General features: G+C 70.9%; 55 protein-coding genes, 6 tRNA genes and 1 pseudogene (2 of these 62 running past the window's edge). 23 read left to right on the forward strand and 39 right to left on the reverse strand.

The genetic code is table 11. The features are described 5' to 3' along the window. The 3 genes from ACIREI_RS16350 to ACIREI_RS16360 form a co-directional block, all read right to left on the reverse strand. On the reverse strand, positions 1–1,057 hold the 5' portion of the coding sequence (locus ACIREI_RS16350; RefSeq protein ID WP_403333115.1) for an ABC transporter substrate-binding protein. 230 nt of this gene lie to the left of the window's left edge; 1,057 of the gene's 1,287 nt are visible here — the first part of the coding sequence; the start codon lies at positions 1,055–1,057; the stop codon falls past the left edge of the window. A gap of 505 nt (positions 1,058–1,562) precedes the next feature. Next, positions 1,563–1,634: transfer RNA gene (locus ACIREI_RS16355), tRNA-Val, on the reverse strand. 88 nt (positions 1,635–1,722) lie between these two features. Next, entirely contained in the window at positions 1,723–2,181 is a 459-nt protein-coding gene (locus ACIREI_RS16360) for a TIGR02611 family protein (RefSeq protein ID WP_403333118.1), read from the reverse strand. Positions 2,182–2,372: 191 nt separating this feature from the next. Here ACIREI_RS16360 and ACIREI_RS16365 point away from each other — a divergent pair, with 191 nt between their 5' ends. Then, a complete protein-coding gene (locus tag ACIREI_RS16365) occupies positions 2,373–2,786 on the forward strand; it encodes an SsgA family sporulation/cell division regulator (protein WP_004002642.1) in 414 nt (137 codons plus the stop codon). Positions 2,787–3,095: 309 nt separating this feature from the next. Further along, complete coding sequence (locus ACIREI_RS16370; protein WP_403333121.1) at positions 3,096–3,656, forward strand: CGNR zinc finger domain-containing protein; 561 nt, start codon at positions 3,096–3,098, stop codon at positions 3,654–3,656. Positions 3,657–3,738: 82 nt separating this feature from the next. On the opposite strand, the gene ACIREI_RS16375 is transcribed toward ACIREI_RS16370, so the two are convergent. After that, positions 3,739–3,891, reverse strand: a complete 153-nt coding sequence (locus tag ACIREI_RS16375) for a hypothetical protein (protein ID WP_004002639.1) — start codon at positions 3,889–3,891, stop codon at positions 3,739–3,741. A 154-nt stretch (positions 3,892–4,045) separates the two neighbouring features. Continuing rightward, positions 4,046–4,489: a hypothetical protein gene (locus ACIREI_RS16380; RefSeq protein ID WP_403333124.1), complete on the reverse strand. Its 444-nt coding sequence runs from the start codon at positions 4,487–4,489 to the stop codon at positions 4,046–4,048. Between the two features lie 227 nt (positions 4,490–4,716). Here ACIREI_RS16380 and ACIREI_RS16385 point away from each other — a divergent pair, with 227 nt between their 5' ends. Further along, positions 4,717–5,241, forward strand: a complete 525-nt coding sequence (locus ACIREI_RS16385; RefSeq protein ID WP_403333127.1) for a DsbA family protein — start codon at positions 4,717–4,719, stop codon at positions 5,239–5,241. 54 nt (positions 5,242–5,295) lie between these two features. On the opposite strand, the gene ACIREI_RS16390 is transcribed toward ACIREI_RS16385, so the two are convergent. The 3 genes from ACIREI_RS16390 to ACIREI_RS16400 all read right to left on the reverse strand — a co-directional run bounded on the left by ACIREI_RS16390 (position 5,296) and on the right by ACIREI_RS16400 (position 8,066). Then, positions 5,296–6,120, reverse strand: coding sequence for a GNAT family N-acetyltransferase (locus ACIREI_RS16390; protein ID WP_403333130.1), 825 nt, complete (start codon positions 6,118–6,120; stop codon positions 5,296–5,298). A gap of 81 nt (positions 6,121–6,201) precedes the next feature. After that, complete coding sequence (locus ACIREI_RS16395) at positions 6,202–7,023, reverse strand: aminotransferase class IV (RefSeq protein ID WP_403333133.1); 822 nt, start codon at positions 7,021–7,023, stop codon at positions 6,202–6,204. Then, complete coding sequence (locus ACIREI_RS16400) at positions 7,020–8,066, reverse strand: chorismate-binding protein (protein WP_403333136.1); 1,047 nt, start codon at positions 8,064–8,066, stop codon at positions 7,020–7,022. Before ACIREI_RS16400 ends, ACIREI_RS16395 begins: the two co-directional genes overlap by 4 nt. A 178-nt stretch (positions 8,067–8,244) precedes the next feature. Between ACIREI_RS16400 and ACIREI_RS16405 the strand changes: the two genes are divergently transcribed. From ACIREI_RS16405 to ACIREI_RS16425, 5 genes are all read left to right on the forward strand, one after another. Beyond that, positions 8,245–8,317, forward strand: a tRNA-Gly gene (locus ACIREI_RS16405). Between the two features lie 39 nt (positions 8,318–8,356). Then, a tRNA-Cys gene (locus tag ACIREI_RS16410) sits at positions 8,357–8,430 on the forward strand. A gap of 1 nt (position 8,431) precedes the next feature. Next, positions 8,432–8,503: transfer RNA gene (locus ACIREI_RS16415), tRNA-Val, on the forward strand. Between the two features lie 20 nt (positions 8,504–8,523). Next, positions 8,524–8,595 (forward strand) — tRNA-Val (locus tag ACIREI_RS16420). Between the two features lie 46 nt (positions 8,596–8,641). Further along, a tRNA-Val gene (locus tag ACIREI_RS16425) sits at positions 8,642–8,713 on the forward strand. A gap of 53 nt (positions 8,714–8,766) precedes the next feature. On the opposite strand, the gene ACIREI_RS16430 is transcribed toward ACIREI_RS16425, so the two are convergent. The 4 genes from ACIREI_RS16430 to ACIREI_RS16445 form a co-directional block, all read right to left on the reverse strand. Next, the gene (locus ACIREI_RS16430; RefSeq protein WP_403333139.1) at positions 8,767–9,057 is read right to left on the reverse strand and encodes a zf-TFIIB domain-containing protein; all 291 of its coding nucleotides are present in this window, start codon (positions 9,055–9,057) and stop codon (positions 8,767–8,769) included. Positions 9,058–9,134: 77 nt separating this feature from the next. Continuing rightward, on the reverse strand, positions 9,135–10,088 hold the full coding sequence (locus ACIREI_RS16435; RefSeq protein WP_403333142.1) for a phosphotransferase family protein: 954 nt from the start codon (positions 10,086–10,088) through the stop codon (positions 9,135–9,137). A 482-nt stretch (positions 10,089–10,570) separates the two neighbouring features. Further along, positions 10,571–10,768 (reverse strand): hypothetical protein, encoded by a 198-nt coding sequence (locus ACIREI_RS16440; protein WP_403333144.1) that lies wholly within the window; start codon positions 10,766–10,768, stop codon positions 10,571–10,573. Positions 10,769–11,002: 234 nt separating this feature from the next. Beyond that, positions 11,003–11,242 carry a hypothetical protein gene (locus tag ACIREI_RS16445; RefSeq protein ID WP_403333147.1) on the reverse strand — a complete coding sequence of 80 codons (240 nt, stop codon included), beginning with the start codon at positions 11,240–11,242 and terminating at the stop codon, positions 11,003–11,005. A gap of 196 nt (positions 11,243–11,438) precedes the next feature. Between ACIREI_RS16445 and ACIREI_RS16450 the strand changes: the two genes are divergently transcribed. Next, positions 11,439–12,839 (forward strand): protein kinase, encoded by a 1,401-nt coding sequence (locus tag ACIREI_RS16450; protein WP_403333679.1) that lies wholly within the window; start codon positions 11,439–11,441, stop codon positions 12,837–12,839. Positions 12,840–12,867: 28 nt separating this feature from the next. On the opposite strand, the gene ACIREI_RS16455 is transcribed toward ACIREI_RS16450, so the two are convergent. The 10 genes from ACIREI_RS16455 to ACIREI_RS16500 form a co-directional block, all read right to left on the reverse strand. Then, positions 12,868–13,260 carry an NUDIX domain-containing protein gene (locus tag ACIREI_RS16455; RefSeq protein ID WP_403333150.1) on the reverse strand — a complete coding sequence of 131 codons (393 nt, stop codon included), beginning with the start codon at positions 13,258–13,260 and terminating at the stop codon, positions 12,868–12,870. An 11-nt stretch (positions 13,261–13,271) separates the two neighbouring features. Further along, complete coding sequence (locus tag ACIREI_RS16460) at positions 13,272–14,090, reverse strand: TrmH family RNA methyltransferase (RefSeq protein ID WP_403333152.1); 819 nt, start codon at positions 14,088–14,090, stop codon at positions 13,272–13,274. A 53-nt stretch (positions 14,091–14,143) separates the two neighbouring features. Next, positions 14,144–15,385: a uroporphyrinogen-III C-methyltransferase gene (gene cobA, locus ACIREI_RS16465; RefSeq protein ID WP_403333154.1), complete on the reverse strand. Its 1,242-nt coding sequence runs from the start codon at positions 15,383–15,385 to the stop codon at positions 14,144–14,146. A gap of 268 nt (positions 15,386–15,653) precedes the next feature. Further along, positions 15,654–20,171, reverse strand: a complete 4,518-nt coding sequence (gene cobT / locus ACIREI_RS16470) for a nicotinate-nucleotide--dimethylbenzimidazole phosphoribosyltransferase (RefSeq protein ID WP_403333156.1) — start codon at positions 20,169–20,171, stop codon at positions 15,654–15,656. Between the two features lie 368 nt (positions 20,172–20,539). Beyond that, a complete protein-coding gene (gene cbiE / locus ACIREI_RS16475; protein ID WP_403333158.1) occupies positions 20,540–21,760 on the reverse strand; it encodes a precorrin-6y C5,15-methyltransferase (decarboxylating) subunit CbiE in 1,221 nt (406 codons plus the stop codon). Positions 21,761–21,835: 75 nt separating this feature from the next. After that, positions 21,836–22,468, reverse strand: coding sequence for a GNAT family N-acetyltransferase (locus ACIREI_RS16480; RefSeq protein WP_403333160.1), 633 nt, complete (start codon positions 22,466–22,468; stop codon positions 21,836–21,838). Positions 22,469–22,611: 143 nt separating this feature from the next. Further along, on the reverse strand, positions 22,612–23,445 hold the full coding sequence (locus ACIREI_RS16485) for a MetQ/NlpA family ABC transporter substrate-binding protein (protein WP_403333162.1): 834 nt from the start codon (positions 23,443–23,445) through the stop codon (positions 22,612–22,614). Positions 23,446–23,531: 86 nt separating this feature from the next. Then, positions 23,532–24,257 (reverse strand): methionine ABC transporter permease, encoded by a 726-nt coding sequence (locus tag ACIREI_RS16490; RefSeq protein ID WP_403333164.1) that lies wholly within the window; start codon positions 24,255–24,257, stop codon positions 23,532–23,534. Beyond that, positions 24,254–25,312, reverse strand: a complete 1,059-nt coding sequence (locus ACIREI_RS16495) for a methionine ABC transporter ATP-binding protein (protein WP_403333166.1) — start codon at positions 25,310–25,312, stop codon at positions 24,254–24,256. The genes ACIREI_RS16490 and ACIREI_RS16495 overlap by 4 nt, the downstream gene beginning before the upstream one ends. A 385-nt stretch (positions 25,313–25,697) precedes the next feature. Then, positions 25,698–26,345, reverse strand: coding sequence for an HAD-IA family hydrolase (locus ACIREI_RS16500; protein ID WP_403333168.1), 648 nt, complete (start codon positions 26,343–26,345; stop codon positions 25,698–25,700). 65 nt (positions 26,346–26,410) lie between these two features. Here ACIREI_RS16500 and ACIREI_RS16505 point away from each other — a divergent pair, with 65 nt between their 5' ends. The 3 genes from ACIREI_RS16505 to ACIREI_RS16515 are packed head-to-tail and all read left to right on the forward strand — an operon-like array spanning position 26,411 to position 27,562. Next, complete coding sequence (locus ACIREI_RS16505; protein ID WP_403333170.1) at positions 26,411–26,728, forward strand: hypothetical protein; 318 nt, start codon at positions 26,411–26,413, stop codon at positions 26,726–26,728. A gap of 50 nt (positions 26,729–26,778) precedes the next feature. Beyond that, positions 26,779–27,138, forward strand: a complete 360-nt coding sequence (locus ACIREI_RS16510) for a hypothetical protein (protein ID WP_403333172.1) — start codon at positions 26,779–26,781, stop codon at positions 27,136–27,138. Then, complete coding sequence (locus ACIREI_RS16515) at positions 27,119–27,562, forward strand: hypothetical protein (protein WP_403333174.1); 444 nt, start codon at positions 27,119–27,121, stop codon at positions 27,560–27,562. The genes ACIREI_RS16510 and ACIREI_RS16515 overlap by 20 nt, the downstream gene beginning before the upstream one ends. Here ACIREI_RS16515 and ACIREI_RS16520 read toward each other — a convergent pair. The 3 genes from ACIREI_RS16520 to ACIREI_RS16530 form a co-directional block, all read right to left on the reverse strand. Further along, the gene (locus tag ACIREI_RS16520; protein ID WP_403333176.1) at positions 27,552–28,049 is read right to left on the reverse strand and encodes a GNAT family N-acetyltransferase; all 498 of its coding nucleotides are present in this window, start codon (positions 28,047–28,049) and stop codon (positions 27,552–27,554) included. The genes ACIREI_RS16515 and ACIREI_RS16520 overlap by 11 nt on opposite strands. A gap of 45 nt (positions 28,050–28,094) precedes the next feature. Further along, a complete protein-coding gene (locus ACIREI_RS16525) occupies positions 28,095–28,604 on the reverse strand; it encodes an RNA polymerase sigma factor (RefSeq protein WP_403333178.1) in 510 nt (169 codons plus the stop codon). Positions 28,605–28,679: 75 nt separating this feature from the next. Then, positions 28,680–29,852, reverse strand: coding sequence for a glycerophosphodiester phosphodiesterase (locus tag ACIREI_RS16530; protein WP_403333180.1), 1,173 nt, complete (start codon positions 29,850–29,852; stop codon positions 28,680–28,682). 370 nt (positions 29,853–30,222) lie between these two features. Here ACIREI_RS16530 and ACIREI_RS16535 point away from each other — a divergent pair, with 370 nt between their 5' ends. Beyond that, a complete protein-coding gene (locus tag ACIREI_RS16535) occupies positions 30,223–30,897 on the forward strand; it encodes a lysophospholipid acyltransferase family protein (RefSeq protein WP_403333681.1) in 675 nt (224 codons plus the stop codon). Between the two features lie 90 nt (positions 30,898–30,987). Here ACIREI_RS16535 and ACIREI_RS16540 read toward each other — a convergent pair whose 3' ends face one another. The 4 genes from ACIREI_RS16540 to argH form a co-directional block, all read right to left on the reverse strand. Then, positions 30,988–32,511 carry an MFS transporter gene (locus ACIREI_RS16540; protein WP_403333182.1) on the reverse strand — a complete coding sequence of 508 codons (1,524 nt, stop codon included), beginning with the start codon at positions 32,509–32,511 and terminating at the stop codon, positions 30,988–30,990. Next, on the reverse strand, positions 32,508–33,059 hold the full coding sequence (locus tag ACIREI_RS16545; protein WP_403333184.1) for a TetR/AcrR family transcriptional regulator: 552 nt from the start codon (positions 33,057–33,059) through the stop codon (positions 32,508–32,510). Before ACIREI_RS16545 ends, ACIREI_RS16540 begins: the two co-directional genes overlap by 4 nt. A gap of 93 nt (positions 33,060–33,152) precedes the next feature. Then, a complete protein-coding gene (locus ACIREI_RS16550; protein WP_403333186.1) occupies positions 33,153–34,124 on the reverse strand; it encodes an aldo/keto reductase in 972 nt (323 codons plus the stop codon). Between the two features lie 163 nt (positions 34,125–34,287). Then, positions 34,288–35,721: an argininosuccinate lyase gene (gene argH / locus ACIREI_RS16555; protein ID WP_403333188.1), complete on the reverse strand. Its 1,434-nt coding sequence runs from the start codon at positions 35,719–35,721 to the stop codon at positions 34,288–34,290. A gap of 280 nt (positions 35,722–36,001) precedes the next feature. On the opposite strand from argH, the gene ACIREI_RS16560 reads away from it, so the two are divergent. The 6 genes from ACIREI_RS16560 (at position 36,002) to ACIREI_RS16585 (ending at position 41,771) form a co-directional block, all read left to right on the forward strand. After that, a complete protein-coding gene (locus tag ACIREI_RS16560; RefSeq protein WP_403333190.1) occupies positions 36,002–36,934 on the forward strand; it encodes a hypothetical protein in 933 nt (310 codons plus the stop codon). Positions 36,935–37,060: 126 nt separating this feature from the next. Beyond that, the gene (locus ACIREI_RS16565; RefSeq protein ID WP_403333192.1) at positions 37,061–37,645 is read left to right on the forward strand and encodes a pyridoxamine 5'-phosphate oxidase family protein; all 585 of its coding nucleotides are present in this window, start codon (positions 37,061–37,063) and stop codon (positions 37,643–37,645) included. Between the two features lie 3 nt (positions 37,646–37,648). After that, a complete protein-coding gene (locus ACIREI_RS16570) occupies positions 37,649–38,350 on the forward strand; it encodes a L,D-transpeptidase (RefSeq protein WP_403333194.1) in 702 nt (233 codons plus the stop codon). 121 nt (positions 38,351–38,471) lie between these two features. Next, positions 38,472–39,854, forward strand: coding sequence for a ferric reductase-like transmembrane domain-containing protein (locus ACIREI_RS16575; RefSeq protein ID WP_403333196.1), 1,383 nt, complete (start codon positions 38,472–38,474; stop codon positions 39,852–39,854). 50 nt (positions 39,855–39,904) lie between these two features. Next, complete coding sequence (locus ACIREI_RS16580; RefSeq protein ID WP_403333198.1) at positions 39,905–40,975, forward strand: FMN-binding protein; 1,071 nt, start codon at positions 39,905–39,907, stop codon at positions 40,973–40,975. Next, the gene (locus ACIREI_RS16585; protein WP_403333200.1) at positions 40,968–41,771 is read left to right on the forward strand and encodes an FAD:protein FMN transferase; all 804 of its coding nucleotides are present in this window, start codon (positions 40,968–40,970) and stop codon (positions 41,769–41,771) included. Before ACIREI_RS16580 ends, ACIREI_RS16585 begins: the two co-directional genes overlap by 8 nt. 75 nt (positions 41,772–41,846) lie before the next feature. Here ACIREI_RS16585 and ACIREI_RS16590 read toward each other — a convergent pair whose 3' ends face one another. The 5 genes from ACIREI_RS16590 to argC form a co-directional block, all read right to left on the reverse strand. Continuing rightward, positions 41,847–42,401 (reverse strand): arginine repressor, encoded by a 555-nt coding sequence (locus tag ACIREI_RS16590; protein WP_403333202.1) that lies wholly within the window; start codon positions 42,399–42,401, stop codon positions 41,847–41,849. Positions 42,402–42,420: 19 nt separating this feature from the next. Continuing rightward, positions 42,421–43,617 (reverse strand): acetylornithine transaminase, encoded by a 1,197-nt coding sequence (locus tag ACIREI_RS16595; RefSeq protein ID WP_403333204.1) that lies wholly within the window; start codon positions 43,615–43,617, stop codon positions 42,421–42,423. Next, complete coding sequence (gene argB, locus ACIREI_RS16600; protein ID WP_403333206.1) at positions 43,614–44,549, reverse strand: acetylglutamate kinase; 936 nt, start codon at positions 44,547–44,549, stop codon at positions 43,614–43,616. Before argB ends, ACIREI_RS16595 begins: the two co-directional genes overlap by 4 nt. A 163-nt stretch (positions 44,550–44,712) precedes the next feature. Then, positions 44,713–45,864 (reverse strand): bifunctional glutamate N-acetyltransferase/amino-acid acetyltransferase ArgJ, encoded by a 1,152-nt coding sequence (argJ, locus tag ACIREI_RS16605; protein ID WP_403333208.1) that lies wholly within the window; start codon positions 45,862–45,864, stop codon positions 44,713–44,715. Continuing rightward, positions 45,861–46,889: an N-acetyl-gamma-glutamyl-phosphate reductase gene (argC, locus tag ACIREI_RS16610; protein WP_403333210.1), complete on the reverse strand. Its 1,029-nt coding sequence runs from the start codon at positions 46,887–46,889 to the stop codon at positions 45,861–45,863. Before argC ends, argJ begins: the two co-directional genes overlap by 4 nt. Positions 46,890–46,997: 108 nt before the next feature. On the opposite strand from argC, the gene ACIREI_RS16615 reads away from it, so the two are divergent. Next, entirely contained in the window at positions 46,998–47,738 is a 741-nt protein-coding gene (locus tag ACIREI_RS16615; RefSeq protein ID WP_403333212.1) for a VOC family protein, read from the forward strand. Between the two features lie 318 nt (positions 47,739–48,056). On the opposite strand, the gene ACIREI_RS16620 is transcribed toward ACIREI_RS16615, so the two are convergent. Together ACIREI_RS16620 and ACIREI_RS16625 are read right to left on the reverse strand one after the other, a co-directional pair. Then, entirely contained in the window at positions 48,057–48,677 is a 621-nt protein-coding gene (locus ACIREI_RS16620) for a TOPRIM nucleotidyl transferase/hydrolase domain-containing protein (protein ID WP_403333214.1), read from the reverse strand. A 146-nt stretch (positions 48,678–48,823) separates the two neighbouring features. Further along, positions 48,824–51,307 carry an alpha-L-arabinofuranosidase C-terminal domain-containing protein gene (locus tag ACIREI_RS16625; protein WP_403333216.1) on the reverse strand — a complete coding sequence of 828 codons (2,484 nt, stop codon included), beginning with the start codon at positions 51,305–51,307 and terminating at the stop codon, positions 48,824–48,826. 154 nt (positions 51,308–51,461) lie between these two features. Here ACIREI_RS16625 and ACIREI_RS16630 point away from each other — a divergent pair, with 154 nt between their 5' ends. After that, on the forward strand, positions 51,462–51,905 hold the full coding sequence (locus tag ACIREI_RS16630) for a DUF6314 family protein (RefSeq protein ID WP_403333218.1): 444 nt from the start codon (positions 51,462–51,464) through the stop codon (positions 51,903–51,905). Here the strand turns inward: ACIREI_RS16630 and ACIREI_RS16635 are convergent. Both ACIREI_RS16635 and ACIREI_RS16640 read right to left on the reverse strand, forming a co-directional pair. Next, on the reverse strand, positions 51,887–52,480 hold the full coding sequence (locus ACIREI_RS16635; protein ID WP_403333220.1) for a histidine phosphatase family protein: 594 nt from the start codon (positions 52,478–52,480) through the stop codon (positions 51,887–51,889). The two genes, ACIREI_RS16630 and ACIREI_RS16635, sit on opposite strands and share 19 nt — an antisense overlap. Before the next feature lie 172 nt (positions 52,481–52,652). Further along, on the reverse strand, positions 52,653–53,087 hold the full coding sequence (locus tag ACIREI_RS16640) for a GNAT family N-acetyltransferase (protein WP_403333222.1): 435 nt from the start codon (positions 53,085–53,087) through the stop codon (positions 52,653–52,655). 150 nt (positions 53,088–53,237) lie between these two features. Here ACIREI_RS16640 and ACIREI_RS16645 point away from each other — a divergent pair. After that, positions 53,238–53,797, forward strand: a pseudogene (locus ACIREI_RS16645) (DUF6461 domain-containing protein). Here ACIREI_RS16645 and ACIREI_RS16650 read toward each other — a convergent pair. Beyond that, entirely contained in the window at positions 53,794–55,236 is a 1,443-nt protein-coding gene (locus ACIREI_RS16650) for a PLP-dependent aminotransferase family protein (RefSeq protein ID WP_403333224.1), read from the reverse strand. The pseudogene ACIREI_RS16645 and the gene ACIREI_RS16650 overlap by 4 nt on opposite strands. Between ACIREI_RS16650 and ACIREI_RS16655 the strand changes: the two genes are divergently transcribed. Then, positions 55,235–55,362, forward strand: the 5' end (the start) of a protein-coding gene (locus tag ACIREI_RS16655) for a DMT family transporter (protein WP_403333226.1). It continues 856 nt past the right edge of the window; 128 of the gene's 984 nt are visible here — the first part of the coding sequence; it begins with the start codon at positions 55,235–55,237; the stop codon falls past the right edge of the window. The two genes, ACIREI_RS16650 and ACIREI_RS16655, sit on opposite strands and share 2 nt — an antisense overlap.

Below are 55,362 nucleotides of genomic sequence, written 5' to 3' on the forward strand. Positions count from 1 at the left end.
GCTCGGTCGTGGCGAGGATGCCGCGGTCGTAGCCCATGATCTTGCCGACCTCGGGGTCGTGGACCATGAAGTCGATGAACTGGGCGACCTCCTTGGGGTGCTTGGTCCCGGAGAAGGCGCTGAGCATCAGCGAGCCGAGGTACTGGCCGGTCTGCTTACCGTCCGTGGTGGGGATCGGCGCGAGCCCGTAGTCCGACTCGCCCTCGCCCTCGTAGCGGATGGAGAAGTTGTCCCAGGTGAACTCGGAGGCGGCGAGTCCCGCCGAGAGACCGGACTTGGGCTTGGCCTGCTCGATCTTCTTCGGGTCGGCGACGAGCCCGGACTTGACGCGCTTGTAGCCGTCCTCCCACCACTGGGTCAGATCGTCCTCCGTGAAGCCGAGGTCGGTGTCGGTGAAGAAGGCCTTGCTGTTCTGGCGGAGGTACAGGTCGTAGAGGTACATGATGCTGAAGTAGCCGGTGTCACCGGCGATCTTCAGCTTGTCCTGGATGGTCTGGAGCGCGTCGAAGTACTCGTCCCAGGTCCAGCCGAACTTCGCCTCGACGCCCGCCTTCTCGAAGGCCTTGAGGTCGATGACGAGCGCCATGGTGTTGGCGCCGACGGGGATGCCGATCTGCTTGCCGTCGACCTGACCGTTCGCCAGAACGCCGTTGCGGAATTTGTCCAGGCTGAGATTCCCGGCGTCCGCCTGCGACTTGAGATCCATCAGAACGCCGCGCTTGTCGTACTTGCGCAGGAAGCCGACCGCATTCTGGAAAACGTCCGGCGGATTTCCGCCGGAGGCCTGGGTCTGGAACTTCTCCCAGAACGCCTCGTAGTCGGTGAATTCAGGCGCGATCTTGATCTTCGGATACTTCTTCTCGAAGAGCGCGATCGTCTTCTTGATGGCAATGGTGCGCGGCTCGCCACCCCACCACGCGTAACGAAGTGTCACGGTCCCGTCCGCGGAACCGCTGTCACCGCCGCATCCGGTCGTCGCAGCGAGCCCGAGCGCGGCTGCCGAGGCCCCGGCCACCTTCAGGATCGTACGCCTCTCAACATTCCCGCTGGTTCTCATCGTCGAGCCTCCCCGCAGCGTCGCTGCCGCCTGCATGAATCGTTTCAAGTAAGCGCTTGCTGGCACAAGTTACGGAGGGCCTCGGGGCGCGTCAATGATTCGGACAGGAATTTCTTGTGGGTCTGCTCGGCGAGTTGACGGCTCGTGAGGGCAGGCCGGTCGGGGCGCCGGTGCGATGCCGCAGGTGAGAGGCGCGCGATCGGTGGATCGAACAGGAAGTTGGCCGCCGTACTCCTGTGCCGGTCGGCTGAAAGTCGTCCGGTCGCCGGTGAGTTGACGAGGCGTCGCCTCGCTGGACTCAGCGCGGAGGACGGACCTTACGAGACGTCACCTACGAGGTGCGGCGAGACGAGTCGCGCACCCCCGCGGCCGCACGCCGAAGAGGCTGCCCACCACACACGGGACCACCTGCCCGCATCGCCGGAGGACTCACTCACGCGAGCCGTCGTACGCGGAAACGACGGCGGCCCGCCTGCACAATCGCAGGCGGGCCGCCGGATCCGGGTGGGCGATACTGGGTTCGAACCAGTGACCTCTTCGGTGTGAACGAAGCGCTCTCCCACTGAGCTAATCGCCCGGACGCAGGAAGAACATTACCCCATGTCAGGGGATGCGTGTGACCAGCGCGGACCCGCACCGGCCGACGCCCGCACCCCCGTCGCGGATCACTGGTCCTTGATCTTCCAGGGCATGACGATGCCGAACTTCCACACGTAGACGCCGACGAGCACGGCGATGATCACGAGACCGATCGACGTCAGGATGATGTTGCGGCGGCGCACCTTCGGATCGAGGGCCTTCTGGGCCGCCTCGGTGACCTTGCGCTTGGTCCAGCGCAGCACCAACTGGGCCCAGACGAACTCGGTCGCCCAGACCGCCATGCCACCGAAGATCACGACCCAGCCGGGTCCGGGCAGCGGCAGCATGATGATGCCGGCGACCACTATCGCCAGGCCGATGATGAAGACACCCACCTGCCAGCTCAGGTGCAGCACACGGCGCGCCTTGATGAACTCCGGCGCTCTCGAGCCGAGGCCCTGCTCGCTGTCGCCTTTCACACCGTCCACTTCGGTCTCGTCAGTCGTCACGGCCACCCCGCCCGACTCGTTACTCCCCGTATTCATACGGCCAAACCCTACCGGACGGAAACCAGTCACCGGAATGGTCGTACCTCGCGAACGGGTCCTCGGCCGGAAGAGTTACGTAAACATACGCAAAACACTCAGAGGGGTTTACAACGGCACCGTAGGTGGCATGTCGATTTCGCCGACGTGCGAATCCCCGAGCGCACACTGAGCGAAAGGCCCTGGCGCTTATGAACACCACGGTCAGCTGCGAGCTGCACCTGCGCCTCGTTGTGTCGAGCGAGTCCTCCCTGCCTGTCCCCGCAGGCCTGCGGTACGACACGGCCGACCCCTACGCCGTGCACGCCACCTTCCACACCGGAGCCGAGGAAACCGTCGAGTGGGTGTTCGCCCGCGACCTTCTTGCGGAGGGCCTGCACCGGCCCACCGGAACCGGCGACGTCCGCGTCTGGCCGTCGCGCAGTCACGGCCAGGGCGTCGTCTGCATCGCCCTGAGCTCTCCGGAGGGCGAGGCACTGCTCGAGGCCCCTGCACGGGCTCTGGAGTCCTTCCTGAAGCGAACCGACGCCGCCGTGCCCCCCGGCACGGAGCATCGGCATTTCGATCTGGATCAGGAGCTCTCGCACATCCTGGCGGAAAGCTAGGGGCGAGGCCCCACAAAGCCGCCCGGCGCCGTCGACTCGGGGAGACGGCTCGGGCCAAGACAACCGCATACGGCACACAGCAGCGCCGTCTTCGCCATGCGAGGGCGGCGTTGGCGCGCCTTGGGGCGGATGGGGGCCGGCCGGCTCGCCCGGCTCAGGAGGGCCGGGCTCGTCGGGAACCGTCCGCGCCGTTACGGCGTTGTATTCGAAGCCACGTGCGAGCGCGGCCGGTGTGACGGCTCTGTGAGCCACTACCATCGGCCAGCATCGGCGGGCACCCCGCCCGACCTCCAGGCCAGGGAGCGAAACGTGCTGATCACCCATGACACCCGGTGTGCGCTCGATGCCGTGGTGGATCTGGTGAACACCGCACCGGATGACGACGGGACTCCGGACGGGCTGCCGGACGTCACGGCTCTCGGGGATTTCGTACGAAAGCACGAAATCAGCGATGTCGGGGTCCTCTCGGAGTTCGATCTCTCGGCGGTACGCAAGGTCCGCGGGCGGTTCGCCGCGATCTTCGCCGAGCCGGACGCCCGGAAAGCGGCGGTCCTGATCAACGAGCTGGTCGCCGCCGCGGGCACCACGCCCCGCCTCACGGATCACGACGGCTACGACTGGCATGTGCACTACTTCGCCCCCGGCGCCTCCGTCGCCGACCACCTGGCGGCCGACTGCGGCATGGCGCTGGCGTTCTTCGTGGTGGCCGGGGAGCAGGAGCGCCTGCGACGCTGCGAGGCGCCGGACTGCCGGCACGCCTTCGTCGATCTTTCCCGCAACCGTTCGCGGCGGTACTGCGACAGCCGTACCTGCGGAAACCGTCTGCATGTGGCCGCCTACCGGGCGCGCCGCAAGGAAGCGGCCGGCTGAGCGGCGGGCTCGCCCGGGGTCCGACACGACCGGTATGGAGACGCGGGCCCCGGCGGGTGGCGCCGGGGGCCACGGGTACGGCTCAGAGCAGCAGCAGATCGTGCAGCGCAGCCATGAGCAGCAGACACCCGATCACCGCAAGGAAGATCATCAGCGGTGGCTGGGAAAGGGCGAAGAGGCACCCGCGAGGCTCGTCCTGAGGTGGCGCGGCCTCGCTCTGTGTCGTGTCCAGCATCTCGCGGCGATGATGGCGCAGTTGCCCCTGGTCGCGCGATCAACACGCCCGGAATGAGCGGGAGTTCGCCGGATTCCGTGATGTCCGTTTCGAGTCTTGATCGCTTACGGCCGGGCGGCGACCCACTGTGTCGTTTCAGACCGGTGTGCGGACGTCATATGCCGTGCTTCTTGAGGATGGCCTCGATGTCGCTGAAGTCGTCGCCGGCGTCGGCGCGGGGTGCGGTCGCGGGTTTGGTCGCCTGACGGGAGCCCGGTCCCAGGGAGGGCGCCGAGGCCGTCGGGGCCACCGCCTCGCTGCGTCCCGCGGCACGCGCCTCCCTGCGCTCCTTGCGGGTGCCGCCTCGGCGGCGCTCCACCGCGCGCGTGCTCGCGAACAGCAGCCAGGACAGGCCGAGGACCCCGAAGCCCGCCCACGCCGTCGGGCTGAACGCGGTGTCCGCCAGCCAGTCGACGACCCCGGTCATCACCAGGCCGAGGGGCACCAGGGAATACGCGGCCATACGCGCGGCCGCGAGGAAACGCTTGCGGTACGCCGTGACCGCCGCGATGCCGAGGCCGGCCGCGGCGACGGCTGAACAGACGGTCTCGGCAATCATCCGGTCCTCCGGGCAGGCTGGGGCGGGTCTGGGTCGGGTCAGGCCACTTCGTCCCTTCCATCCTGCACCGTGGCGACCCCGCGCGGCCATGCCTGGGCGGGACATCAGGGACATCTCCGGGTCGCCTCGTCCGCAGGTGCCGGTCACCGTCGTACGGCCAGGGCCGACGTCCGGGGAAGCCCCAGGTCGGATTGGGTCGTCCGGGCCGGTGCTGGGAGACTGGGGCCATGAGCGACTCCTCCCCCGACCGCCCCGCCGCCCCCGTCCTCGACGTCTGGTGCGAGCTGCAGTGCCCCGACTGCCGCGGCGCGCTCGACGATCTCCGCGCCCTGCGCGCCCGCTACGGCGACCGGCTGGAGCTGCGGCTGCGGCACTTCCCGCTGGAGAAGCACAAGCACGCCTTCGCCGCCGCGCAGGCCGCCGAGGAGGCCGCTGAGCAGGGGCAGGGGTGGACGTACGTGGAGACCGTCCTGGCCCGGGTCGAGGAGCTGGACCGTAAGGGAGAACCCTTCCTGGTCGAGGTGGCCGGGGAACTCGGTCTGGACGCCGAGGAGTTCGACACGGCGCTGATCGACGGCCGGCACATCCTGATCGTCGACGCCGACCAGGCCGAGGGCAAGGCGATCGGCGTGACCGGCACCCCGACGTATGTGATCGGCGGTGAGCGGCTCGACGGCGGCAAGAGCCAGGAGGGCCTGCGCGAGCGCATCGAGGAGATCGCGGACCGGCTGCTGGCCGGACAGGGCGCCTGACCGCCACCGGCCCGACTGGCTGCAGCAGGATCCGTACCCGGTGTACCCCTGCTGCTACAGCAACGTCTTGTACAGGGCGTACTGCCTCGTCTCGTAGCCGAGTGACTCGTAGAGCCGCTCGGCCGGGGCGTTGCCCGCGAAGACGTTGAGGCCGATGGCCCGGTACCCCGCCTCGATCGCCTGGACCTCGGCCAGCAGCATCAGCGTGCGTCCGTGTCCCCTGCCCCGGTGGGCCGCGTCGGTCTTGACGTTGTAGACGTAGGCACGGCCCTCACGCGACGCCATCCACAGGGTGCCCACCGGGATTCCTTCGTGCTCGAGGACGCTGAGGAACACGTCCGGGGTGCGCAGGCCGTCCGGCAGCAGTGTGGCGTGGTCGCGCTCCGACTTGGCCCGCGCCTCGGCCTCCGGGACCCCGCGCTCGGCCCAGCTGCGGACGTAGCCCTCGTGACTCTCGACCAGCCACGATCCGTACTCGGCCTCCGTCAAGGGTCGCCCCCGGCTGCCCGGCGGCAGACCGGGCGGGGCGGCACCGAGCACCTTCTCCATGCCGCGGTTGCGTACGACGTAGCCGAGCGTCGTGGCCAGACGCAGGGCCGGTCCTGCGTCGCCGGCGACCGACACCTCGATCCGCCGGCACCCCCAGCCGCGCGCCACCTCCTCCGCGGCGAGCGCCGCCACGGTGCCCCGGCCGCGTCGCCGGTCCGCCTCCTCGATCCGCAGCTCCGATATCCGGGCCACCGTGTCGCCGAAGACTGGATGCGTCCCGAGGTGAACGACGCCCACGGGGCGGCCGTTCACACACACCTGATAGCGACGCGAACGCGTCCCGTCGTCGTTGCGCTGAAGCGGCTCGGTCGGCCGCAGGGTCGTGGTCATCAGGGGTGTTCTACCCGCCTCGGCGCCCGGGATCAGCCGAATATCCGAGACCGTGGGACGCGCCCGCCGTCTCCGCGTCCGTCACGGATCCAGATCGTCCCCGGAGCGCTCCTCGAAGATCCGCATGGCCTTGGCGGTCACCGGCCCCGCCGAGCCGGGCAGCTCGCGCTCGTCGACCCTGTGCACGGCTTGGACGTCCCGCAGGGTGGAGGTGAGGAAGACCTCCTCGGCCCGCTCCAGCACCTCCAGCGGCAGGTCGGTCTCCTTGGCGCCGGTCCACTCGACCGCCAGCGCGCGCGTGATGCCCGCGAGGCAGCCCGAGGCGAGCGGCGGGGTGTGGATCTCGCCGTCCAGGACGACGAAGACGTTCGACCCGGTGCCCTCGCAGAGTTGCCCGACCGTGTTGCCGAACAGGGCCTCGGAGGCGCCGTGTTGGTGGGCGCGGGCGAGGGCGACGACGTTCTCGGCGTATGAGGTCGTCTTCAGGCCGGTGAGCGCGCCGCGTTCGTTGCGCGTCCAGGGGACGGTGATGACGGACGTCGCGTCGGGGCGGCGGGTGGTCTCGCCGAGGGCGACGACGAGGGTCGGGCCGTGCTCACCGCGGTCGGAGCCGAGGGGCCCGTGGCCGCCGGTGTAGGTGATGCGCAGCCGGCCGAGCGGCATCGGGTTGGCCTCGAGGACGGCGGCGCAGGCGCGGCGGACCTCGTCGTGGTCGGGCTCGGGCAGGCCGAGACCGCGCGCCGAGCGCGTCAGCCGGTCGAGATGCCGGGTCAGCGCGAACGGACGGCCGTCCACCGCCTTCACCGTCTCGAAGATGCCGTCGCCCACGGTCAGCCCGTGGTCGAAGACGGAGACACGGGCGGACTCGATGTCCTGCAGTCCACCGTCGAGCCAGATCCTCACGATCGCAGTCCCTCTCCACTCACCTCGTACACTCCCGACGCTACCGCGAGCAGCCGGGCCGCCTTCAGCTCGGTCTCCCGCCACTCGCCTTCCGGGTCCGACCCCCAGGTGATCCCGGCACCGGTCCCGAACCGCAGCGCCCCCGCGGGGCGGTCGATCCAGAACGTACGTATCCCGACGGCCAGCTCGCCGACGCCCCGGTCGGCGTCGATCCACCCGATGCCGCCGCAGTACGGTCCGCGGGGCGCCGTCTCCAACGCGTCGATGATCCGCAGCGCACTCGACTTGGGCGCACCGGTGACCGAGCCGGGCGGGAAGGCGGCGTCGAGCAGCTCGGGCCAGCCTGCACCGGCGCCCAGCTCACCCCGCACCGTGGACACCAGATGCACGAGCCCGGGGTGCTTCTCCACGGCGCACAGGTCGGGGACGGTGACGGTCCCGGTGCTACAGACACGGCCGATGTCGTTGCGCACGAGGTCGACGATCATCACGTTCTCGGCGTAGTCCTTCTCCAGAAGGTCCGCCTCGGTACGCCCGGTGCCCTTGATCGGCCCGGACTCCACGATCCGCCCCTCCCGGCGCAGGAACAGCTCGGGCGACGCGGTGGCGATCTCCACCCCGTGCTCCGGCAGCCGGATCGTTCCTGCGTACGGCGCCGGGTTACCGCGGGCGAGCAGGGCGGTGAGGGCGTCCACGTCGGCGTCCGGGCCGATCGGCGCACTCAGGACGCGGCAGAGGTTCGCCTGGTAGACCTCGCCTGCCGCGATGTGCTCGCGTATCCGCCGTACGCCCGCCGTGTACGCGCCTCGATCAAGGGAAGACGTCCAGTCACCGGCCGCCGGGCCCTGCCACTGTCCCGGCACTGGTGCGGGCACGGGCTCCTCTCGTACGTCCCGGAAGCGGGCGCAGGTCAGACCGCCCTCGAAGTCGGCGCGGACGGCCCAGAAGCCACGGGAGTCCAGGGCCGCCGGATCGCTGGTGACATCGAGGAGGCCGGTGGCGACGCGGTCGCCGAAGCGGGCGAGGGGAGGGAGGTCGAGCACGCAGTCGAGTCTATGGCGGGTGACCTGCGGGTGACCCGGCCATGTCCCTTCGGGGGTCCTCGACAGGCCCCTGAGCAGGTGCAGCGCAGCACGCTGCACAAACGTGTTTTTGTGCTGGCCGGGGAATCCGCTAGAGTTCAACACGTCGCCGGGACGCGGAAGCGGACCGAAACGACAAGCGGACGTAGCTCAGTTGGTAGAGCGCAACCTTGCCAAGGTTGAGGTCGCGAGTTCGAACCTCGTCGTCCGCTCGAAGGAAGAAGGGGATCTTCCCGACCCCCTGCACTCCTGGTGGAGTGGCCGAGAGGCGAGGCAACGGCCTGCAAAGCCGTCTACACGGGTTCAAATCCCGTCTCCACCTCCAAGGACGATTAGCTCAGCGGGAGAGCGCTTCCCTGACACGGAAGAGGTCACTGGTTCAATCCCAGTATCGTCCACTGGATCTTCGGATCCCCCCGCGCGATTAGCTCAGCGGGAGAGCGCTTCCCTGACACGGAAGAGGTCACTGGTTCAATCCCAGTATCGCGCACGCAGTAGCTCGTGATCTTCGAGTGAATGTCGATCACGGTCCACTAGGACGATTAGCTCAGCGGGAGAGCGCTTCCCTGACACGGAAGAGGTCACTGGTTCAATCCCAGTATCGTCCACACTCCGAAGCCCCCGGTCGATGACCGGGGGCTTCTTCGTGCTCTGGTGCGGCTCAGCTGGAGAACAGCATGTGGCCGAAGCTCTTGTGACGCTTGTGGCCGTAGTGACCGCCATGGTGCCCGCCGTGCGGGGCGCCCCAGGCGGGGGCCTGAGGTGCGGCCGGGTAGGCCTGCGGGGCGGCCGGAGGCGGCGGGGCGGGCTGGGACCACTGGGACTCCAGGCGCGTCAGCGACTCCAGCTCACCGTAGTCGAGAAAGATCCCGCGGCAGCCGCTGCACTGCTCGATCTGAACGCCGTTTCGGTTGTACGTGTGCATCGGCGCATGGCACTTCGGACACTGCATGGGCTCAACTCCTCGCCGGTCGGTCCTGCTTCGCGTATCGCCAGGACAGACTCTGTCCGGCTGCGGTCGGTTGCACCCTACTTTGCGTATCCCTGGGTCAACTCAGGGGGGAGCGAAGCCATTCGGTCGCAGGCGTCGACGAGGGCCTGCTCGACCTCGTCCAGGAGACGGCCCCCGGCCAGGGCCTTGGTGATCGCCCGGGCGGCGGTCTGCACGGTGAGAGCGCGGGCCGGGACGTCCAGTGCCGGCCAGGGGTCGCCGTGGGCGGGGACGGCCGGACCGCCGGCGGCACGGTACGCGGTGAGGAAGCGGTCCCATTCGTCGGGCGGCAGCAGCCCGCAGGCGTACCAGGCGGCCGGCCGCCCGAGATCCCAGGCCGGTACGCCCACGCCGAGGTCGTCGACGTCGATGAGCAGCCAAGGGCCGTCCGGGGCCGGGTGACGGACGAGTTGGCCGAGGTGGAGGTCGCCGTGGCAGAGGGTGGTGGTGTCGGGCTGCGCGGCCTCGGCGCGGGCCCAGGCGGGAAGGGTGTCCCAGGCGCGGAGCACGGCGGTCGTGCCGGGTGTCAGGTCTGTGCCGGTGGCCGCGCGGAGGCGGGATACGGCGAGGGCGGCCTTGGCGGGGCCGCGCATGGCGGGCAGCGGCGTGGGCGCGGGGGTCCGGTGGAGACGGGCGAGAAGGGTTGCCGCCGCTTCCCAGGGGGCCGCGTCGGGATCTCCCGGGTCGACCGGGATGCCGTACGGCCAGAAGGTCACGAGCCGGCCGTGCAGGTCGACGGGCGTGGGGCCGAGCGGGGGCAGGAGGAGGCCGGGGAGGTGCTTGGCGGCGGTGAGGCGGGGAGTCAGGTCGCGGGGGGTGAGGTCCGGGGCGTGGGCCTTGGCGACGGTGTCGGCGTGCCGGACGACGGTGGCGTCGGGGCGGTCGGCGAGGGTGACGGTTGCTCCGCAGGGACAGGGGGCGGTGCGTGAGTGCGCCGCGGCTTTGACTTGTGCGGTGAGGTGGGGCAGGAGGGGGTTGGGGGTGAGGGTCACTGGGGTCCCTTGGGTGCGGATGCTTTGGGGCCGAGGGTACGTGGGGCGGTGGTGGCGGCTCGGGCGTACGGACGCGTACCGCCGGCTGGGCGGGGTGCGTGCGCAGCCCGGCGCGACGGGGTGCCGCTGCGCCCACCCGTGCCGCCCCAGCGGCACGACTGCCCGCAGCTACGTCGGCGCGACGGCCCGCGGCTACGCCGGCTGCTGTACCCGCGTGGGGATGGCGCGTACCCCCAGGGGCCTGCAGTCGCGTACGGCGGGAAGGGGACGGACGTGTGGGGGGTGTCCGCCCGCAGTGGCCGGCGCCAACGCGCGGTACCTCCTGGCCTCAGTCCAGCCACCGGAGGCGCCACACAAAAGCAATGCCGGCGCAGCTCCCCAGCTGCGCCGGCATTTGTGCCGTCCGCCGCACCCCCGTCCCCACGGGGTTTCATGGATGGATGTCCCCGCCCGGACCGCTCTTCCGGGCCTGGGGTCGCCGCTCAGCGCCCCAGCATCACACCCACGGACGACGCCTGTGTGGCCACCGTCTCCCAGCCGTCGAAGACGACGAGGAGGAGGGCCGCCAGGGGGAGGGCCATGAGCGTCGCCACCAGGGGGTGGCGGCGGCCCTGGCGGCGGGAGCGCAGCGCTGTGCGCTCCTGCGTGCGGATCAGTGTCCGCGGTGCCGTGTGGGCCATGGTCCCTCTCCTGACCTGTATGAGTTGTCGTTGGCAGCGGCGGGTGTCTGACCTCGGGGGACGAGTGCTGCACCCGCCGCTTGACCTCAAATCTAGGCGTCCTGGCCACCCCGGGCGTCATGCCCTCGTACCGATTGCCGGGCCTCCCGGAGGATGAGCCATGACCTGCGGAGTACTCCCCTGGGTGGAGACGAGGTCCTAGGTCTCGGGGTCTTCCCCGAGGGGACGCCCGGTCTACCCCGATTTCTCCGAGCCCTCCTCACGCGGCACCGGCTGCTCGACCAGCGCCAGGACCCGGTTCGCCATGAAGCGGGCGGTACGCACCACGGATCCGTTCCGGGTGACTTCGCTCACTTCCACGACACCCCGACGCACCGCCGTCTCCACCCGGCGGCCCGCCCTGCTCGCCACCACCTCGTAGGTACGCGTCGTGTCCCCTGCGTCCACGACTATCTCCACGCGATCACCCTTCACGGGCCCAATCCCCCTTCTGCGATGGGTGGTTGGGGGACGAATCGGGCCGAAGTCGCCCTGCTCACCAGCCCCCTGACCACCCTTCAAGTCTCCCACCCACCACTGACAATCCATCCTCCCGAGAGGGCGCGGCCTCTGCGCACGGCGGCCCACGGAAACGTAAGCTGTGGCTCGTCACACGGACCGGGCAGCGGGGATGAACATGGCGATGATGCGCCTGAGGCGCGAGGACCCGCGCGTCGTCGGCTCGTTCAGGCTTCACAGAAGGCTCGGCGCGGGCGGCATGGGCGTCGTCTACCTGGGCTCCGACAAGAAGGGCCAGCGGGTCGCCCTGAAGGTGATCCGGCCCGACCTAGCGGAGGATCAGGAGTTCCGCTCGCGGTTCGCCCGTGAGGTCTCGGCGGCACGGCGGATTCGCGGAGGCTGTACGGCACGGCTCGTGGCCGCCGACCTCGAAGCGGATCGACCGTGGTTCGCGACGCAGTACGTGCCCGGCCCCTCTCTGCACGACAAGGTCGCCGACGAGGGCCCGCTCGGTGCTGCGGAGGTCGCCGCCGTAGGGGCCGCCCTGTCCGAAGGGCTGGTCGCCGTCCACGAGGCGGGGGTCGTGCACCGGGATCTCAAGCCCTCCAACATCCTCCTCTCCCCCAAGGGCCCGCGGATCATCGACTTCGGTATCGCCTGGGCGACGGGGGCCTCGACCCTCACGCACGTCGGTACGGCGGTCGGCTCCCCCGGCTTCCTCGCGCCGGAGCAGGTGCGCGGCGCCGCCGTCACCCCGGCCACGGACGTCTTCTCCCTCGGCGCCACGCTCGCCTACGCCTCGATGGGTGACTCGCCCTTCGGGCACGGCAGTTCCGAGGTGATGCTGTACCGCGTCGTCCACGAGGAAGCGCAGCTGTACGGCGTACCGGACGCCCTGGCCCCGCTGGTGCGGGCGTGTCTGGCGAAGGACCCGGAGGAGCGGCCCAGCACGCTCCAGCTGTCGCTGCGGCTCAAGGAGATCGCGGCCCGGGAGGCTCAGGGGCTGTCGGACGTACGGCCGCCCGCGCAGCGCAGCGCGGAGGCGGACCGGCCGACCGGGCGGCTCGCCGACACCTATGCGGAGCCGCAGCGCGCCCAGCGTCGCCCCCAGGGGACTGCCCCGGCGCGCGGCACCGGCGCCTCGCGGGTGCCCGGACCCGCACGTGACGGGGGTCCGTCGAGGGGCGGTGGCGCGGCGCATGGCGGTACCGCGTCGTCCAGGTCCGGGGCCCGTCCGGTGCCGGGGGCACGGAACAACCCGCGTTCGGGCAACGGCGGCCGGCCCACGCCGCGCGGTGGCACCGGCCGTCCGGCGCCGCGGAACACGGGGACGGGGCGGCGGCCCGCCAACCCGCAGCTGCTGCGGCAGCGGCTGTTCGTGTTCGTCGTGGTGACGCTGCTCGTGGCGCTCGGCATCGCCGCGGCCCAGGGCTGTCAGGGGCCGCAGCGCGGGCTCGGGGGCGACGGGGAGGTCGTACGGCAGCCGCAGGAGCACGTCGAGTCGGGCTACCAGCCGATGGACGGGGACTCGATGTCCGACCAGTACGAGTCGACCTTCGACATCTCCGAGTAGCGGCCCCGACCAGGCGTCACGGCCGGCGTCACAGGCCGGGCAGGATCCGTTCGAAGAACTCCCGGTCGCCTTCGAAGACCGGGTCCAGGGACAGGAACTCCTCCGGTGTGACCCAGCGGGCCTCGCCGACCTCGCCCGGGTCGGGGACCACCTCGCCGGTGTCGGCCCGGGCCGTCCACCAGTGGAGGCGGAAGGAGCCGTCGTCCGTCTCCGACTCCCACACCTTCGCCAGGGGTACGACGGTCAGGCCCACCTCCTCGCGGACCTCCCGGAGGACGGCCTCCCGCTGGGTCTCCCCCGGCTCGATCCTGCCGCTGAGGGGCTGCCAGTAGCCGGGGCGCGCGACGGCGGGGCCGCGGCGGATGGCGAGCACGCGGTCGGCGCGGAGCAGGACCGCGACGACCGCCTCGCGCTGCGCCATCGCCGTGCGGCTCAGGTCTGGGGGCGGCCGGTGGCCACCGCGTAGAAGGCGACCGCTGCCGCCGCGCCGACGTTGAGGGAGTCGACGCCGTGGGACATCGGGATGCGGACCCATTCGTCGGCGGCGACGAGGGCCTGCGTGGACAGGCCGTCGCCCTCGGCGCCCAGCATCAGCGCGACCCGGTCCATCCGGTGCGGGGCGGCCTCGTCCAGGGCCCTGGCCTTCTCGTCGGGGGTGAGGGCGAGGAGGGTGAAACCGGCCTCGCGGACCGACTCCAGGCCCTTGGGCCAGGTCTCCAGACGGGCGTAGGGCACGGAGAAGACCGCGCCCATGGAGACCTTGACGCTGCGGCGGTAGAGCGGGTCGGCGCAGTCCGGGGAGAGGAGCACCGCGTCCATGCCGAGGGCGGCGGCCGACCGGAAGATGGCGCCGATGTTGGTGTGGTCGTTCACGGATTCCATGATCACGACCCGGCGGGCGGTCTGCAGGAGCTCGGCCGCCGTGGGCAACGGCTTGCGCTGCATGGAGGCCAGCGCGCCGCGGTGCACGTGGTAGCCGGTGACCTGTTCGGCGAGGTCCGGGCTGACCGCGTACACCGGGGCCGGGAGCTCGTCGATGACGTCGCGCATGACGTCGACCCACTTGGCCGAGAGCAGCATGGACCGCATCTCGTAGCCGGCTTCCTTCGCCCGTCTGATGACCTTCTCGCCCTCGGCGATGAACAGGCCCTCGGCCGGCTCGCGCTTGCGGCGCAGGTCGACGTCGGTCAGGCCCGTGTAGTCGCGCAGGCGCGGGTCGTCGGGATCCTCGACGGTGATGAGATCGGCCACAGGGTGATACTGCCTTGTCCTGGGTGCGGTGCCAACGGCTCGGAACGGATGGGTTACCCGCGGTTACGCGGAAGGCTCGGTCCTACGTTCACGACCTCGCCGATGACGATCACCGCCGGGGGCTTCACGTCCTCGGTCCGTACGGTCTCCTCGACCGTCGCCAGGGTCGCGTCGACGCGGCGCTGGGCGGCCGTCGTGCCCTCCTGGATCAGGGCGACGGGGGTGTCCGCGGACTTGCCGTGCGCCACGAGGGTCTCGGCGATCCTGCCGATCTTGTCGACGCCCATGAGGATGACGAGGGTGCCGGTCAGCCTGGCCAGCGACGGCCAGTCGACGAGCGAGCGCTCGTCGTCGGGGGCCACGTGGCCGCTGACCACGGTGAACTCGTGGGCCACGCCCCGGTGGGTGACCGGGATACCGGCCGCGCCCGGGACCGAGATGGAGCTGGAGATGCCGGGGACGACCGTGCAGGCGATGCCCGCCTCGGCGAGCGCCTGGAGCTCCTCCATGCCGCGCCCGAAGACGTACGGGTCGCCGCCCTTCAGCCGGACGACCGACTTGCCCTGCTTGGCGTGCTCGATCAGGGCGTTGTTGATGGCCTCCTGGGCCATGAAACGGCCGTACGGGATCTTCGCCGCGTCGATCACCTCGACGTGGGGCGGGAGTTCGGCGAGGAGGTCGCGCGGGCCGAGGCGGTCGGCGATGACGACGTCGGCCTCGGCGAGCAGGCGGCGGCCGCGGACGGTGATCAGGTCCGGGTCGCCGGGGCCGCCGCCGACCAGGGCGACGCCGGGGGTGCGGGTGCGGTGGTGGGGGGCGACGAGGGTGCCGTCGCGCAGGCCCTCGACGACCGCGTCGCGGATGGCCGCGGTGTGGCGGGGGTCGCGGCCGCGGGCGCTGGTGGTGAGGACGGCGACCGTGACGCCCTCGCTGTGGCCCGTCGCCGGGGTCCAGGCGGTGGCGGCGTCGGCGTCGTCGGAGCGGACGCACCAGACGCGGTGGCGCTCCGCTTCGGCGGAGGCCCGCATATTCGCTTCCCTGTCGCCGGTGGCGATCAGGGCGTACCAGGCGTCGGCGAGGTCGCCGTCCGCGTAGGGGCGCCTCTCCCAGGTGATCTCGCCCGCGTCCGCCATGGCCTCGACCGACGGGGTCGCTTCGGGCGATACGAGGAGGATGTCCGCGCCTGCCGCGATCAGCGCCGGGAGGCGGCGCTGGGCGACCTGGCCGCCGCCGAGGACGACCACTTTGCGGCCGGTGAGGCGGAGGCCTACGGGGTAGGCGGGGTTTTCGGCCATGAGGGTGCGGCTCCTCTGTACGGCGGTGCAGTGGCCCTGACGTGCGGATTTTACGGGGCGGGTGGGGAGGGTGGCTCAGGTGTCCGGTGGCTGAGCTTCGTTGCCGGGTGCGGGTGCGTGGGTCTGTGCCCACCCGTTCCGCCCTGCGGAACGACTGCCCACAGACCCACGGGCGGCGCCCACGTCCGGCGGGCTGCACAGGCACCGCGGGCTGCCGTGCTCTGTCGCGGAGGGAACCGGTACTGCCTGTCCCCAAGTTCCCTCGCGCCTACTTCTCAGTTACCCCCGCCGAATCGAACGTCGCCACCTCGTGCATCGCCCGCGCCGTGCTCTGCACCAACGGCAGGGCCAGCAGCGCGCCCGTGCCCTCGCCGAGGCGGAGGTCCAGGTCGACCAGAGGGCGCAGGCCCAGCTTGTTGAGGGCGGCCACGTGGCCGGGCTCGGCGCTGCGGTGGCCCGCGATGCAGGCCGCGAGGACCTCCGGGGCGATCGCGCGGGCCACCAGGGCGGCGGCGCCGGCGCTGACGCCGTCCAGGATCACCGGCGTACGGAGGGAGGCGCCGCCCAGCAGGAGGCCGACCAGCGCGGCGTGCTCGAAGCCGCCGATCGCCGCCAGGACGCCGATGGGGTCGGCCGGGTCGGGCTGGTGGACCTCGATGGCGCGGCGGACGACCTCGGTCTTGCGGGCGAGGGTCTCGTCGTTGATGCCGGTGCCGCGGCCCGTCACCTCGGCCGGGTCGGTGTCCGTGAAGACCGAGATCAGGGCCGCAGACGCGGTGGTGTTGGCAATGCCCATCTCGCCGGTCAGCAGGGCCTTGTTACCGGCCGCCACCAGGTCACGGGCCGTCTCGATGCCCACCTCGATGGCCTGCTTGGCCTCCTCGCGGGTCATCGCGGGGCCGGTCGTCATGTCGGAGGTGCCCGCGCGGACCTTGCGGGGCAGCAGGCCGGGGGTGGCGGGCAGGTCCGCGGCCACGCCCACGTCCACCACGCACACCTCCGCGCCCACCTGGCCCGCGAAGGCGTTGCAGACCGCGCCGCCGCCGAGGAAGTTGGCGACCATCTGGGCCGTCACCTCCTGCGGCCACGGGGTGACGCCCTGGGCGTGCACGCCGTGGTCACCGGCGAAGATCGCGACGGCCGCGGGCTCGGGGATCGGCGGCGGGCACTGGCGGGACAGGCCGGACAGCTGAGCGGAGATGATCTCCAGCATGCCGAGCGCGCCGGCCGGCTTGGTCATGCGCTTCTGCCGCTCCCAGGCCTCGCCGAGCGCCTTGGCGTCCAGCGGGCGGATCTGGGCGACGGTCTCGGCGAGCAGGTCGTGCGGCTCCTCACCGGGCAGGGCGCGGCGGCCGTACGTCTCCTCGTGCACGACCCACGACAGCGGGCGGCGCTTGGACCAGCCGGCCTGCATCAGCTCGGGCTCGTCCGGGAACTCGTCGACGTACCCGACGCACAGGTAGGCGATGACCTCCAGGTGCTCGGGCAGACCGAGGGCGCGGACCATCTCGCGCTCGTCGAAGAAGCTGACCCAGCCGACGCCGAGGCCCTCGGCGCGGGCGGCGAGCCAGAGGTTCTCCACTGCGAGGGCGGCGGAGTACGGCGCCATCTGCGGCTGGGTGTGCCGGCCGAGGGTGTGGCGGCCGCCGCGGGTCGGGTCGGCGGTGACGACGATGTTCACCGGGGTGTCGAGGATGGCCTCGATCTTCAGTTCCTTGAACTGCTTGGCCCGGCCCTTGGGGAGGGACTTGGCGTACGCCTCGCGCTGGCGCATGGCCAGTTCGTGCATGGTCCGCCGGGTCTCGGCGGAGCGGATGACGACGAAGTCCCAGGGCTGCGAGTGCCCCACGGAGGGCGCGGTGTGGGCCGCCTCCAGGACGCGCAGCAGCACCTCGTGCGGGATGGGGTCGCTGCGGAAGCCGTTGCGGATGTCGCGGCGCTCGCGCATGACCTTGAGAACGGCCTCGCGTTCGGCGTCGTCGTAGGCGGGCGCTGCCGGGCCGGTGGACTGTCGCACTTCTTCCACGGCCGTGCTCTCTTCTGCGGGGGCTTCTTGGTCTTCCTGGTCGGCGGCCCGGGTGTCCAGGTCCTCCGCGTGCTGGGCGAGTTCGGGGTCGCCCTCGCGGGGCGCGGGGACCGTGGCGACGGGGGCCGGCGCCTCCCCCGTGGGGAGGACCGTCGGCTGCGGCGGGGTCGGCGCGAGGTGCGGGGTGGTCGGCACCGAGCCCTCGACCGGGACGAACTGGCCCAACGACGGGTCGGGCGTGGGCTCCAGGGGCGTGACCGGTCCCTCGGATCCGTCGGCGGACTGGGCTGCCAGGGGCTGGAGCTGCGGGCCGGCGGGTTCGGCGACGAAGGGCTGGGGGGCCTCGGCCGGTGCGGTGTCCGCCGCAGGGGTCGGCTGCGGGTCGGTGGAGTCGGGGGCCGCAGCTTCCGTGACGGGGTCCGTGGCGAGCGGTTGGGCGGCCACGACCGGTTCGGCGCCGGCGTCCGGGGTCTGCTGGGCGTCCGGCACCTGGGCCGCTGGGTCCGCGATGGAAGGTTCCGCGTCGGGGGCGGTGGGGCTCACGGCTTCGGCCTGCCCTTCGGCGTCGGGGGCAGGGGCGTTCGAAGCCACGGCCTGCGCTTCGGCGTCAGGGACGGTGGCGCTCGCGGCCACCGCCTGCGCTTCGGCGTCAGGGACGGTGGCGCTCGCGGCCACAGCCTGCGCTTCGGCGTCAGGGACGGTGGCGCTCGCGGCCACAGCCTGCGCTTCGGCGTCCACGTCCGTCGGAGCCCCGTCCTGCGGCGGCTGCGGGGCCTGCGCGGGGTGGGGGCCCTGGATGGCTTCGGGGGCCTGTGCCTGCGGGTCCGGGACCTCGGCAGGCTGGGCGACCGGGGCAGGAGGCTCGCCCTGCTGCTCGGCCGCGATCTGCTCGACGTCCGCGGGCTGCGGGGCCGGTTCGGCGGCTACGGCTGCGGAGGCGCCGTCGGTGGCCGCGGCGACGGCCTCGGCCGGCTGCGAGTCCGGTGCGATGTGCTCGGCATCCGCGGGCTGGGGGGCCTGGGCATCGTCCGGCACGGGCGGGACGGGGACGGCCTCGGGGGCCTGCGCCTCCGGGGACTCGACGGCGGGCTCGGCTGCCGCGGCCTCGGCTGCGACGGGCTCGGAGACCGGCGCCGGGGCCTCGGGCGCGGCGGCGTCGAGTACCTGGGCGGCTTCGGGAGCGGAGGCGTCGGCGACCTGCGCGGTCTCGGGGGCGAGCTCCTCGGGAACCTGCGCCGGCTCAGGGGCGGCACCCTCGGGAACCTGCGCCGGCTCAGGGGCGGCACCCTCGGGCGCCTGCTCCGACTCAGGGGCAGCGCCCTCGACGGCCTGCTCGACCGCAGCGTCCGGCGCCACGGCAACCGGCGCGGCCTCCGCGTCAGCCGCCTCGGAAGCCTGAACAGTTTCCGGCGCGGCTTCCGGGGCGTCCGGGCCGGACTCAGCCGCCGGGGCCTCGGTCACCGGCGCGGTTCCGTCCACGACGGCTTCGGCGGCCTCGGCAGGCACAGCGGCAGCGGCAGCGGCAGCGGCAGGCAAGTCCTCGGGAGCCTGCCCGGGCTCAGCGACCTGGCCACCCTCCGGGGCGGCGCCAACTCCCGCGACCTGCGCGGCATTCGGGTCACCGGCACCGTCAGGCACCTGCGCGGCACCCGAGTCGGCGTCGCTCGCCGGGACTTCCCCGGCGGCCGTGCCGTCCTCACCCACGGCCCCCGCGACCTCGCCGGCACCGGAGTCGTCCGCACCCGGCACGGCCTCGCCGGCCTCCGCAGCGGGCACAGCCGCCGCGATCTGCTCGGCCTCAGCGGCAGGCGCGGCGCCCGCGGCCTCGTCGGCACCCGGAGCAGCCTCAACGCCGATGGCCTCGGCGGTACCCGGTGCAGCCGCGACACCCATTGCCTCGTCGGCACCCGGAGCGGCCGCAGCACCGGCCGCCTCTGCCACACCCGGCTCCTGCACGGCCGCGGGCATCTGACCGGCGTCCTGGCCAGGCACCGCCGCGGCGACCGGCGCGGCGTCGCCACCCTGCGGTTCCTGACCGCCGTACACGACCTCCTGCGGCACAGGCGCACCGGCTTCGGCGCCCTGGGCGGCGTTCGTCGGGGCACCGGCCTCCGTGGCCACCACCGCCTGTGCCACGCCCACCGGCTCGCCACCCGGCTGTCCGGTCGGGACAACCGTTTCGCCAGCCGACGCCTCCGCGCCGACCGGCGCGGGGGCCGGAGCCTGGGCCTGGACGGCGGTCTGGACCGGGGCACCCCAGGGAGCCGCCGGCTGCGGGACCTGTGCCTCGTGGTGCTGGGGGGCGTCGAAGTACTCGGGGCCGGTCGGGGCCGGGCCGGGCTGGCGGGTGGGGGCGCCTACGGCGCCGCGGTCGGCGAGGGAGCGGACCGGGCTGGCGGAGGCGTCGGGGATGGGCGGGCCGAGATGCAGCGGGCGTCGGGGCGTGATGGGCGGGATCGGCGTCGTGGGGGCCGTCGGGCCCGGGAGGCGGACGCCGCTCAGGTCGACCGAACCGCTGTCACGGCCGGAGATCTGGTGCGCGTCGGGCTCGTGCACCGCCTCGACGACCGGCTCCGGGGCGGGCGGGGCGACCTCGTTGCCCCAGGCGCCCTGGGAGCCGGGCAGCAGCAGGTCTTCGTCCTCGGCGGTGGTCTCGGAGAGGTAGGTGTACGTACCGTGCGCCGCGGGGGCGCCCGGCTGCTCCACCATGCCTGCGCTCTCCGGCAGTCCCTCGCCCGGGACCTGGCCGGTGTCGGTCATGCGTACCCCTCGCCCATCGGTTAGTGCTTCTACGACCAGCTCACCGGGGACGGCGCACCGACCGCCCCCGCAGTGAAGAACGAGCGTGTGTGCCCAGCGGCACGAACGACCCGCCCAAAAAAGGCGACAAAGCCATTGAGTGGCATTGTCGTGGCCGTTCGGCCGTCGCGACAGGCTGATCCGCGACAGGCCGCTGTGGACTGCGCCACGTTGCGCGTCCTCCGGTTTCGCCGTACCACACCCGCCCCAAACGGGGCGTGTTTTTCCGGACATTGACCGACGAAGTGCCGGGCGACCGAGTGCGGTACAACGATCGGCCAGCCTACCGCGCGCGGTATGACAACAGGATCACCGGGACGACCGCACGGTCATACCGTGCGGTCGGGCAATACCCCGCTGAGCAGGAACGCGACACTGCGCTCCCGCTCCGTCCAGGCCCGCGTGTCGAGTTCGACGGACTGCAGGAGGGCGCACTCGACGTCGTAGCCGTGTGAACTGAGGTCGCGTCCGACGATCTCGGCGGCGTCACGGGTCGCGGCGTGCGTGACGATGCGCTGCGGGCGCCGGTCGGCGACGGCCGAGACGACCGCCGCTCCCCCGCCGCCGATGCGGACGACGTCCGGTTCGGCGAGGTTCTCCAACGCGTGCGGGGCCGTGCCGTGGACGATCTGGAGCTGGACCCCGAAGGCGCGCGCGTTGGCCTCGGTGCGGGAGCAGGCCTGGGGGTCGCGGTCGACGGCGATGACGGCGGCACCGGCCCGGGCCGCCTCGACGGAGAAGGCGCCGCTGCCGCAGCCGATGTCCCACACGAGGTCGCCGACGCGCGGGCCCAGCCGGGTGAGTTGGGCGGCGCGCAGCGGTTCCAGCTCACCTTCGCCCATGAGGCCGCCGTAGGACTCGGCGGGCAGGGTCCAGCCGCGCGGTCCGGCGCCCGGGTCGCGGCCGGCGATCCAGCCGCCGCCCTCCGCCGCGGCACCTCTTCCGGGGTGTCCGCCGATGACGATGACGACGTTGGGGTCGCGCCAGGTGTGGTCGGCGGCCTTGTCGGAGGTGACGACGGTGACGCCCTCGCGATCGGTGCCCAGCGCCTCGCAGATGACGAAGGTGCGGTGGACGCCCTCCAGGAGCAGGCCGAGTTCGGCGGGTCCGGCGCCCGGTGAGGTGAGGACGGCGACCTTGGTGTGGGCGCGGCATACATTCACCGCGCGTCGCAGGGTGCGGCGGTGTGCGACGACCACCTGTGCGTCGTCCCAGGGCATACCGGCCCGGGCGAAGGCGGCGGCGACCGAGGAGACCGCGGGGACGACTTCGACCTCCAGGCCGAACTCGGGCGCGCGCAGGGTCCGTACGACTCCGAAGAAGCCGGGGTCGCCGTCGGCGAGCACCACCGCGGTGCCGCGGTGGCCGGCGATACGACGGGCGGCGAGGGCGACGCTGCCGAGGCGGATGCGCTCGGCGGCGGGGGGCACCTCGGGGAGCGCCAGGTGGTGGGCGGCACCGGCCACGAGCGTGGCGGCACCGAGGGCGGAGCGTGCCGCGGCGGTCAGGGGCGAGCCGTCCCAGCCGATCACCGTGACGCGGTCGGCCATCGTCGTCAGTCTCCAGGGTTCGCGCAGGTCGTCGTGGGCCGGCCCGAGGGGCGGGCTACGTGAGAGTACCTGGTGTCAGTTCCAGTCGCCGAACGATGTGAAGCCGCCGTCCGGCTGGTCGCCGACCCCCTCCAGGTCCTCGGGCAGGAGGCTCCAGACGATGAGGTCGGTACGGACGTCGGTCCACTCGCCGCTGTCGGCTTTCGTGCGCGCTATCCAGGCGCCCCGCAGCACGCCCTCGCTGATACAGCCGATTTTCTGCGCCACCTGCTGGGAGGCGGCGTTGTCGGCGGCGGTGCGCAGCTCCAGTCTTTCGAACTTCTGGTCGCGGAAGAGCCATTGGGCTGTGGCGAGGGACGCTTCGGAGGCGTAGCCCTCGCCGCGGGCCCAGGGGGCGATGACGTAGGAGATCTCGCTGGAGCGGACACGCCAGTTGGTGTTCTGCAGGTGGACGATGCCGACGAGACGCTGGGTGAGGAATTCGTCGACGGCGAAGACGATGCCGCGTCCCTCGGTGCGTTCGGCGGGGGCGAGTTTGGTGATCCAGGAACGGGCGTCGGCCTCGGTGTAGGGCTGCGGCACCGACGTCCATGCGGTGACGAGCTCGTCGTTCATCATCTCGGCGAACGCCTCGATGTCCAGTTCCTCGAAGGGGCGCAGCACCAACCGCTCCGTGCTGATGGAGATGTTGGGGAAGGTGCTAGTCATGCGCCGCTCCGTAACCTTCGACGAAACCCTCAGGGCCTGCTGAACTGCCCAGCATGCAGCATGAAAGCACTGAACTGCACCACGGGGTCCACACCAAGTGAAGGAGTGGACCCCGTGCGTGGCGATACGCCGTATACGCCCCGTCAGAAGGCGGCGACGACCGCGCCGTCGTACTTGTCCTCGATGAACTTCTTCACCTCGGGCGAGGTGAGCAGCTTCGCGAGCTTCCGCACGCGCGGGTCGTGCTCGTTGCCCTTCTTCACGGCGAGGAAGTTGCCGTACGGGTTGTCCTTGGGCGACTCGGCGGCGATGGCGTCCTTCGCCGGGCTCAGGTCGGCCTCCAGCGCGTAGTTGCCGTTGATGACCGCGGCGTCGACATCGCCGAGGGAGCGCGGCAGCTGAGCGGCCTCGAGCTCCTTGAACTGGAGGTTCTTGGGGTTGGAGGCGATGTCCTTGGGGGTCGCCTCGTAGCCGACGCCCGCCTTCAGCTTGATCACGCCGTTGGCTTCCAGCAGCTTCAGCGCGCGGGCCTCGTTGGTGGTGTCGTTCGGCAGGGCGACCGTGGCGCCCTTCTTGAGGTCCGTGAGCTTCTTGACGCCCTGGGAGTACACGCCGAGCGGCTCCAGGTGGACCGTGGCGTTCGGCACGGCGACGATGTCGGTGCCGTTCTTCTTGTTGAAGTCGTCCAGGTACGGCTGGTGCTGGAAGTAGTTGGCGTCGACCTCACCCTGCTGGACGGCCGTGTTCGGCAGCGTGTAGTCGGTGAACTCCTTGATCTCGAGTTCGAGTCCGGCCTTCTTCGCGAGGTTGTCCTTGATGTAGCCGAGGATCTCGCCCTGCGGGGTGGGCGTGGCGGCGACCGTCAGCGTGCCGCTCGCGTCGCTACCGGAGTCCTTGCCCGAGCCGCACGCGGTGAGCCCGAGGGTGAGGGCTCCGGTGGCGAGGACGGCAGTGGTGAACTTGGCGGTGTTACGCACGAAAAGTGCCTTTCCTTATGGGTGGTGCGTCCCCGACTTGGGTGTGCGGGGAGTTCTGGGTAGTTCCGGATGGTCGTCCGGGGGATTCAGACGGTCTTGCTCGTCGCCGTGGACGCCTTCAGCAGCCGGAGCTTCGGCCCGGGGCCCGAGTGGCCGCCCCGCCGGTGCAGGGAGCGGGCCGCGTAGTCGCCGGCGAACTGGATGAGGGAGATGACGACGGCGAGGATCGCGACGGTGAGCCACATCAGCTCGGTCTCGAAGCGCTGGTAGCCGTAGCGGATGGCGATGTCGCCGAGACCGCCCGCGCCGACCGTGCCGGCCATGGCGGAGTAGCCGATGAGGGCGACGATCGTGGTCGTGGTGCTGGCGATGAGGGACGGCAGGGACTCGGGGACGAGCACCTTGCGTACGACCGTCCAGGTGTTGCCGCCCATCGACTGCACGGCCTCCACGAGCCCGCCGTCCACTTCGCGGACAGCCGTCTCGACGAGGCGTGCGAAGAACGGGATGGCACCGATCGCGAGCGGCACGATGGCGGCCTCGCGGCCGATCGTGGTCCCGGTGACCCAGCGCGTGAAGGTCATCAGCGCGACCATCAGGATGATGAACGGCATCGAGCGGGCGACGTTCACGATCTGCCCGATGACCTTGTTGGCCAGGACGTTCTGGAGCAGGCCGCCCCGGTCGGTGAGGACGAGGAGGATGCCGAGCGGGAGGCCGCCGACGACCGCGATGACGGTGGACCAGCCGACCATGTAGAGGGTGTCCCAACACGCCTGCTCCAGCAGGGGCTGCATCTCGGACCAGGTCACTTGGCACCTTCCTTCACCAGCGCGGAGACGGGCGCCTGGGCGTCTTGGCCGATGACGTCGATCTGCAGGCCCTGTTCACGCAGGAAGCCGATCGGCACGACGTTGTCCTCGTAGCGGCCGGGCAGTTCGATGCGCATCCGGCCGACCTGGAGGCCGCCGACGGTGTCGATGGCGGCGCCGAGGATGGAGATGTCGATGTTGTAGGTGCGTGAGAGCTGGGAGATGACCGGCTGGGTGGCGGTCTCGCCCTGGAAGGTGACGTCGACGACGGTGCGGTCGTCGGAGGAGGCCTCGCCGCCCACCGGGAAGAGCGCGGAGGCCAGTTCGGAGCCGGGTGTCGCGAGCAGCTCGCTCACCGTGCCGGACTCGACGATGCGGCCGTTCTCCATGAGCGCGGCCGAGTCGCAGATCGACTTCACGACGTCCATCTCGTGGGTGATGAGCAGGACGGTCAGGCCCAGCTGCCGGTTCAGGTCGCGCAGCAGCTGGAGGATGGAGCGGGTGGTCTCCGGGTCGAGGGCGCTGGTGGCCTCGTCGGAGAGCAGCACCTTGGGGTCGCCGGCCAGCGCGCGGGCGATGCCGACGCGCTGCTTCTGACCGCCGGAGAGCTGGGCGGGGTAGGCCTTGGCCTTGTCCGCGAGACCCACCAGGTCGAGCAGCTCAAGTGCCTTGCGGGAGCGTTCCTTCCCCGACTTGCCGAGGATCTCCAGCGGAAGCTCGACGTTGTCCTGGACCGTCCGCGAGGACAGCAGGTTGAAGTGCTGGAAGACCATGCCGATACGGCTGCGCGCCTGGCGGAGCTCCTTGCCGGCCCGGGGACCGCGTCCCGCGAGGGCCGTGAGGTCCTGCCCGGCGACGGTCACCGTCCCGGCGGTGGGGCGCTCCAGCAGGTTGACGCAGCGGATGAGCGAGGACTTGCCGGCGCCGGACTGGCCGATGACGCCGTACACCTCGCCTTCGCGGACGTGCAGATCGACGCCGTCGAGGGCGGTGACCTCGCGGCCGCGTGAGCGGTGAGCCCGGTAAATTTTCGTCAGGCCCGTTGTGGTGATCACTGGGGTTTCCGTCACTGTCGAGTGCGCGGCACCTCGTGGGCGCCGGGCACGTGGCGTTCATGGTCGAAGGCAGCCAGAACGCAGCACGGTTCTCGCAGGCGCGGTGGAACCGGTGAGGAGAATCGTGTGCGCGGGGGCGGGGCTCAGTCCCGTACGCGTGGCGTACGTGCGGACATGAGCGGGCTCTCGCTTCGGGGCGCGAGGCTCGGGGTGGTGCGGGGGCCCTCTAGCAGGCGCACATTCGACACATACAACGAGCACCGGGCGTCAGGGTCGCCTCGGTCGCAAAGGTGCGGCAGCTCGTCGTGGTCATGCGATCAGTAAACCAGACGTACGGTCCTTACCGACCGCCGCTGTCCGCATACTGGACAGCGGCGGACAGCGCTCAGCCGCGGACCGAGATCTCCACTCCCCCGTCGGTGACCAGGGCGGACAGGGCCGACAGGTCCTTCACCACCAGGTCGGCGTCGAGCTCGTGGGTCCGGTGGGTTGTGGTCAACGCCACGGTGGTCATCCCGGCGGCACGACCGGCCGCCAGACCGGCGGGGGCGTCCTCGAAGACGACGCAGTGGGCCGGGTCGACGCCCAGTTCGCGGGCGGCGAGGAGGTAAGGCTCGGGGTCGGGCTTGCCGCGGGTGATGTCGTCGGCGGTGACCATCGTCTTGGGGAGGATCCCGACGGCGTCGAGCCGGGCCTCGGCCAGCCTGCGGGTGGCGGAGGTCACGACGGCCCAGCGGTCGGCGGGCAGCGAGTCCAGGAACGCCTTGGTGCCGGGCAGCAGGTGGACGCCGTCGTTCGGTACGTCCTCCACCTCCAGCGTCTCGATCCTTGCGAGCGCCTCCGGCACGACATCGGCGGGCAGCAGGTCGGCGACTATCTCGACGGCCGGGCGCCCGTGCAGCTCGATGGTGCCGAACTCCTCCGTGATGCCGTACTCCTCGGCCCACAGCGCCCAGCATCGGTCGACGGATGCGAGGGAGGAGACGAGTGTGCCGTCGTTGTCGAACAGGAGAGCGCGTGCGTGGATCGTCATGGTCTGGACCCTACGGGGCCGCCGGGGTTTGCCGGACACGGCCTCGGGTGCCGATCATGGCCCGCATGAGATCAGAGGTGCGGGCCTTTCTGACCGACGGACCACTGCCCGACGAGGACGCCGAGGGAGACGAGATAGACCGGCGGGTGGAGCAGATGGCGGCGATCGCGAAGCCGGTGACGGCCGAGGAGGCCCGCGCGCTGGCCGACTGCTTCGGTCCCGACGACTGCTACGGCGTGGCCTGGACGCTGCTGCACCTGATCGAGACGGGGCCGAACCCGGTGTTCACCGTACGGCCCGGACCCGATGCCAACGAGTGGCGGCACAGGTTGTGGCAGCGGTGTGTGAACGCCGGACTCGTGGCCGACGAGGCGGCCGGCTGACCGTCGGGGCCGGGCGCATCAGGTCTTTTGGGCCGTATTAAGGTCGCTCCATGCTTGATGCCCTGACGCTGGTGACCGGCGTCGCCGCGCTGCTGCTCGCCGCCTGGTGCGGGTGGGCCGCCTACCGTGACCAGCCGACGAAGGACTGGCACTTCATCGGCATGGCCGTGGTGACGGTGCTGGCCCTGGTGCAGCTGGTGGCCGGGATCGTGCTGCTGGCTCGGGGCGAGAAGCCGGAGCAGGGCACGACGATCTTCGTGGCGTATCTGCTGGGCGCGTTCGCGTGTATTCCGGCCGCGGGCTTCATGTCGCTGGCCGAGCGGTCCAAGTGGGGTTCGGTGACGGTCGCCGCCGGCGGTGTGGTGCTGGCCGTGCTGGAGGTGCGGCTCTATGACATCTGGGGAGGCTGAGGTGGCCGTGACACAGGACAAGCCCACCAGGACGCGGCTGATCAGCGGGCCCGGAATACTGCTGGTGTGGCTGTACGGCGTGATGGTGGTCGGGGCCGTGTCGCGCTCGGCGTACCAGATCGCGACCGAGTTCGACCGGGCGCCGCTCGCCTATGCGTTGTCGGCCGTCGCGGGTCTCGTCTACGGCTTCATCACGTACACCCTGGTGCGGGGCGGGGAAACGGCCCGCAAGGCGGCGCGGCTGTGCTGCGCCGCCGAACTCGCGGGCGTGCTGATCGTCGGTACGTGGACCCTGCTGGAGCCCTCGGCGTTCCCCGATGCGACCGTCTGGTCCGACTACGGCATGGGGTATCTGTTCATCCCCGTACTGCTGCCCCTGTCGGCCCTGTACTGGCTCCGCAAGGCACGAACCGTCACGCCGTAGTGGCGTACGTCCCCGCAGGCTTCTCCAGGACGATCATCGGGACGCCGTCCGCGCCCTTCGAGGTGCCCACCGCCTCGTAGCCCACCTTGCGGTAGAGGCGCAGGTTGCCCTCGCTGCGGTGGCCCGTGAAGAGGCGGAACTTCGTGGCGCCGCGCTGTTCCACCAGGGCGGATTCGGCCGCGCGGAGCAGGCGGGCGCCGATGCCGTGGCCCTGGAGGCGGGGGTGGACGCAGAGCTTGCCGATGGCGGCGGCGCCGTCCGCGGTGACGCTGCCGCGGACCGAGCCGACGACCTCCTCGCCGAGGCGCGCCACGAAGACACAGTCCGCGGCGACCTCCGCGCGGACCGAGTCCAGGGTCTGGACCAGCGGGTCGATGCGGTAGTTGCCGTACAGCGCCGCCTCGCTCTGGAAGCACAGGTACTGCAGCCTGAAGATCTGCTCCGCGTCCTGCTCGGTCGCCGCCGAGATGGTCACGCTCATGCCCATGTGCGCACGCCTCCCGCTCACCTGATCGCCTGTCGTCCCTCACTCCTATCCCCGCACTCCGCGGGCCGCAACCTCCGGTGTGAGCAATCGCCGCAGACATCCCAGGCATCTGGAACGTTCCGGGCCGAGACTGCCCTGTGAGATACCCAACTCCCCCGCGATTTCCCGGTATGTCAGGTCGTTCGGGGAGAGGAGCGCCTCCACTAGGCGGGGGCAGCGGCCGGGGAGGCGGCGCACCGCCTCGCGCAGGGCTCGATGGCGGGCGGCGGTGAGGGCGAGGTGTTCGGGGTCATGGCGATCGGTGTCGGCGGCGGGCTCGCTCTCGTACGGCTGTTCCCGTCGCGTCGTACGGCGGCTTCGGCGTGCCTCGGAGCGGACGGCCCTGCGCAGCCAGCCCTGCGGGTCCACGGGTGGGCCGTCCGAGTCGAGGCGTTCCAGGAGACGTAACCAGACCGCCTGCTCCAGGTCGCCCGGCTCCGTTCCGGAGGCGTGTGCCTCGGCGGAGGCCTCCGCGAGGAGCAGCGGGCGCAGGGCGGCAACCAGGTCGTGCGTCATACGCGGCACGACGCGGCCGCCCGGGCATGAGGTTGCCCGGGCGGCCGACAGTCACCCCAACCGGGGCGCGGGGTCTCAGCTGTTGACGAAGTCCTCGCGGGCCAGCACGCCCATGTCGGGGTTGTCGGTGAAGACGCCGTCGATGCCGGTCGCGAAGTACACCTTGTAGGCGCCGAAGACGTCGCCGTAGGCGTCCGCGTCGGTGCCCTTGCGGAAGTTCGCGGGGAGGAAGGGGTTCTCGTTGCGCATCGTCCAGGGGTGCAGGACCAGGCCGACCTTGTGCGCGTCGTTCACCAGCGTGGTGGGCGTGGTGAGGTTGCCGCTCGCGTCCTTCGGGATGACGAGGTCCAGGGTGGGGCCGATGCCCTGGGCGTAGGAGGCGATCTCCCTGAGGCCGGCCGGCTTGACCAGGTCGGCGACCGTGCGCGGGTCGCCCGTCTCGACGAAGTCCCAGGGGCGGGTGGCCGGGCCGGAGAGCAGGACCACCAGCGGGTTGTCGACCAGCTTGTTCAGGCGCTGGATGCTGGTCGGCTCGAAGGACTGGATGATGACAGGCGAGTTCCGCTTGTCCTTGCCGTGCTTGTGCAGCACCTTGGCGATCCGCTCCTCCAGGGCGAGGCCCTGCTTGCGGAAGTAGGTGGGGTGCTTGAGCTCGGGGTAGATCCAGACCTGCTTGCCGCGCTTACGGGTCTGCTCGTCCTGCCACTTCAGGACCTCTTCGAAGGTGGGGATCTCCCAGCGGCCGTTGTAGAGGGTGTTGTGCGGGCGGTTCGCCGGGATGCGCTCGATCGCGCGCAGCGTCTTCAGCTCGGCGAGCGTGAAGTCCTCGGTGAACCAGCCGGTGGTGGCGACGCCGTCGAGGGACTTCGTCTTCTTCCGGTCGGCGAACTCCGGGTGGTCGGCGACATCGGTCGTGCCGCCGATCTCCGGCTCGTGCCGGCAGACGAGGTGACCGTCCTTGGTGGGCACCAGGTCGCCCGCCTCGACGATGTCGGCGCCCATGTCCAGGGCCAGCTGGTAGGAGCCGAGGGTGTGCTCGGGCCGGTACCCGCTGGCGCCCCGGTGGCCGATGATCGTCGGCTTGGGCAGGCTCTTCATTCCACCGCCACCTCCACCGCCGGGCCGGGCCTCGGCCGCTCTCGCCGTACCGGACAGCCCGAGGACCGCTCCGCCCGCGCCGAGCACGGCCGCGCCGAGAAGCATCCGCCGTCCGGTTACGCCCGCCTGCTCGTTCTCCTGGGTTCCCATGAGGGCCCTCCCTGACCTTCCGCTCATTCAGTGCGCGCCGATCGTAGGTGCGCGCACATGACGGATGGGAGACCTCCGGCGGAACTCGCGGGTGACGCTGAATGTCGTACGGGAAAGGTGAGATGACGGCCCGTCGGAATGGGCCGGGCGGTGCGGGGAAGTCGTCGGGTAGGCCTCAGGGGCGATGTCCGTCACATCATGGCGGGAGCGTTACGCGCCGCCCACGACGCGCCACCGCAGGTAAACGTGCGTCAACAGTGCGTAAGACCTCGGTGAAGTCGGCCCACCCGATGTGCGGGACCCCGGGAACCGCGAGTATCGTCCTCACCTGCACAGACTTATACCGAATCCCTTGACACCGGAGGGCCCGTTGTCCCGCTTCGCGCTCATCAAGGCAGTGCTCGGACCGATCATGCGCCTGATGTTCCGCCCACAGGTGGAGGGCGCGGAGCACATCCCGGGCGACGGTCCGGTCATCCTGGCCGGCAACCACCTCACGTTCATCGACTCGATGATCCTGCCGCTGGTCTGCGACCGTCAGGTCTTCTTCATCGGCAAGGACGAGTACGTCACCGGCAAGGGACTCAAGGGCCGTCTGATGGCCTGGTTCTTCACCGGCGTCGGCATGATCCCGGTCGACCGGGACGGCGGCCGGGGCGGGGTCGCGGCCCTGATGACCGGGCGCCGCATCCTGGAGGAGGGCAAGGTCTTCGGCATCTACCCCGAGGGCACGCGGTCTCCCGACGGGCGGCTGTACCGGGGGCGCACCGGTATCGCGCGGTTGACGCTGATGACCGGTGCGCCTGTCGTTCCCTTCGCCATGATCGGCACCGACAAGATCCAGCCGGGTGGGGCGGGGATGCCGCGGCCTCGGAAGGTGACGGTTCGCTTCGGTGAGGCGATGGAGTTCTCCCGGTACGAGGGGATGGACCGGGACCGTTATGTGCTGCGGGCCGTCACCGACTCCGTGATGACTGAGGTCATGCGGTTGTCCGGGCAGGAGTACGTGGACATGTACGCCAGCAAGGCGAAAGAGGCGGCTTAGCTCCGCCGGTTGGACCGAGAGGTTCGTGGGGCTTCGGGCTGTTTGTCGGCTGCCCGTTCGTGGGGGCTGAGCGCGCAGTTCCCCGCGCCCCTAGGGTCGGCTGTCCAGCCGTTGGCCGCGGAGCATGAACCATGCTGCCACCGCCGCCGCGAGCAGTACGGCCGCCCCGGCGCCCGACGCGAGTGCGAGGCCGTCGACGAAGGAACTCCGGGCCGCGTCCAGCATCGCCTCGGACGACTGCGTCGGCATGTCGGCCGCCGCCTCCACCGCACCCCCCAGTGACTCGTGCGCCTCCGCCGGGGTGCCCGCCGGGCCCGTGAAGTCCCGGTAGACGCCCGTCACGATCGAACCCAGTACGGCGATTCCCAGGGCCGCGCCCAGCTCGTACGCCGTCTCGGACACGGCGGACGCGGCACCCGCCTGCTCCTTCGGTACGGAGCCGAGGATCACGTCGGACGTCACCGTGAAGGAGAAGCCCGCGCCGACGCCGACCACCAGCAGGGCCGCGCCGAGCAGCGGATAGCCCGTCGAGCGGTCGATCACCGTGAGGGCGGCCAGCGCGAGGCCGATCGCCGCGAGGCCGCCGGAGACCACGGCCCGTACCGAGAAGCGGCGGGCCACGCGGCCGGCGATCAGGCCGGCCACCACCGCGCCGATCGCGGCGGGCAGCTCCGCGAGACCCGCCTCGAACGGGCCCCTGCCCTGCACGAGTTGCAGGAACTGGGAGAGGAAGAACACCAGGCCGGACAGGCCGAGGATGGTCAGCAGGTCGGCGAGTACCGCGCCGCTGAAGCCACGGTGGCGGAACAGTCGCATGTCCAGCAGGGGGATCGGCAGGGTGAACTGGCGGCGGACGAAGCCGTACAGCGCGGCCGCGCCCAGCAGGCCCACGGCGAGCGTGGCCCAGGCGAAGCCGTGGGTGGCGGCCTCCTTGACGGCGTACACGATGCCGACCATGCCGATGAGCGACAGGACGACGCTGATCAGGTCCCACGGGCCGGAACTGGGGTTTCGTGATTCGGGCAGCAGCTTGATGCCGACGAGGACGAGGACCGCCATCACGGGCAGGTTGATCAGGAAGACCGAGCCCCACCAGAAGTGTTCGAGGAGGAATCCGCCCGCTATCGGGCCGACTGCCGTACCGGCGGAGGCCGTCGCGCCCCAGATGCCCACCGCCAGGCTGCGTTCGCGCGGGTCGTGGAAGAGGTTGCGGATCAGGGCGAGGGTGGCGGGCATCAAGGTGGCGCCCGCGACGCCGAGCAACGCCCGGGCCAGGATCATCAGTTCGGGCGTCGTCGCGTAGGCGTTGAATACGGATATCGCGCCGAACGCCGTGGCGCCGACGAGCAGGATCCGCTTGCGGCCGATGCGGTCGCCGAGGCTGCCCATCGACACCAGCAGACCCGCGATGACGAAGGAGTAGACGTCGCCTATCCACAGGAGCTGGGTGCCGGAGGGCTTCAGGTCCTCGCTGATGTAGGGGGTCGCGAGGCCGAGGACGGTCGCGTCCACGGCCACCAGCAGCACTGCGAGCACGAGGACGGACAGCGCGAGCCAGCGGCCCGGACGCTTCACCGCCTCGGTCGTGGTCGCCGGCTGCAGGGTGCTGGTCATGATTCCTCTCTTCTGAGCGCGCCGCCGAGCAACAGCTCGACGATCATGTGGTGGAAGTCCTTGGGGGCGACCTTGCCGCTCTGCACGACCCAGGCGCCGGAGGCGAGCAGCCCGAACAGGGCCTCGGTGAGCCACGCGGGCGTGAGATCGATCCGGAACTCGCCGTCCTGCTGTCCGCGCCGGAACAGCGCGGCGATACGGCCGTCGATCCTCGACCAGCCCTCGTTCTGCTCCTCGCCCTCGAACAGCTGGTTCTCGGTGTAGAGGAAGGCGAGGAGCCCGGCGGCGGACTCGACCTCGCGGACGAGACGTCGTACGGCGTCACTCGCCGGGCCGTCGTCCAGCCTCGCCGCGTCCACCGCCGCCTCGCACTCCGCGATACCGAGCGCCTCCAGCGCCCGGACGAGCGCGTCCCGCCCGGCGAAGTGCCGGTGCAGCGTGGCCCGGCTGATCCCGGCGGCCTTGGCGACCTCGTCCATGGTCGCGGTGGATTTGCGGGTCAGCAGGGCTGCGGCGCTGCGCAGTACGTGGTCACGATCGACGGCCATGAGACAACCATAGCCCACATGAGACATTCATGTCTCATTCAAGGCGTGTGCAGCTCACAGCCCTGTGCAGAGCTCACTTTTTTCGGTCGCGCCTCAGTGCCAGGGCAGCTGCCCGCGCCGCTCCCAGTACGCGCCCGGCTCCTCCACCAGCGCGCCGAGCCGCTCCACCTGCTCGTCGTCGAGGTCCACGACCGCCGCGTGCAGGTTGGACGCGAGCTGTACGGTTGTCGCGGCGCCGGAGAGGACCACGCCGGCCCAGGGTCGGCGGAGGATCAGGGCGAGGGCGACGGCGTCGCAGCCCAGAGACGTTTCCGCGGCTACGGCCTTCAGCGCGTCCGGCGCGTGCGGGTCCGCGAGCCGTCCGTTGGCCATGCCCTCCTTGACGATCACCGTGAGTCCGGCGTCATGGGCCTCGGCGAGGGCGGGGCCGGCCGAGGTCTCCAGGGCGTTGTACGTCGACTGGACGGTACGGAAGAGGGGCTCGCCGTCGACCGTCACGGCGAGGGCGGCACGGATCGCGTCGACCTGGGCGGGGCCGCTGGTGGAGAAGCCGATGGTGAGGCCCTGGGCGGCGGATTCGGCCAGCCTGGCGTGGAGGTCCTTGTCGGTGAGGGCCGGGCTGTCCGGGGTCACCGAGTGGATCTGGTAGAGGTCGAGCCGGTCGCCGAGCAGGGCGTCGGTCTCGGCGCGCTGGCGCTCGTAAGTCGCCAGGGTGTGGTCCTTGACCTCGTGTTTCTCGGCGTCGGTGGTCCAGTCCGCGGTGTAGGTGTAGCCCCACTTGCTGCCCACGACGATGTCGTCGAATGCGGGGCGGGCGTTGAGCCAGTCCGCGAGGAACTCTTCGGAGCGGCCGTAGGAGCGGGCGACGTCGAAGTAGCGGACGCCTTGGGCGTAGGCGGCGTCGAGGAGTTCGTGGGTGCGGGTGCGCAGCGTTTCGACGCTGCGGTCCTCTCCGAGGTCGGTCTCTCGGCCGAGGTTGATGTAGCCGGGGCGGCCGACTGCGGCGAGGCCCAGTCCGAGGTGGCAGGTGGGGGTTGTCGCTGTGGCCAGTCGGGCGAAGGGCATCGCGGGCTCCGTTCGGTCGGATCCGGTTCGGCTTCCGACCAACGTAACCCGTGATGACCTTCGCCTCAGAGCTCGGGTTGTGCAGTGTTCTGGCGGGTGCGGGAACGTCGTGGCTTGTCGCGCCCGCGCGGCGGAGCCGCATATGGACGCAGCCCCGCGCCCCTCAGGCCTTCTGCCGGGCCGTTGCCCATGCGTGCTGGTCGGCCACGTCCGCCTTCACCTCAGCCAGTTGCACCGCCACCGCGCTCGGCGCCGTACCACCCCGGCCGTTGCGGGAGGCCAGCGCACCCGGCACGTTCAGGACCGAGCGCACCTCCGGCGTGAGGTGGGCGGAGATCTTCGCGAACTGCTCGTCCGTCAGGTCGTCCAGCTCCTTGCCCTCGGACTCGGCGACCTTGACGCACTCGCCGGCGACCTCGTGCGCGACCCGGAACGGGACGCCCTGCTTGACCAGCCACTCGGCGATGTCGGTGGCGAGGGAGAAGCCGGCCGGGGCCAGTTCCTCCATGCGCTCGCGGTTGACGGTGAGGGTGGCCATCATGCCGGTGAAGGCGGGGAGCAGGACCTCCAGTTGGTCGCAGGAGTCGAAGACCGGCTCCTTGTCCTCCTGGAGGTCGCGGTTGTAGGCGAGGGGCAGGGCCTTGAGCGTGGCCATCAGGCCCGTCAGGTTGCCGATCAGGCGGCCGCTCTTGCCGCGGGCCAGCTCCGCGATGTCCGGGTTCTTCTTCTGCGGCATGATCGACGAGCCGGTGGAGAAGGCGTCGTGCAGGGTCACGAAGGAGAACTCCTTCGTGTTCCAGAGGATGATTTCCTCGGCGATCCGGGAGAGGTTCACGCCGATCATCGCGGTGATGAAGGCGAACTCGGCGACGAAGTCGCGGGAGGCCGTGCCGTCGATGGAGTTGGCGGAGGACCCGTGCTCGAAGCCGAGGTCCTTGGCCACGGCCTCCGGGTCGAGGCCCAGGGAGGATCCGGCCAGGGCGCCCGAGCCGTACGGCGAGACGGCCGTCCGCTCGTCCCACTGACGCAGCCGCTCGGCGTCCCGGGACAGGGACTGCACATGCGCCAGGACGTGGTGGGCGAAGAGCACCGGCTGGGCGTGCTGGAGGTGGGTGCGGCCGGGCATCGCCACGTCCGGGTGGGCCTCGGCGAGGCCGATCAGCGCGTCCTGGAGGTCGGCGATCAGGCCGCCGATGATCCGGGCGTGGTCGCGCAGGTACATCCGGAAGAGGGTGGCGACCTGGTCGTTGCGGGAGCGGCCGGCCCGGAGCTTGCCCCCCAGGTCCGGGCCGAGGCGCTCCAGCAGGCCCCGCTCCAGGGCGGTGTGGACGTCCTCGTCGGCGATCGTGCCCACGAAGGCATCCGAGGCCACGTCCGCTTCCAGCTGGTCGAGGCCCGCGAGCATCCGGGTCAGCTCGTCCTCCGTCAGGAGCCCCGCCTTGTGCAGCACGCGCGCGTGGGCACGCGAACCGGCGATGTCGTACGGCGCCAGCCGCCAGTCGAAGTGGACGGACGCGGACAGCTTGGCCAGGGCCTCGGCGGGACCGTCGGCGAAACGGCCGCCCCAGAGCCGGACGTCACCGCTGTTGCTGCTCACTTGCTGCGCTCCTCGGAAGAGTCTGCGTGTGTGGCACCGCCTCCCCGTGGCGTGAACGGGGAGGCGGTCGTCAGGCCAGTGCGCGCTCACCACACATTGACCTGCATGAGTATGCAGACCTCTGCATGATTCGTCAATCCGGCCCGCGCGGGACGGAAATCGGGCGCCGGAAATTCGGCACACCCATTGAACGCGGGAAACCGCTTACCCGTATCTCTCGCTGAACGCAGGCGCCGCGTTCGTAAACGACGACACCCCCGAACCCGAGTGAGGCATCCGCATGTCCAGGGCTCTTCCGAAGTACAACAAGCGTCGCGTCGCGTTCATCGGCGGCGCCGCCGCGGTGGCGCTGTCCGGCACGGTGATCGCCGGTTTCGCGCTCGCCGGGGAGACGTCCCGGAGCAGCGGCACGAACGCCCGGACGCTGGCCGGGCCCGGCACGATCACGTGTCCGGACGTCACCGGCCAGCTGCCCGCGATCCCGGCGTCCGCACAGGCCGAGGTCGACCGCAACCTCGCCCAGCTCCAGACCCAGATCGACGAAGCCAACCAGCGCCTCGTCGACACCGTCGGCCAAGGCGGCCCCAACTTCGTCCAGAACGCCATCCTCGGCCCCCTCGAAGACAAGCGCGTCGCCGCCCTCAACCGCATCGAAACCGCCATCGGCCGCGCCGCCGCCAAGCCCGAAGGACTGGAGGCCTTCGCCGCCTGCACCCTGAACGCCGACGGCGGTGCGGGAGCCGGCGAAGAGGCCGGCGCCGGTGAGGAAGCCGGTGCGGGCGAGGACGCGGGCGCCGGTGCGGAGGCCGGTGCGGGCGAGGAGGCCGGGGCCACGCCGAGCGAGACGGCCACGGAGGAGGCCGGGGGCGCGGCGGGCGAGGAAGCGGGCGACGCCGCGGGCGAGGCGGGGAACGCCGGCGCCGGCGCGATCACGTGTCCGGACGTCACCGGCCAGCTGCCCGCGATCCCGGCGTCCGCACAGGCCGAGGTCGACCGCAACCTCGCCCAGCTCCAGACCCAGATCGACGAAGCCAACCAGCGCCTCGTCGACACCGTCGGCCAAGGCGGCCCCAACTTCGTCCAGAACGCCATCCTCGGCCCCCTCGAAGACAAGCGCGTCGCCGCCCTCAACCGCATCGAAACCGCCATCGGCCGCGCCGCCGCCAAGCCCGAAGGACTGGAGGCCTTCGCCGAGTGCACCCTGAACCAGTGAGCTGACACAGCAGCCATGGCCGCCCCGTTGGCACGCCGGCCGGGGCGGCCATGGTGATGCCCCGTCAACCCGCCGAACCGGCAATTCCTTAGACAAGCGAACGACCCACGTCCATACTCGGTGGACGTGGGAAAAACTTATGAACGCGTAGACGGCAGACTCCGCGCCTTCATCGAGGAGCAGCCCCTCTTCTTCACGGCGACCGCTCCCCTGTCCGCCGACGGCACGGTCAACCTCTCCCCCAAGGGTCTGCGCGGCTCCTTCGCGATCCTCGACGAACTCACCCTGGCCTACCTCGACTTCGCCGGCTCCAACGCCGAGACCGTCGCGCATCTGCGGGAGAACGGCCGGATCACCCTCATGTGGTGCGCCTTCCAGGGGCCGCCCAACATCGTCCGCGTGCACGGCCGCGGTGAGGCCGTCTTCCGCGACGACCCACGGTTCAAGGAGCTGCTCGGCCACTTCCCCGACATCGACCCCTCCCTGCACGGCCTGCGCGCGATCATCGTGGTGCGGGCCGAAGTCATTCGGGACTCCTGCGGGTACGCGGTGCCCTTCATGACGTACGACGAGGACCGCGACCTGCACGCCAGGCGGTTCGCGCGCGAGGACGACGACTCGCTGAGCGCGTACTTCGCCAAGAGGCACATCGCGACCAGCCTGGATGGCCTACCCGGGGTGCCGTTGCCGCTCCCGCCTTCTAGCGTCTGAGCCATGCGCCCCGGTGTCGTCGCCCTCGCGTCCGCGTCCCTCCTCGTGCTCGGCGCCACGCCGGGCGACGGACCGCCGCAGCCGCTGCCCGCGCGCATGGCCGACACCGGGGGCGGCTCCCAGCTGATCACCGCGGTGGCCCCGAAGACCGGCTCGACGTCGGGGACGCTCACCTGGTGGGACCGCGTCGACGGACAGTGGGTGAAGGCCGGTTCGGCACCGGCCCGGTTCGGGGCGAAGGGGCTGGTCGAGGGGGCCTCGCGCAAGCAGAGCACCCACACGACACCCACCGGGCTGTACGGGCTGCCGTACGCCTTCGGCATCGAGGCGGCGCCGCGCGGCACGGCGTACGAGTACCGCCGCGTCCACCAGGACTCCTGGTGGTGCCAGGACAACGACTCGCGCGCCTACAACCGCTGGACCGAGCCGCTGGCGCGCGACTGCCGGGCCGCCGAGTCCGAGCACCTGATCTCGTACGGGGCGCTCTACGCGCACGCGCTCGTCATCGGGTTCAACTACGAGCGGCCGGTGAAGGGGCGGGGGGCCGGGATCTTCCTGCATGTGAAGGGGCGGGGGGCGACGGCGGGTTGTGTGTCGGTGCCGCGGGAAGCGATGAAGCGGATCATCGGGTGGGCCGATCCCGGACTACGACCGCACATCGCGATCGGCACGGCGAGCGGCACGACCGCGATCACCCGGTACTGAACAAGCACTGAAGGGATCGCTGAGCAAGCCCCACTGAACACACGGACCTCCCCGCACGTACCTCAGGGCCAAGGGACCACGCCCATCACGCACTCCCCTTGCTCCCGTCCCCGGAGGAACCGTGACCACCACGCTCGCAGGCGGCCGTGCCGCTCGCCGTCAGACGATGCGCCGTATTCGCCCGCGCCGCTCCCCGGCCGTCCCTCTGGTGATCGCCCTGTGGGCGGGCGCGGCGGCGGTGCTGTGGCTGTGGTGGGACAACACGCCCTCCCTCGCGGACAACACCGCCAAGATCCTCGCCGCGGGGCGGATCACCGGTCTGCTGGCCGGCTATCTGATGGCCCTCGTGGTGCTGCAGATGGCCCGGGTGCCCGCGCTGGAGCGGCGGGTGGGCTCGGACCGGGTCGCGCGCTGGCACGCGATGAGCGGTCGTTACACGATCTGCCTGGTCATCGCCCACGTCTTCCTCACCATGTGGGCGTACGCCCTCCAGGCCGGCAAGACGCTCGGTGACGTCGTCCAGCAGACGATCGACTCGGTCAACACGCTGCCGGACATGGGCAAGGCGGCCATCGGCACCGGCCTGCTGTTCCTCATCGCGTTCCTCTCGATCGGCGGCGTCCGCCGCATGATCGGGTACGACACCTGGTACCACGTGCACCTGCTCACGTACGCGGCGGTGTACCTGACGTTCTGGCACCAGATCACCACCGGCAACGAGTTCGCCGTCGAGCCGTCCGCGAAGACCTTCTGGTACGGGCTGTACGGGATCGTGACCGCGCTGGTGGTCTGGTACCGGATCCTCACCCCGATCCGCCTCAACCTGCGGCACCGGATGTACGTCGAGGCGGTCATCGAGGAGGCGCCGGGCATCGTGTCGGTGCTGATCGGCGGGCGCAAGCTGCACCGTATGGGAGCGGAGGCCGGGCAGTTCTTCCGGTGGCGGTTCAAGGCGCCTGGCATGCGGTTCAGTTCCCATCCCTACTCGTTGTCGGCGGCGCCCCGCCCCGACATGCTGCGGATCACGGTCAAGGCGATCGGCGACCACACCTCGCGCCTGCGCGACCTGAAGCCGGGCACCAAGGTGTGGGCGGAGGGGCCGTACGGCGCGATGACCGCCCAGCGCCGCAGCCGGGGCAAGGTGCTGCTGGTGGCGGGCGGGGTCGGGATCACGCCGATGCGGGCCCTGTTCGAGACGCTGCCCGGCGCGTCCGGCGACATCACCCTGCTCTACCGGGCCAACAGCACCCAGGACCTGGCGCTGTGGGACGAGCTCGCGGCCATCGCCGACGAGCGCGGTGCCCGGCTGATGTACGCGGTCAACAGCCCGGACGGCGAGCGGCCGGACATCTCGGCGGAGCGGTTGCAGCAGAAGCTGCCCGACATCGACAAGCACGACGTGTTCATGTGCGGGCCGGCCGGCTTCGCGCAGTCCGTCTACGAAGCACTGCGCGGCGCGGGTGTGCCCGCCCGCCGCATCCATCACGAGTCGTTCGAGATGTGAGCGACGGGACGTCACACACCAGACTTCGGACTTCAGGAGCTGTAGGAGCCATGAGGAAGAGTCACCCCATCCGGCGTGTCGTGCTGGCCGGCGCGGCCACCGTGTCCGGGATCGTGCTGCTGCTGTCGCTGAAGCCGGCGACCGACCCGGCCTCCGCGGCGGCGGGCGGCACGGCACCACCCGCGGCGGCGGCGCCACAGGGCGGCGCCCAGGCGGCCGGAACCGGCAACTTCACCGGTGACGCGGCACAGACCCAGTACGGGGCCGTGCAGGTGCGGCTCACCGTTGCGGGCGGGAAGATCACCAAGGCGGAGGCCGTCCAGGCACCCAAGGGCGGCCAGAGCGACCAGATCACCGCGAACGCCGTACCCAGGCTCAACCAGGCGGCGATCGCCGCGCAGAGCGCCGACATCGACGCGGTGTCGGGAGCGACGTACACCAGCGCCGGCTACAAAAAGTCCCTCCAGTCGGCGGTGGACAAGGCCAAGGCGAGCGGCGGTTCGCAGAGTTCGGGCGCCGCCCAGGCGGCCACGGTCACCGGCGATGCCGTCCAGACCCAGTACGGCGCGGTCCAGGTCCGGATCACGGTCAGCGGCGGAAAGATCACCAAGGCCGAGACCGTCCAGGCACCCAAGGGCGGCCAGAGCGACCAGGTCACCGCCAACGCCGTACCCAAACTCAACCAAGCCGCCGTAGCAGCCGGGACCGCCGACATCGACGCCGTCTCCGGAGCCACGTACACCAGCGCCGGCTACAAGGAATCCCTCCAGTCGGCCCTCGACAAGGCGCAGGCGAGTGCCGGTTCCTCGCAGGGCTCGGCGGGCGCCCAGGGGTCGGGCGCCGCCCAGGCCCGCACCATCACCGGCAGCGTCTCGCAGACCCAGTACGGACCGGTCCAGGTCCGGATCACCGTCAGCGGCGGAAAGATCACCAAGGCCGAGACCGTCCAGGCACCCAAGGGCGGCCAGAGCGACCAGGTCACCGCCAACGCCGTACCCAAACTCAACCAAGCCGCCGTAGCAGCCGGCAGCGCCGACATCGACGCCGTCTCCGGAGCCACGTACACCAGCGCCGGCTACAAGGAATCCCTCCAGTCGGCCCTGGACCAGGCCGGTGGCTGACACGGTGGCGGAACCTACGGAAGCTCCCGCCGCGGTACGTCATGCGGAGGAGGTCATGGGGACGGTCTTCTCCTTCGACGTCCGCGGCGGGGAACCCGGTGCCGTCGAGGCGGCACTGGAAGAGGCGGTCGCCGGACTGCACCGGGTCGACGAGGTGTTCAGCACCTACCGCGACGACAGCCAGGTCTCCCTGCTGGCGCGCGGTGAGCTGACCGTCGAGCGGTGCGATCCGGAGGTCGCCGAGGTGCTCGAACTGGGCGCCGAGGCGGAGCGCCTCAGCGAGGGCTGGTTCAGCACGTCGTACGAGGGCAGCGTCGATCCGACCGGCATCGTCAAGGGCTGGTCCGTCGAACGCGCGGCCCGCCGCCTGGCGCAGGTCCCCGGCGTGAGCGGCGTCAGCGTCAACGGCGGCGGCGACGTGCAGTTGCTGGGCGTGCCGGGGGCACAGCGCCCCTGGCGGGTCGGCGTCTCCGATCCTCTCCGCCCGGGTGGCCTCGCGGCCGTCGTCTCCGCCGCCGGTCTGGACGAACTGGCGGTGGCCACATCCGGCACGGCGGAGCGGGGCGCCCACATCGTCGACCCCCGCACGGGCCGTTCCGCCGTGACGGACCTGGTGGCGGTGACGGTGGTAGCCCCCAGCCTGACCTGGGCGGACTGTTGGGCGACAGCGGCTTTTGCCATGGGGTCGAGGCAGGGTTTGCGTTGGCTGGAGTCGCTGCCCGACGTGGAGGCCCTGCTGATCACGGCGGGCGACGAGGTGAGATGCACAGGGGGCCTGGCATCTCGGCTCGGGTGAGTCACCCAACCCAGGGGCGCGGGGAACTGCGCGACCAGCCACAGACCACCGGCAGCCAACAACCAACAACCACCCCTACGGCGACTGGTGCCCGTTCTGAGCCAACCGCAACAAGTGATCCGCCAAGGCCTGCCCCCCCGTGGGATTCCGGCTGATCAGCAGCAACGTGTCGTCACCGGCAATCGTCCCCAGAATGTCCTGCAACTCGGCCTGATCAATGGCCGAGGCGAGGAACTGCGCCGCCCCCGGAGGGGTCCGCAGGACCACGAGATTCGCGGAAGCCTCCGCGGAGATGAGCAGCTCCTGCGACAACCGCCGCATCCGCTCCTCCTTGGCCGACTCCCCCAGCGGCGCACGGGGAGTCCGAAACCCCCCCTCACTGGGCACCGCGTAGATCAGATCGCCCTCGTTGTTACGGATCTTCACCGCATTGAGCTCGTCCAGATCCCGGGAGAGCGTCGCCTGCGTGACGCTCAACCCGTCGTCGGCGAGCAGCTTCGCCAATTGGCTCTGCGACCGCACGGGTTGCCGGTTGAGGATGTCCACGATCCGGCGGTGGCGGGCGGTGCGCGTCTGCGGCACGGCAGGCCCGGCGGCCCCGTTGTGCTCGTGGTCCTGCGCCTGACTCATCGTCGTCTCATTCCCCGGATCATCCGTCCCCGTTGGCCACGTCAAGGATGCCGGGCAGCGCCTGAAGAAGCGCCTCCACTTCGTCGTCACCGAGGTTCAGCGGCGGCATCAGCCGTACGACATCGGGGGCGGGCGCGTTCACCAGGAAACCGGCGTCCTGAGCCGCCTGCTGCACCTCGGCGGCGTGCGGCTCGGTGAGCACGATACCCAGGAGGAGTCCCGCGCCCCGGACATAGTCGATCAACGGGTGGCCCAGCGCCTCGATCCCGTCGCGCAACTTCTCGCTCTGCCGCTTGACGTTCTCCAGCAACCCGTCGTTCGCGATCGTGTCCACAACCGCCAGTCCGGCGGCACACGCGACCGGGTTGCCGCCGAAGGTCGTCCCGTGCTGGCCGGGCTGCAGCAGCTCCGCGGCCCGCCCGAAGGCGACCGTCGCACCCAGCGGCAGCCCGCCGCCGAGCTGCTTGGCGAGCGTGACGACGTCGGGCAGGACGCCCTCGTGGGCCTGGTACGCGAACCAGTGCCCGGTACGGCCCATGCCGGTCTGCACCTCGTCGAGGACGAGCAGCGAGCCGTTGGCGGCGGTGATCGCCCGCGCGGCCTTCAGATAGCCGGCCGGCGGCACCACGACGCCGTTCTCGCCCTGCACCGGCTCGATGATCACCAGGGCCGTCTCCTCGGTCACCGCCGCGGCCAGCGCCTGCGCGTCGCCGTACGGCACATGCGTGACGTCACCGGGCAGCGGCAGGAACGGCTCCTGCTTGGCCGGCTGGCCGGTGAGCGCGAGGGCACCCATGGTGCGGCCGTGGAAACCGCCCTCGGTGGCGACGACGTGGGTCCGTCCGGTCAGCCGGCCGATCTTGAACGCGGCCTCGTTGGCCTCGGCGCCCGAGTTGCAGAAGAAGACCTTGCCGTCGCGGCCGAAGAGCTGGAGCAGCCGTTCGGCGAGGGCGATCGTCGGCTCCGCCATGAAGAGGTTGGAGACGTGACCGAGGGACGCGATCTGCTCGCTCACGGCCTCGACGATCGCGGGGTGCGCGTGGCCGAGCGCGTTGGTCGCGATGCCGCCGACGAAGTCGGTGTACTGCTTCCCGTCGGCATCCCAGACCTTGAGCCCCTCACCACGGACGAGAGGGAGCCGCGGGGTGCCGTAGTTGTTCATGAGCGAGCCCTGCCACCGCTGGGTGAGCTCCGCGTTCGCCGCCGTCTCGGTCATCCGGCATCCCCCTCTTGCGCGTCCGGCACGACCATCGTGCCGATGCCTTCGTCGGTGAAGATCTCCAGCAGGATCGAGTGCTGGACCCGGCCGTCGATGACGCGGGCGGTGGTGACGCCGTTGCGTACGGCGTGCAGGCAGCCCTCCATCTTCGGCACCATGCCGGAGCTCAACTCCGGCAGCAGCTTCTCCAGTTGGGAAGCGGTGAGGCGGCTGATCACCTCGTCGCTGTTCGGCCAATCCTCGTAGAGGCCCTCGACGTCGGTGAGGACCATGAGGGTTTCGGCGCCCAGCGCAGCAGCGAGTGCCGCAGCCGCCGTATCAGCATTGACGTTGTAGACATGTCCGTCGTCCTGGCTGCGGGCGATCGACGAGACGACCGGGATGCGGCCATCGGCGAGCAGGGCCTCGATCGCGCCCGTGTCGATCGCGGTGATCTCGCCCACCCGCCCGATGTCGACGAGCTCGCCGTCGATCTCGGGCTGGTGCTTGGTGGCGGTGATGGTGTGCGCGTCCTCGCCCGTCAGGCCGACGGCGAGCGGGCCGTGCTGGTTGAGCAGTCCGACGAGCTCGCGCTGCACCTGCCCGGCCAGCACCATCCGTACGACGTCCATGGCGTCCTCGGTGGTGACGCGCAGGCCCGCCTTGAACTCACTGACGATGCCGTGCTGGTCGAGGGCGGCGCTGATCTGCGGGCCGCCGCCGTGCACGACGACCGGCTTGAGGCCCGCGTGGTGCAGGAACACGACGTCCTGAGCGAACGCGGCCTTCAGGTCCTCGTCGATCATGGCGTTGCCGCCGAACTTGATGACGACGGTCTTGCCGTTGTGGCGGACCAGCCACGGCAGCGCCTCGATGAGGATCTGTGCCTTGGGGAGGGCGGTGTGCTTACGGGTCGGGGACTTTCCCTCTTCTGAGTGATTGACCGTCATAACCGACTTTCGAAAGGATCTCGGATCAGCCGCCGGGCGGGCGGTGCTGGCCTGCGGAGGCGGCGTAAGACTTACCCCGGACTCGTCCGAGGGCGAGCGGCCGCCTGTGAAACAGGAACCCTCGTCGGCGACGACGAGGACCCGCGACAACCAAGCGGGCACGTCAAGAGGAGTACGCGCTGTTCTCGTGGACGTAGTCGGCCGTCAGGTCGTTGGTCCAGATCGTCGCAGACTCATCGCCTGCCGCGAGGTCCGCCACAATGTGCACCTCGCGGTAGCGCATGTCGACCTTGTCGCGGTCCTCGCCGACGCCGCCGTTCTTGCACACCCAGACGCCGTTGATGGCGACGTTGAGCCGGTCCGGTTCGAAGGCGGCGGACGTCGTGCCGATCGCGGAGAGGACGCGGCCCCAGTTGGGGTCCTCGCCGTGGATGGCGCACTTGAGGAGGTTGTTGCGGGCGATGGAGCGGCCCACCTCGACGGCGTCGTCCTCGGTCGCGGCGTTGATCACCTCGACCTTGATGTCCTTGCTGGCGCCCTCGGCGTCGCGGATCAGCTGCTGCCCGAGGTCGTCGCAGACGGCCCGTACGGCCTCGGCGAACTCCTCGTATTCCGGGGTGACTTCGGCGGCGCCGGAGGCGAGCAGCAGCACGGTGTCGTTGGTGGACATGCAGCCGTCGGAGTCGACGCGGTCGAAGGTGACCTTGGTGGCGGCGCGCAGGGCCTTGTCCAGAACGTCGCTGTCGAGGGCGGCGTCGGTGGTGAGGACGACGAGCATGGTGGCGAGGCCGGGCGCGAGCATGCCGGCGCCCTTCGCCATCCCGCCGACGGTCCAGCCGTCCTTCGTCACGACGGACGTCTTGTGGACGGTGTCGGTGGTCTTGATGGCGATGGCGGCCTTCTCGCCGCCGTGCTCGGAGAGCTGGGCCGCGGCGGTCTCGACGCCCGGGAGCAGCTTGTCCATGGGCAGCAGCACGCCGATGAGGCCGGTCGAGCACACGGCGATCTCGATGGCGCCGCGGCCGAGTACCTCGGCCACCTTCTCGGCGGTGGCGTGGGTGTCCTGGAAGCCCTTGGATCCCGTACAGGCGTTGGCGCCACCGGAGTTGAGGACGACGGCGGAGACCTGACCGCTCTTGAGGACCTGCTCGGACCACAGCACCGGTGCGGCCTTGACGCGGTTGGAGGTGAAGACGCCCGCGGCGGATCGGCGGGGCCCGGTGTTGACCACGAGGGCCAGGTCCGGGTTGCCGTTCTCCTTGATTCCGGCCGCGATGCCCGCGGCCGTGAATCCCTTTGCTGCCGTCACACTCACGGCGCGACTCCGATCGTCGTAAGGCCGGTGGTCTCGTCGAGACCCAGGGCGATGTTCATGCTCTGGACGGCACCGCCCGCGGTGCCTTTGGTCAGGTTGTCGATGGCGCTGATCGCGATGATGCGGTTCGCGGCGGCGTCGTACGCGACCTGCACCTGAACGGCGTTCGAACCGTAGACGGACGCCGTGGCGGGCCACTGTCCCTCCGGGAGGAGGTGGACGAAGGGCTCGTCGGCGAAGGCCTTCTCGTAGGCGGCGCGGACGGAGTCCGCCGTGACTCCGGGGCGCGCGGTCGCGCTGCACGTGGCGAGGATGCCGCGGGGCATCGGCGCGAGGGTCGGCGTGAAGGAGACACTCACGGTTTCCCCGGCCGCCGCGCTGAGGTTCTGGATCATCTCGGGCGTGTGCCGGTGGCCGCCGCCGACGCCGTACGGCGACATGGAGCCCATGACCTCGCTGCCCAGCAGGTTCGGCTTGGGCGCCTTGCCCGCGCCGGAGGTGCCGGAGGCGGCGACGATCACGGCCTCGGGCTCGGCGAGAGAGGCGGCGTAGGCCGGGAAGAGGGCGAGCGAGACGGCGGTCGGGTAGCAGCCGGGTACCGCGATGCGCTTGGACCCCTCCAGCGCGGCGCGGCCACCCGGCAGTTCGGGGAGGCCGTACGGCCAGGTGCCGGCGTGCGGGGAGCCGTAGAAGGCCTCCCAGTCGCCGGCGTCCTTCAGCCGGAAGTCGGCGCCCATGTCGACGACCAGGACGTCCGGGCCGAGCTGCTCGGCCACGGCGGCGGACTGACCGTGGGGCAGGGCGAGGAAGACGATGTCGTGGCCGGCCAGCACCTCGGCCGCGGTCTCCTGGAGAACGCGGTCGGCGAGGGGCAGCAGGTGCGGCTGGAGCGCACCGAGCCGCTGGCCGGCGTTCGAGTTACCGGTCAGGGCGCCGATCTCGATCCCGGGGTGTGCCAGGAGCAGACGCAGCAGTTCCCCGCCCGCATATCCACTCGCTCCGGCCACTGCCGCACGTACCGCCATGGAAACCTCCTCTTAGACGGCATGACTATACGTTTCGCTGCACGTTTATGCAATCGCGTCGAGTGGGTATACAGCCCCATTGCGCAGCAGACGCATAGGATCGCCGACGTGGCACTGCGACCTGTGATGGTGAACATAAAGGCTCTTGATCACTCGGCGGTCGGACGGTTCTGGGCGGAGGCGCTCGGCTGGAGTGCTTACAGCCCGGGCGTGACCACCTACGTCGGACCCTCCGGCGGCCTCGTCTGGCCGGACCCGGTCGCCGTCGGCATCGACGTCGTTCCCGTCCCGGAACCCAAGACGGCGACGAAGAACCGTGTGCACCTCGATCTTGCCACCACCTCGGCGGCCCACCAGGCGGAGTTGGTCGCCCGCCTGAAGGCGCTCGGTGCGACGCCCGCCCACGTGGGCCAGGGCGACATGCCGTGGACGGTCCTCGCCGATCCGGAGGGCAACGAGTTCTGCGTGCTGGAGCCTCGGGAGATCTACCGGGACACCGGGCCGATCGCCGCGGTGGTGGTCGACTGCGCCGATCCGCGGGCCATGGCCCGGTTCTGGGGTGAGGCGACGGACTGGGCCCTGCACGAGGTGACCGACGATCAGGCTGTGTTGCGCTCCGCCAAGGGTGTCGGCCCGTTTCTCGAGTTCGTCCGCACGCCCGACGTGAAGACCGTGCCGGACCGCGTCCATCTCGACCTCCTGCCCTACCCCGGCGACGACAAGGCGGCGGAGGTGGCCCGGCTGCGCGCCCTCGGCGCCACCGACCTCGACCTCGGCCAGGGCGACGTGCCGTGGACGGTCCTCGCCGACCCGGAGGGCCACGAGTTCTGCGTCCTCGCCCTGTCCTGACGGGTCCGGGGTGGGTGATCCCAACAAACGGCAGGGCAGGTGCCCGCTGCTCGGCGAGTGAGGCCGGCCGAGGTGCTCGCTCACACCGGTTCCTGCTCGGCCGGCACCGGCACGCACCACGCCGACGTGGTGCCACCGTCGGCCGGAATACCGACGCCGTTGTCGGTGACCGTGAGGCGCACCTGGTGGGAAGTGTCGGTACACCTGGGCGTAGGCGAAGCGCACCGATGCCGGGGCGTCGGCCGCTCACCGAGGTGAGCGCCGGCGGGCCGTGCAGCGACCACTCGGGTGGCGACTGGCCCCCGTGCTCCTGCCGCGTCACAGACTCGCAAGGAGGTCGTCGAGGGGCGCCGGTGCCTGTTCGGGCTCCAGGGCCTCGACGAGGAGGTGGCCGTAGCGGATCTTGCGGCCCTTCTTCGTGCCGAGGAAGCGCCGCAACTGCTGCTGCCGGGGCCTGCCGTGCTGTGCGGGCTGGCGCAGGAAGGTCTGCCAGGCGCGCAGGTCACCCTCGGTCCGGACGATCTCCTCGACCCTTGCCGTACCGAGCGCGCGGATCAGCTCGTCCTCGAGGTCCCGCACGCACACGAAGAACGCCGAGTGCGAGGCCGCCCGGGCCCGCTTCAGGGCGCGGTCGTAGAAGCGCCGCTCGCCCTCGTCGCACAGTCCCGCCAGGCGCAGGCCGAGGCCGGACGGCCCGAGGAGTCCGGCGTAGCGGCCGACGCTCATCGCCCCGCCCATCGGCACGACGCACACCCCCTCGGCGGCCAGGTCCCGGCCACGCCGTGCGGCCAGTGCCTCCACGGCCGCGAGGTCGCTCGGCCCTTCCAGCAGCACCGCCGTCCGCACCTCCAGCCGCACGGCCAGGTCGCTCGCCGCCCCGCCGGGACCGCCGGCCGCCCAGCCACGGAGCTCGTCACGGAACGCTCGCATGTCCGCCATGGAGCGAGTCTGCCCCTCCCCCGACGACACGGCACGCACTTTTCGACGCCCCCGCGCGACCTGCCGGGCGCCCGGGCGGCGTGCTGTCGTCCGCACGCGAAGGCGCGGGCCGCTGCCCCTCGGACAGCGGCCCGCGCCGGAACCGGCTACCTCTGCTTGATCCGCAGGAAGGTGATCGAGTTCGCCGGGAAGGTGTACGTGAACTTGTCCGTGACCCCCGAGAAGGTGGAGGTCACCGGCGCGACCGGCGTCTCGGTCTCGCTGTTCACGGCGTTCGGGTCGGCGGACAGGGTCGTCACCCGGGCCTTGGACGCGACCTTCGCGCCACCCAGGTCGATCGCGGTGCGGGCCGCCGACGACTGGGCGTTGACGACCTTGACGATCAGGTCACCCGTCTTGGCGTCCTTGGTGACGACCTGGCGGAACGGCTCGGCCGGCTTGTCGTCGGTGAAGCTGCCCCACTCCTGGCCGTCGAGGTACAGGGTGACCTGGCGGCCGCGCACCTTGATGTCGATGTCGTAGGTGCGGCCCGTCTCGATCGTCCCGGCCTTGGAGATCAGCGTCGACTTTCCGCCGTCCACGGCCTGCTCGACGGCGGACTGGGTGTTGTTCCAGCCGCCCAGGTTCCACCAGTAGTAGTTGCCGGTGTCCTTGACGCCGAAGGCGACGAGGAAGCCCTCCTTGCCGGACTTCTTGGTGGCCTTCGCGTGCAGGTCGTAGTCGTGCCAGGTCGGGTCGCCGGCCGAGACCATCGTGTTCTCCGCGGCCGCGTCCGTCTGGACGTACTGCCCGTCCTGGATGCTCCAGCTGCCGCCGCCGGTGTGCGTCCACTTCGCGGCGTCACCGGAGAAGTCGTCGCTGAGCAGCGTCTTCCCGTCGGCGTCCGTGACCTTCACATCGTCGTACGCCGCGCTGGTCGCCCACGTCGACAGGCCGACCGCACCGGTGATGGGGCCCATCAGCGACGGCGTTCCGGTCGCCTTCGAGGGCACCACCCGGTCGCCGACGTTGTTCATGAACAGCTTCTGGACCTCGTAGTTGGCGGAGTTCCAGGAGGCGTGGTTGTTGAACCACACCATGTCCGGGCTCCACTGCACATAGTCCTCGTTGGCGTACAGCGGTGCGTACGAGGCGAGTTTGACGACGTCCGCGTTGCGCTCCAGGCCGGTCATGAACGCGGCTTCGGCGAGGCCGTTCTTGAAGGCGTTGCCCCAGGAGGCGTACTCGCCGAGGAAGACCTTCGGGCCGCTGCGGTCGTAGGAGTCGTAGCGGTCGTTGTTCTGCAGGAACCACTGCGGGCTGTTGTAGTAGTGCTCGTCGACCATGTCGACCTTGTTCTCACGGTTGAGCTGCCAGGCCGTGTCGAAGGTCTGACCGGCGTCGTCCGGACCGGAGTTGGACACGACCGTGATGTCGGGGTACTTCGCCTCGATGGCGGCGCGGAACTGCTTGAACCGGGCCATGAACTCGACCGGCAGGTTCTCCTCGTTGCCGACCCCGATGTGCGTGAGGTGGAACGGCTTCGGGTGGCCCATCTGGGCGCGCTTCTTGCCCCAGGTGGAGGTCACCGGACCGTTGGCGAACTCGATGAGGTCGAGGGCGTCCTGGATGTGCCGCTTGAGCAGGGCCTCGTCGTCGACGGCCTTGTTCTGGCCGCAGCCGGTCACCAGGGCCGGTACGACGGGCAGCGGCATGGCGCCGATGTCCTCGGCGAAGCGGAAGTACTCGTAGTAGCCGAGGCCGTAGGACTGGTTGTAGCCCCAGAAGTTGGCGTTGGTGGCGCGCTCCTCGACCGGGCCGATGGTGTCCTTCCACTGGTAGGAGCGCTTGCGCTGCCAGTTCGAGGACTCGCTGTAGTCCTCCATGGAGCCCGTGTTGACCAGGCAGCCGCCGGGGAAGCGCAGGAAGCCGGGCTTGAGGGCCGCGACCTTCTCGGCGAGGTCCTTGCGCAGGCCGTTGGCCTGGTTCTTGTAGGTGTCGCGCGGGAACAGGGACACCATGTCGAGGGCGGCCGCGGCGGAGGAGCCGACGGTGAGGCGGCCGTCGCTGCTGGTGCGGGTCGCGGTGAAGGTGGCGGTGTACTTGGCCCAGCCGCTCTTGGTCACGGCCACTTGGCGAGCGGTGGCGAGAGCGCCGTCGGCGTCCTGCAACGAGACGGTCAGGGTCGTACCGCTCTCGGCGCGGGCCCACACCGAGAAGTCGTACTTCTTGCCCGCCTCGACTCGGACGCCGGTGTTGTAGCCCGCGTTCGTGACGGACGAACCGGCGCCCAGGGAAAGGTAGTTGCGGTTGCGCTCGTTGAGCCGGCCGGCGTCGTTCAGGACCTGTGCGGTGCCGTCGACCGTCCAGGAGGTGAGCGGCGTGTACGACCGGTTGTCGTCCGTGGAGTACTCGAAGGACCGGTTCTGCACGAGTTCGGCGTACAGACCGCCGTCCGCGGCCCGGTTGATGTCCTCGAAGAAGACGCCGTACATCGTGTCGTCGATCTTCGCGCCCTTGGTGGCGGGGTCGACGGTGATGGCGTAGTCGGTGACGTCCTCGGCGTGGGCGGGGGCCGGGACCAGACCGGCGGCCACCATGAAGGCGGTCGCCGTCAGCCCCAGTCTCCAACGGGTGCGCGTGCGTGGCATGGATACTCCGGCGGCTCGATGTTCGAAATATCAGACGTTGATCAGCACTTCGAACGGCAAGATAGGGAGGGGATCCGGGCGCGTCAACGGGTCGCGCGGAATCGAAAGTGTCGGAAGGGCCGAAAGAACCGAAAGGGCTGGAAGTGAGGGACGGATGGGCGAGTTCTGGCCAGTACCGGATGTACTGACGTATCTGGCCGGGAGTTGGCGGGTCGAGCGGTCCGTACGGGACCTCGCGAGCGGGGCGGCCGGGGAGTTCTCCGGCACGACGGTCTTCGGCCCGCTGGAGGGCGGCGGACTGCTGCACCACGAGTCGGGCACGTTCGTCTGGCAGGGCGTGCCCCGTCCCGCCGAGCGGACGCTGCGTTTCCTGCCGGGCGCCGGGCGCGGCACGGCGGACGTACGGTTCGCCGACGGGCGGCCCTTCCACGACCTGGACCTGACGTCCGGACGGTACACCGCCGATCACCCGTGCTCGGCGGACCTCTACCGGGGCGAGTTCACCGTCCTCGACGAGGACCACTGGCGGACGGTGTGGCGGGTGCGCGGGCCGGCCAAGGACCTCGTCCTCACCACCGACTACGCCCGCGAGGGCTGAGCCGGCGCTCCGTCGAGGCGGAGGTACCAGCGGCCCGCGCGGCCGGTCACGGTGGTCGTGGACAGCGGGCGTACGTCGATGTTCCAGTACGTGGCGGGCGGTGCCTTCAGCGCGTACACCAGGGCGGCACGGATCACGGACGGTTCGGCCACGGCGACGATACGGCCGCCGTCCTCCACGGGCCGGGTGTCCAGCCAGCCGCCGACGCGGGCGATGAACGCGAGCAGCGACTCGCCGCCGTGCGGTGTGCCGCGCGGGTCGGCCAGCCAGGCGTCCACCGCCTCGGGTTCCCGGGCCATCGCCTCGCCGAGCGTGAGCCCGCGCCAGCGGCCCATGTCACAGTCGCGCAGGGCGAGTTGCACCAACGGGGAGTAGCCGAGGGCGTCGCCGGTGGCGCGACTGCGCGGGGTCGGCGAGCAGTAGCGCAGCTCGGCCGCCGCCAGCGGCAGCAGGCCGTGCGCGACGCGCTGCACCTCGTCCCAGCCGGCCTGGTCCAGCGGCCGGTCGTCCTCGAAGCGCTCGGCGAGCAGCGGGGAGCTGCGCGCGGCGGCGACGAACGTGACCCGAAGCGACATGCGGCGATGGTGTGTCGCGAAAGTGCGCAGGTCAAGAGGTGTTGTGCAGACGTGACCGAGGGTGGACGAAACCTTACTGCGGGGTCAGGATCAGGCGGACAAGTCGCGGGAAAACGGCTGTTGGACATTCAAGTACAGCCGCCGCAGGCAAGGAGACGCGGCCGAGCGGCAATTAGAAGTAGAGCGCCATCCATTGGTCCGGCTTCTCCAGCGGCGCGAACCCGAGCTTCTCGTAGACCCCGTGCGCGTCATGCGTGGCGAGCAGCATCCGCTTCAGCCGGTACGGCAGCAGCTCCTCGCGTACGGCGCCGACGAGCGCCGTCCCGATCCCCTTGCCGCGCACCGACGGGTCGACGTACACATCACACAGCCACGCGAAGGTCGCCCGGTCGGTGACGACCCGGGCATACGCCACCTGCTCCCCCGAAACCGTGTCGTACACCCCGAAGTTCAGCGAACCCCCGATCGCCCGGTCCTGCTTCTCCCGCGCCCGCCCGAGCGCCCAGTAGGCGTCGGTGGACAGCCACCGGTGCACGCGCTCGGCGTCGATGCGGTGGGGGTCGGTAGAGATCTCGTAGCCGTCGGCGAGGGGCGGGGTGTCGGTCATGCGACGAGATTCGCAGGACGACGGCGCCGGAGTCGAGCGGTTTTCCCTGGTGGGCGGGGCATTGTCAGTGGCGGGTGCGATGCTGCGGCCATGACTGGGGAGACGACTGCCGCGGACTACGCGTGGCTGGACGAGCGGTACGGGCACCTGATGGAGGCCTACTGCGTCACGCTCGTGGGCGGACTCACCCCCGAGGCTCTCCTGACCGAGCTGAAGGCCGAGCCGGAGCCCGGCCGCACCGGCGTGGACGCTCTGACCGAACCCTGTTTCGACGCGTGGGACCACTGGGAGGGCGACAGCCTGTTCGTCGGCGTCACGGCCGTCGGCGACTGGTCGCTGATGGTCGAGTCCAACGACTTTCCGGGGATCACGACGGAGGTCGCGCTCCCGCTCTCGCGCGGACGCAGGGTGGTCTCCCACTTCCGCAACGTCAACGCGGTGACCACTTCTACTGGTTCGAGGACGGCGACACGCGCCTGCACTTCGAGCCGCTGTTTCCGTTCGCCCGCGACGGCAGCCACGCCGACGAACTCCTCACGGACATGCGGGAGTCGGGCTTCGACCTCCGGGAGAGCCGCGAGCGGGACTACAGCATGCGCACAGAGGCCGCCTTCGCCCTGACCGAACGCCTCACCGGCATACGCCTCACCCCGCAGCTCTTCGCGTCCGCCCGCTTCACCTGCGGCCTGGCCCCGGTACCCCGCGGCTAGAGCACTTCGTCGCAAGCCGCCCGCAGCCGCCGCACCCCTTCCGTGATCTCCCCCGCCCCCGCCACCGCCGCGAAGCTCAACCGCACGTGCCCGGCCGGTGGTTCGGCGCTGAAGTACGGGCGGCCGGGGGCGATCGCGACCCCCGCGCGCAGGGCCGCGGAGGTCAGTGCGGACTCGTCGGTCCCGTCGGGCAGGCGGAGCCACAGGTGGTAGCCGCCGGACGGGATGTGCGGGAGGGCGAGTTCGGGGAGGTCCAGGCGCAGGGCGGCCGCCATCGCGTCGCGGCGGGTCTTCAACTCGGCCGCGATCGCCCGCAGATGGCGCGGCCAGGCGGGTGAGCCCACGAGTTCGAGCGCGGCCTCCTGCAGGGGGCGGGGGACGAAGAAGGTGTCGACGACCTGGATGGCGCGCAGCCGCTCCAGCACCGGGCCACGGGCGGCGAGCGCGCTCAGCCGGAAGCTCGGTGAGGTCGCCTTGGTCAGGGAGGAGACGTGGACGACGACGCCGTCGGGGTCGTCGGCGGCCAGCGGACGCGGCAGAGGCCCCGCGTCCTCGTGCACCAGTCGCCGTACGAAGTCGTCCTCGACGACGAAGGCACCGGCCTCGCGTGCGATGCGCAGCACCTCGCCGCGCCGGTCGGGGGCGAGCATCGCGCCGGTCGGGTTCTGGAACAGCGGCTGGCAGATGAAGAGGCGGGCGCCGGTCGCCCGGAAGGCGTCGGCGAGCAGGGGCGGCCGTACACCGTCCGCGTCGACCGGGACCGGGACCGGGCGCAGGCCGGCCGCGCGGGCGATGGCCAGCATGCCCGGATAGGTGGGCGACTCGACCAGCACCGGCGCGCCCGGCGGGGCGAGTGCCCGCAGCGCGGTCGTCAGGGCCGACTGGCCGCCCGCGGTGATCAGTACCTCGGCGGCCGTGACGGCGCCGCCCGGCCCGCCGATGCCGCGCGCGAACCACTCCCGCAGCTCCGGCAGTCCCTCCATGGGCGGTCTCCCCCACGCCCCGGGACGCCGGCCGGCCCGTGACAGGGCGGCGGCCATCGCCCGCTCCGGCTGCAACGACTGGTGCAGATAGCCGCCGTTGAACTCGATCACGCCGGGCGGCGGAGCCGTGAGGGAGGCCAGCACACCGGAGGCGTCCACCGAGCGCGGTACGAGTTCCGCGGCTGCGTCCGCGCTGAGCGCCACCTCCTGCCAGGAGGTGTCCCCCACGGAAGCGGACCGCGCGTGCGGCTCGGCACGGAAGGCCCCGGCGCCGGGCCGGGTGACCACCAGCCCCTCGGCGGCCAGCTGCGCGAGGGCGCGGGAGACGGTCACCGGGCTCCGCCGGAACCGCTCGACGAGGGCGCGACTCGACGGGAGCTTTCCACCCGGAGAGTAGCGGTCCAGCTCCCTCCGCAGCCGATTGGCCAGTTCGTCGACGCTGCTACGCTCTTGCATGGGAACAGAGAATAGCGCTACCGCTCCGAACTCGATAGCAGTCACCACCCCGGCCACGCCAAGCGCCACGCCCGCCCCGCCGGCCGCCCCAGCCGCTGCGACCGCCACGGCCACAGCAGCCGGGAC

This window comes from Streptomyces sp. NPDC093591 (assembly GCF_044764885.1).
In the GTDB taxonomy this organism is placed as follows: Bacteria; Actinomycetota; Actinomycetes; order Streptomycetales; family Streptomycetaceae; genus Streptomyces.

Coding starts and splice junctions, on each gene's coding strand:
- ACIREI_RS16625 (WP_403333216.1), bottom strand. CDS start 51,307: ATGCCACGCACGCGCACCCGTTGGAGACTGGGGCTGACGGCGACCGCC.
- ACIREI_RS16385 (WP_403333127.1), top strand. CDS start 4,717: ATGAGCGACTCCTCCCCCGACCGCCCCGCCGCCCCCGTCCTCGACGTC.
- cobT (WP_403333156.1), bottom strand. CDS start 20,171: ATGACCGACACCGGCCAGGTCCCGGGCGAGGGACTGCCGGAGAGCGCA.
- ACIREI_RS16390 (WP_403333130.1), bottom strand. CDS start 6,120: ATGACCACGACCCTGCGGCCGACCGAGCCGCTTCAGCGCAACGACGAC.
- ACIREI_RS16580 (WP_403333198.1), top strand. CDS start 39,905: ATGAGGAAGAGTCACCCCATCCGGCGTGTCGTGCTGGCCGGCGCGGCC.
- ACIREI_RS16595 (WP_403333204.1), bottom strand. CDS start 43,617: ATGACCGAGACGGCGGCGAACGCGGAGCTCACCCAGCGGTGGCAGGGC.
- ACIREI_RS16455 (WP_403333150.1), bottom strand. CDS start 13,260: ATGGCGCAGCGCGAGGCGGTCGTCGCGGTCCTGCTCCGCGCCGACCGC.
- ACIREI_RS16550 (WP_403333186.1), bottom strand. CDS start 34,124: ATGCCCTTCGCCCGACTGGCCACAGCGACAACCCCCACCTGCCACCTC.
- ACIREI_RS16360 (WP_403333118.1), bottom strand. CDS start 2,181: ATGAATACGGGGAGTAACGAGTCGGGCGGGGTGGCCGTGACGACTGAC.
- ACIREI_RS16500 (WP_403333168.1), bottom strand. CDS start 26,345: ATGACGATCCACGCACGCGCTCTCCTGTTCGACAACGACGGCACACTC.
- ACIREI_RS16635 (WP_403333220.1), bottom strand. CDS start 52,480: ATGTCGCTTCGGGTCACGTTCGTCGCCGCCGCGCGCAGCTCCCCGCTG.
- ACIREI_RS16440 (WP_403333144.1), bottom strand. CDS start 10,768: ATGGCCCACACGGCACCGCGGACACTGATCCGCACGCAGGAGCGCACA.
- ACIREI_RS16375 (WP_004002639.1), bottom strand. CDS start 3,891: ATGCTGGACACGACACAGAGCGAGGCCGCGCCACCTCAGGACGAGCCT.
- ACIREI_RS16570 (WP_403333194.1), top strand. CDS start 37,649: ATGCGCCCCGGTGTCGTCGCCCTCGCGTCCGCGTCCCTCCTCGTGCTC.
- ACIREI_RS16590 (WP_403333202.1), bottom strand. CDS start 42,401: ATGAGTCAGGCGCAGGACCACGAGCACAACGGGGCCGCCGGGCCTGCC.
- ACIREI_RS16450 (WP_403333679.1), top strand. CDS start 11,439: ATGAACATGGCGATGATGCGCCTGAGGCGCGAGGACCCGCGCGTCGTC.
- ACIREI_RS16620 (WP_403333214.1), bottom strand. CDS start 48,677: ATGGCGGACATGCGAGCGTTCCGTGACGAGCTCCGTGGCTGGGCGGCC.
- argB (WP_403333206.1), bottom strand. CDS start 44,549: ATGACGGTCAATCACTCAGAAGAGGGAAAGTCCCCGACCCGTAAGCAC.
- ACIREI_RS16510 (WP_403333172.1), top strand. CDS start 26,779: ATGCTTGATGCCCTGACGCTGGTGACCGGCGTCGCCGCGCTGCTGCTC.
- ACIREI_RS16650 (WP_403333224.1), bottom strand. CDS start 55,236: ATGCAAGAGCGTAGCAGCGTCGACGAACTGGCCAATCGGCTGCGGAGG.
- ACIREI_RS16430 (WP_403333139.1), bottom strand. CDS start 9,057: ATGCAGTGTCCGAAGTGCCATGCGCCGATGCACACGTACAACCGAAAC.
- cbiE (WP_403333158.1), bottom strand. CDS start 21,760: ATGGCCGACCGCGTCACGGTGATCGGCTGGGACGGCTCGCCCCTGACC.
- ACIREI_RS16545 (WP_403333184.1), bottom strand. CDS start 33,059: ATGGCCGTCGATCGTGACCACGTACTGCGCAGCGCCGCAGCCCTGCTG.
- ACIREI_RS16480 (WP_403333160.1), bottom strand. CDS start 22,468: ATGACTAGCACCTTCCCCAACATCTCCATCAGCACGGAGCGGTTGGTG.
- ACIREI_RS16540 (WP_403333182.1), bottom strand. CDS start 32,511: ATGACCAGCACCCTGCAGCCGGCGACCACGACCGAGGCGGTGAAGCGT.
- ACIREI_RS16365 (WP_004002642.1), top strand. CDS start 2,373: ATGAACACCACGGTCAGCTGCGAGCTGCACCTGCGCCTCGTTGTGTCG.
- ACIREI_RS16515 (WP_403333174.1), top strand. CDS start 27,119: ATGACATCTGGGGAGGCTGAGGTGGCCGTGACACAGGACAAGCCCACC.
- ACIREI_RS16520 (WP_403333176.1), bottom strand. CDS start 28,049: ATGGGCATGAGCGTGACCATCTCGGCGGCGACCGAGCAGGACGCGGAG.
- ACIREI_RS16640 (WP_403333222.1), bottom strand. CDS start 53,087: ATGACCGACACCCCGCCCCTCGCCGACGGCTACGAGATCTCTACCGAC.
- ACIREI_RS16560 (WP_403333190.1), top strand. CDS start 36,002: ATGTCCAGGGCTCTTCCGAAGTACAACAAGCGTCGCGTCGCGTTCATC.
- ACIREI_RS16530 (WP_403333180.1), bottom strand. CDS start 29,852: ATGGGAACCCAGGAGAACGAGCAGGCGGGCGTAACCGGACGGCGGATG.
- ACIREI_RS16630 (WP_403333218.1), top strand. CDS start 51,462: ATGGGCGAGTTCTGGCCAGTACCGGATGTACTGACGTATCTGGCCGGG.
- cobA (WP_403333154.1), bottom strand. CDS start 15,385: ATGGCCGAAAACCCCGCCTACCCCGTAGGCCTCCGCCTCACCGGCCGC.
- ACIREI_RS16380 (WP_403333124.1), bottom strand. CDS start 4,489: ATGATTGCCGAGACCGTCTGTTCAGCCGTCGCCGCGGCCGGCCTCGGC.
- ACIREI_RS16505 (WP_403333170.1), top strand. CDS start 26,411: ATGAGATCAGAGGTGCGGGCCTTTCTGACCGACGGACCACTGCCCGAC.
- argC (WP_403333210.1), bottom strand. CDS start 46,889: ATGGCGGTACGTGCGGCAGTGGCCGGAGCGAGTGGATATGCGGGCGGG.
- ACIREI_RS16525 (WP_403333178.1), bottom strand. CDS start 28,604: ATGACGCACGACCTGGTTGCCGCCCTGCGCCCGCTGCTCCTCGCGGAG.